At 63.5% G+C, this 52,243-nt stretch carries 53 protein-coding genes and 1 pseudogene; 28 read left to right on the top strand and 26 right to left on the bottom strand.

Annotation, left to right across the window (positions count from 1 at the left end):
* The first annotated feature begins 494 nt into the window (after nucleotides 1-494).
* The 3 genes from AC04SI_RS27565 (at nucleotide 495) to AC04SI_RS27555 (ending at nucleotide 2,198) form a co-directional block, all read left to right on the top strand.
* The gene (locus AC04SI_RS27565) at nucleotides 495-692 is read left to right on the top strand and encodes a CsbD family protein (protein WP_404282755.1); all 198 of its coding nucleotides are present in this window, start codon (nucleotides 495-497) and stop codon (nucleotides 690-692) included.
* 73 nt (nucleotides 693-765) lie between these two features.
* A complete protein-coding gene (locus tag AC04SI_RS27560) occupies nucleotides 766-930 on the top strand; it encodes a DUF3309 family protein (RefSeq protein WP_404282754.1) in 165 nt (54 codons plus the stop codon).
* A 53-nt stretch (nucleotides 931-983) separates the two neighbouring features.
* A complete protein-coding gene (locus AC04SI_RS27555; protein ID WP_404282753.1) occupies nucleotides 984-2,198 on the top strand; it encodes an NAD(P)/FAD-dependent oxidoreductase in 1,215 nt (404 codons plus the stop codon).
* Nucleotides 2,199-2,230: 32 nt separating this feature from the next.
* Here the strand turns inward: AC04SI_RS27555 and AC04SI_RS27550 are convergent, their stop codons facing one another.
* Nucleotides 2,231-2,839 carry a cysteine hydrolase family protein gene (locus tag AC04SI_RS27550; RefSeq protein WP_404282752.1) on the bottom strand — a complete coding sequence of 203 codons (609 nt, stop codon included), beginning with the start codon at nucleotides 2,837-2,839 and terminating at the stop codon, nucleotides 2,231-2,233.
* A gap of 218 nt (nucleotides 2,840-3,057) precedes the next feature.
* On the opposite strand from AC04SI_RS27550, the gene AC04SI_RS27545 reads away from it, so the two are divergent.
* Entirely contained in the window at nucleotides 3,058-3,474 is a 417-nt protein-coding gene (locus AC04SI_RS27545; protein ID WP_404282751.1) for an HD domain-containing protein, read from the top strand.
* 61 nt (nucleotides 3,475-3,535) lie between these two features.
* Here the strand turns inward: AC04SI_RS27545 and AC04SI_RS27540 are convergent, their stop codons facing one another.
* Together AC04SI_RS27540 and AC04SI_RS27535 are read right to left on the bottom strand one after the other, a co-directional pair.
* Nucleotides 3,536-3,961 (bottom strand): globin family protein, encoded by a 426-nt coding sequence (locus AC04SI_RS27540; RefSeq protein ID WP_404282750.1) that lies wholly within the window; start codon nucleotides 3,959-3,961, stop codon nucleotides 3,536-3,538.
* 143 nt (nucleotides 3,962-4,104) lie between these two features.
* Complete coding sequence (locus AC04SI_RS27535; RefSeq protein WP_488475250.1) at nucleotides 4,105-4,770, bottom strand: BA14K family protein; 666 nt, start codon at nucleotides 4,768-4,770, stop codon at nucleotides 4,105-4,107.
* 285 nt (nucleotides 4,771-5,055) lie between these two features.
* Between AC04SI_RS27535 and AC04SI_RS27530 the strand changes: the two genes are divergently transcribed.
* Nucleotides 5,056-5,592 carry a FecR domain-containing protein gene (locus tag AC04SI_RS27530; protein WP_488475249.1) on the top strand — a complete coding sequence of 179 codons (537 nt, stop codon included), beginning with the start codon at nucleotides 5,056-5,058 and terminating at the stop codon, nucleotides 5,590-5,592.
* A 6-nt stretch (nucleotides 5,593-5,598) separates the two neighbouring features.
* Entirely contained in the window at nucleotides 5,599-7,482 is a 1,884-nt protein-coding gene (locus tag AC04SI_RS27525) for a CHASE2 domain-containing protein (RefSeq protein WP_404282747.1), read from the top strand.
* 18 nt (nucleotides 7,483-7,500) lie between these two features.
* On the opposite strand, the gene AC04SI_RS27520 is transcribed toward AC04SI_RS27525, so the two are convergent.
* Nucleotides 7,501-8,667, bottom strand: coding sequence for a KamA family radical SAM protein (locus AC04SI_RS27520; protein WP_404282746.1), 1,167 nt, complete (start codon nucleotides 8,665-8,667; stop codon nucleotides 7,501-7,503).
* 247 nt (nucleotides 8,668-8,914) lie between these two features.
* Nucleotides 8,915-9,277 (bottom strand): hypothetical protein, encoded by a 363-nt coding sequence (locus tag AC04SI_RS27515; RefSeq protein ID WP_488475251.1) that lies wholly within the window; start codon nucleotides 9,275-9,277, stop codon nucleotides 8,915-8,917.
* Between AC04SI_RS27515 and AC04SI_RS27510 the strand changes: the two genes are divergently transcribed.
* The 3 genes from AC04SI_RS27510 to AC04SI_RS27500 all read left to right on the top strand — a co-directional run bounded on the left by AC04SI_RS27510 (nucleotide 9,250) and on the right by AC04SI_RS27500 (nucleotide 14,111).
* Nucleotides 9,250-10,773, top strand: coding sequence for a winged helix-turn-helix domain-containing tetratricopeptide repeat protein (locus AC04SI_RS27510; RefSeq protein WP_404282745.1), 1,524 nt, complete (start codon nucleotides 9,250-9,252; stop codon nucleotides 10,771-10,773). The genes AC04SI_RS27515 and AC04SI_RS27510 overlap by 28 nt on opposite strands.
* A 216-nt stretch (nucleotides 10,774-10,989) precedes the next feature.
* Nucleotides 10,990-11,925 carry a hypothetical protein gene (locus AC04SI_RS27505; protein WP_404282744.1) on the top strand — a complete coding sequence of 312 codons (936 nt, stop codon included), beginning with the start codon at nucleotides 10,990-10,992 and terminating at the stop codon, nucleotides 11,923-11,925.
* 143 nt (nucleotides 11,926-12,068) lie between these two features.
* Nucleotides 12,069-14,111 (top strand): ABC transporter ATP-binding protein/permease, encoded by a 2,043-nt coding sequence (locus tag AC04SI_RS27500; RefSeq protein ID WP_404282743.1) that lies wholly within the window; start codon nucleotides 12,069-12,071, stop codon nucleotides 14,109-14,111.
* Between the two features lie 126 nt (nucleotides 14,112-14,237).
* Here AC04SI_RS27500 and AC04SI_RS27495 read toward each other — a convergent pair whose 3' ends face one another.
* Nucleotides 14,238-14,609 (bottom strand): VOC family protein, encoded by a 372-nt coding sequence (locus AC04SI_RS27495; protein ID WP_488475248.1) that lies wholly within the window; start codon nucleotides 14,607-14,609, stop codon nucleotides 14,238-14,240.
* 918 nt (nucleotides 14,610-15,527) lie between these two features.
* On the opposite strand from AC04SI_RS27495, the gene AC04SI_RS27490 reads away from it, so the two are divergent.
* Entirely contained in the window at nucleotides 15,528-15,815 is a 288-nt protein-coding gene (locus AC04SI_RS27490) for a hypothetical protein (protein WP_404282741.1), read from the top strand.
* Nucleotides 15,816-15,903: 88 nt separating this feature from the next.
* Here the strand turns inward: AC04SI_RS27490 and AC04SI_RS27485 are convergent, their stop codons facing one another.
* Both AC04SI_RS27485 and AC04SI_RS27480 read right to left on the bottom strand, forming a co-directional pair.
* Entirely contained in the window at nucleotides 15,904-17,472 is a 1,569-nt protein-coding gene (locus AC04SI_RS27485; RefSeq protein ID WP_404282740.1) for a serine hydrolase, read from the bottom strand.
* A gap of 179 nt (nucleotides 17,473-17,651) precedes the next feature.
* Complete coding sequence (locus AC04SI_RS27480) at nucleotides 17,652-17,957, bottom strand: hypothetical protein (RefSeq protein WP_404282739.1); 306 nt, start codon at nucleotides 17,955-17,957, stop codon at nucleotides 17,652-17,654.
* A gap of 266 nt (nucleotides 17,958-18,223) precedes the next feature.
* Here AC04SI_RS27480 and AC04SI_RS27475 point away from each other — a divergent pair, with 266 nt between their 5' ends.
* Nucleotides 18,224-20,821 carry a bifunctional diguanylate cyclase/phosphodiesterase gene (locus AC04SI_RS27475; RefSeq protein ID WP_404282738.1) on the top strand — a complete coding sequence of 866 codons (2,598 nt, stop codon included), beginning with the start codon at nucleotides 18,224-18,226 and terminating at the stop codon, nucleotides 20,819-20,821.
* Nucleotides 20,822-20,935: 114 nt separating this feature from the next.
* Here the strand turns inward: AC04SI_RS27475 and AC04SI_RS27470 are convergent, their stop codons facing one another.
* Nucleotides 20,936-21,841, bottom strand: a complete 906-nt coding sequence (locus tag AC04SI_RS27470; protein ID WP_488475247.1) for a LysR substrate-binding domain-containing protein — start codon at nucleotides 21,839-21,841, stop codon at nucleotides 20,936-20,938.
* 202 nt (nucleotides 21,842-22,043) lie between these two features.
* On the opposite strand from AC04SI_RS27470, the gene AC04SI_RS27465 reads away from it, so the two are divergent.
* Nucleotides 22,044-23,345: an FAD-binding oxidoreductase gene (locus AC04SI_RS27465; protein WP_404282827.1), complete on the top strand. Its 1,302-nt coding sequence runs from the start codon at nucleotides 22,044-22,046 to the stop codon at nucleotides 23,343-23,345.
* A 22-nt stretch (nucleotides 23,346-23,367) separates the two neighbouring features.
* Complete coding sequence (locus tag AC04SI_RS27460) at nucleotides 23,368-24,546, top strand: MFS transporter (RefSeq protein ID WP_404282736.1); 1,179 nt, start codon at nucleotides 23,368-23,370, stop codon at nucleotides 24,544-24,546.
* A gap of 164 nt (nucleotides 24,547-24,710) precedes the next feature.
* On the opposite strand, the gene AC04SI_RS27455 is transcribed toward AC04SI_RS27460, so the two are convergent.
* Nucleotides 24,711-25,076, bottom strand: coding sequence for a hypothetical protein (locus AC04SI_RS27455; protein WP_404282735.1), 366 nt, complete (start codon nucleotides 25,074-25,076; stop codon nucleotides 24,711-24,713).
* A gap of 281 nt (nucleotides 25,077-25,357) precedes the next feature.
* Here AC04SI_RS27455 and AC04SI_RS27450 point away from each other — a divergent pair, with 281 nt between their 5' ends.
* Nucleotides 25,358-26,011 (top strand): glutathione S-transferase family protein, encoded by a 654-nt coding sequence (locus AC04SI_RS27450; RefSeq protein WP_404282734.1) that lies wholly within the window; start codon nucleotides 25,358-25,360, stop codon nucleotides 26,009-26,011.
* Nucleotides 26,012-26,079: 68 nt separating this feature from the next.
* Here AC04SI_RS27450 and AC04SI_RS27445 read toward each other — a convergent pair whose 3' ends face one another.
* The 4 genes from AC04SI_RS27445 to AC04SI_RS27430 all read right to left on the bottom strand — a co-directional run bounded on the left by AC04SI_RS27445 (nucleotide 26,080) and on the right by AC04SI_RS27430 (nucleotide 30,061).
* A complete protein-coding gene (locus tag AC04SI_RS27445) occupies nucleotides 26,080-27,702 on the bottom strand; it encodes an ABC-F family ATP-binding cassette domain-containing protein (protein WP_006201480.1) in 1,623 nt (540 codons plus the stop codon).
* Nucleotides 27,703-27,878: 176 nt separating this feature from the next.
* A complete protein-coding gene (locus AC04SI_RS27440; protein ID WP_404282733.1) occupies nucleotides 27,879-28,622 on the bottom strand; it encodes a 2OG-Fe(II) oxygenase in 744 nt (247 codons plus the stop codon).
* A 265-nt stretch (nucleotides 28,623-28,887) separates the two neighbouring features.
* Complete coding sequence (locus tag AC04SI_RS27435) at nucleotides 28,888-29,409, bottom strand: hypothetical protein (RefSeq protein WP_488475246.1); 522 nt, start codon at nucleotides 29,407-29,409, stop codon at nucleotides 28,888-28,890.
* Nucleotides 29,410-29,635: 226 nt separating this feature from the next.
* Nucleotides 29,636-30,061, bottom strand: a complete 426-nt coding sequence (locus AC04SI_RS27430; RefSeq protein WP_404282731.1) for an OsmC family protein — start codon at nucleotides 30,059-30,061, stop codon at nucleotides 29,636-29,638.
* Between the two features lie 180 nt (nucleotides 30,062-30,241).
* Between AC04SI_RS27430 and AC04SI_RS27425 the strand changes: the two genes are divergently transcribed.
* From AC04SI_RS27425 to AC04SI_RS27385, 9 genes are all read left to right on the top strand, one after another.
* Entirely contained in the window at nucleotides 30,242-30,907 is a 666-nt protein-coding gene (locus AC04SI_RS27425) for a phytochelatin synthase family protein (protein WP_404282730.1), read from the top strand.
* Between the two features lie 147 nt (nucleotides 30,908-31,054).
* Entirely contained in the window at nucleotides 31,055-31,393 is a 339-nt protein-coding gene (locus AC04SI_RS27420; RefSeq protein WP_404282729.1) for a hypothetical protein, read from the top strand.
* Nucleotides 31,394-31,634: 241 nt separating this feature from the next.
* Nucleotides 31,635-32,360, top strand: coding sequence for a 3-keto-5-aminohexanoate cleavage protein (locus tag AC04SI_RS27415; protein ID WP_404282728.1), 726 nt, complete (start codon nucleotides 31,635-31,637; stop codon nucleotides 32,358-32,360).
* 199 nt (nucleotides 32,361-32,559) lie between these two features.
* On the top strand, nucleotides 32,560-33,069 hold the full coding sequence (locus tag AC04SI_RS27410; RefSeq protein WP_404282727.1) for an Lrp/AsnC family transcriptional regulator: 510 nt from the start codon (nucleotides 32,560-32,562) through the stop codon (nucleotides 33,067-33,069).
* Nucleotides 33,066-34,229 (top strand): saccharopine dehydrogenase family protein, encoded by a 1,164-nt coding sequence (locus AC04SI_RS27405; protein ID WP_404282726.1) that lies wholly within the window; start codon nucleotides 33,066-33,068, stop codon nucleotides 34,227-34,229. Before AC04SI_RS27410 ends, AC04SI_RS27405 begins: the two co-directional genes overlap by 4 nt.
* Nucleotides 34,230-34,331: 102 nt before the next feature.
* Nucleotides 34,332-35,120, top strand: coding sequence for an ABC transporter substrate-binding protein (locus AC04SI_RS27400; RefSeq protein WP_192181439.1), 789 nt, complete (start codon nucleotides 34,332-34,334; stop codon nucleotides 35,118-35,120).
* Between the two features lie 101 nt (nucleotides 35,121-35,221).
* Nucleotides 35,222-35,899: an amino acid ABC transporter permease gene (locus AC04SI_RS27395; protein WP_404282725.1), complete on the top strand. Its 678-nt coding sequence runs from the start codon at nucleotides 35,222-35,224 to the stop codon at nucleotides 35,897-35,899.
* The gene (locus AC04SI_RS27390) at nucleotides 35,896-36,570 is read left to right on the top strand and encodes an amino acid ABC transporter permease (protein WP_404282724.1); all 675 of its coding nucleotides are present in this window, start codon (nucleotides 35,896-35,898) and stop codon (nucleotides 36,568-36,570) included. The genes AC04SI_RS27395 and AC04SI_RS27390 overlap by 4 nt, the downstream gene beginning before the upstream one ends.
* A gap of 32 nt (nucleotides 36,571-36,602) precedes the next feature.
* On the top strand, nucleotides 36,603-37,331 hold the full coding sequence (locus AC04SI_RS27385) for an amino acid ABC transporter ATP-binding protein (RefSeq protein WP_404282723.1): 729 nt from the start codon (nucleotides 36,603-36,605) through the stop codon (nucleotides 37,329-37,331).
* Between the two features lie 20 nt (nucleotides 37,332-37,351).
* Here AC04SI_RS27385 and AC04SI_RS27380 read toward each other — a convergent pair whose 3' ends face one another.
* The 3 genes from AC04SI_RS27380 to AC04SI_RS27370 form a co-directional block, all read right to left on the bottom strand.
* Nucleotides 37,352-37,753, bottom strand: coding sequence for a GFA family protein (locus AC04SI_RS27380; RefSeq protein WP_488475245.1), 402 nt, complete (start codon nucleotides 37,751-37,753; stop codon nucleotides 37,352-37,354).
* Nucleotides 37,754-37,786: 33 nt separating this feature from the next.
* Entirely contained in the window at nucleotides 37,787-38,845 is a 1,059-nt protein-coding gene (locus tag AC04SI_RS27375) for a Gfo/Idh/MocA family protein (protein ID WP_404282720.1), read from the bottom strand.
* Between the two features lie 66 nt (nucleotides 38,846-38,911).
* Nucleotides 38,912-39,697, bottom strand: coding sequence for a ThuA domain-containing protein (locus AC04SI_RS27370; RefSeq protein ID WP_404282719.1), 786 nt, complete (start codon nucleotides 39,695-39,697; stop codon nucleotides 38,912-38,914).
* 154 nt (nucleotides 39,698-39,851) lie between these two features.
* Between AC04SI_RS27370 and AC04SI_RS27365 the strand changes: the two genes are divergently transcribed.
* The gene (locus tag AC04SI_RS27365) at nucleotides 39,852-40,607 is read left to right on the top strand and encodes a bestrophin-like domain (protein WP_404282718.1); all 756 of its coding nucleotides are present in this window, start codon (nucleotides 39,852-39,854) and stop codon (nucleotides 40,605-40,607) included.
* A 44-nt stretch (nucleotides 40,608-40,651) separates the two neighbouring features.
* On the opposite strand, the gene AC04SI_RS27360 is transcribed toward AC04SI_RS27365, so the two are convergent.
* Nucleotides 40,652-42,268, bottom strand: a complete 1,617-nt coding sequence (locus AC04SI_RS27360) for a DUF2778 domain-containing protein (protein WP_404282717.1) — start codon at nucleotides 42,266-42,268, stop codon at nucleotides 40,652-40,654.
* A 519-nt stretch (nucleotides 42,269-42,787) separates the two neighbouring features.
* On the opposite strand from AC04SI_RS27360, the gene AC04SI_RS27355 reads away from it, so the two are divergent.
* Complete coding sequence (locus AC04SI_RS27355) at nucleotides 42,788-42,934, top strand: hypothetical protein (protein WP_006201500.1); 147 nt, start codon at nucleotides 42,788-42,790, stop codon at nucleotides 42,932-42,934.
* Between the two features lie 17 nt (nucleotides 42,935-42,951).
* On the opposite strand, the gene AC04SI_RS27350 is transcribed toward AC04SI_RS27355, so the two are convergent.
* Both AC04SI_RS27350 and AC04SI_RS27345 read right to left on the bottom strand, forming a co-directional pair.
* Entirely contained in the window at nucleotides 42,952-43,131 is a 180-nt protein-coding gene (locus AC04SI_RS27350; protein WP_404282716.1) for a hypothetical protein, read from the bottom strand.
* Nucleotides 43,128-43,331 carry a DUF3606 domain-containing protein gene (locus AC04SI_RS27345; RefSeq protein ID WP_006201503.1) on the bottom strand — a complete coding sequence of 68 codons (204 nt, stop codon included), beginning with the start codon at nucleotides 43,329-43,331 and terminating at the stop codon, nucleotides 43,128-43,130. Before AC04SI_RS27345 ends, AC04SI_RS27350 begins: the two co-directional genes overlap by 4 nt.
* 157 nt (nucleotides 43,332-43,488) lie before the next feature.
* Here AC04SI_RS27345 and AC04SI_RS27340 point away from each other — a divergent pair, with 157 nt between their 5' ends.
* Both AC04SI_RS27340 and AC04SI_RS27335 read left to right on the top strand, forming a co-directional pair.
* Nucleotides 43,489-43,914 (top strand): hypothetical protein, encoded by a 426-nt coding sequence (locus AC04SI_RS27340; RefSeq protein ID WP_488475244.1) that lies wholly within the window; start codon nucleotides 43,489-43,491, stop codon nucleotides 43,912-43,914.
* Nucleotides 43,915-43,987: 73 nt separating this feature from the next.
* Nucleotides 43,988-44,539, top strand: coding sequence for a dihydrofolate reductase family protein (locus tag AC04SI_RS27335; protein WP_488475243.1), 552 nt, complete (start codon nucleotides 43,988-43,990; stop codon nucleotides 44,537-44,539).
* Between the two features lie 18 nt (nucleotides 44,540-44,557).
* On the opposite strand, the gene AC04SI_RS27330 is transcribed toward AC04SI_RS27335, so the two are convergent.
* From AC04SI_RS27330 to AC04SI_RS27310, 5 genes are all read right to left on the bottom strand, one after another.
* Nucleotides 44,558-45,454, bottom strand: coding sequence for a dihydrodipicolinate synthase family protein (locus tag AC04SI_RS27330; protein ID WP_404282713.1), 897 nt, complete (start codon nucleotides 45,452-45,454; stop codon nucleotides 44,558-44,560).
* Between the two features lie 131 nt (nucleotides 45,455-45,585).
* The gene (locus tag AC04SI_RS27325) at nucleotides 45,586-47,655 is read right to left on the bottom strand and encodes an ABC transporter ATP-binding protein (protein WP_488475242.1); all 2,070 of its coding nucleotides are present in this window, start codon (nucleotides 47,653-47,655) and stop codon (nucleotides 45,586-45,588) included.
* The gene (gene opp4C, locus AC04SI_RS27320) at nucleotides 47,652-48,557 is read right to left on the bottom strand and encodes an oligopeptide ABC transporter permease (RefSeq protein ID WP_404282711.1); all 906 of its coding nucleotides are present in this window, start codon (nucleotides 48,555-48,557) and stop codon (nucleotides 47,652-47,654) included. Before opp4C ends, AC04SI_RS27325 begins: the two co-directional genes overlap by 4 nt.
* Nucleotides 48,550-49,506, bottom strand: coding sequence for an ABC transporter permease (locus tag AC04SI_RS27315; protein WP_404282710.1), 957 nt, complete (start codon nucleotides 49,504-49,506; stop codon nucleotides 48,550-48,552). The genes opp4C and AC04SI_RS27315 overlap by 8 nt, the downstream gene beginning before the upstream one ends.
* A gap of 97 nt (nucleotides 49,507-49,603) precedes the next feature.
* On the bottom strand, nucleotides 49,604-51,202 hold the full coding sequence (locus AC04SI_RS27310; RefSeq protein ID WP_488475241.1) for an ABC transporter substrate-binding protein: 1,599 nt from the start codon (nucleotides 51,200-51,202) through the stop codon (nucleotides 49,604-49,606).
* Nucleotides 51,203-51,388: 186 nt separating this feature from the next.
* Here AC04SI_RS27310 and nanR point away from each other — a divergent pair, with 186 nt between their 5' ends.
* Nucleotides 51,389-52,099, top strand: a complete 711-nt coding sequence (gene nanR, locus AC04SI_RS27305; RefSeq protein ID WP_404282708.1) for a transcriptional regulator NanR — start codon at nucleotides 51,389-51,391, stop codon at nucleotides 52,097-52,099.
* Nucleotides 52,100-52,112: 13 nt separating this feature from the next.
* Here nanR and AC04SI_RS27300 read toward each other — a convergent pair.
* Nucleotides 52,113-52,243, bottom strand: a pseudogene (locus tag AC04SI_RS27300) (IS5/IS1182 family transposase); the annotation flags it as partial.

Raw genomic sequence — 52,243 nt, 5'->3', positions numbered from 1 at the left:
GCACTGCCCTTTGCTCCAAGGGGCGGGCCGGGTGGGACAAGAGCTCGACTGCCATTTCGTTGGCCAAGGTGTGAAGCCGGAGAAACCAACCCTGTTCTCTTTGCCACCTGGTCCGGCTGACGCGGCCCGCGTGGAAAAAACCCGCCGTGGGGCATGATGGTTCCATAGCGGGGGAGCGACCAAGACGCTCTTCGCCGACACGAAGGCGGATGCGCCGTGCAACAAAGCCCGCCACCGTGCGTTGACCTTCTGCCAGTTCACTCTGGCTACTCCAGAACTCCGAACCCGCTGGCTGACCGCCGGCGGGTCTTTTTTGCAGTGCCGGAGCATTTCGCCTGGAACTCCGGAACAATTCGCCATCGACCCGGTTGTTTCTCTGCAGCTGTCCCCTCAACTGCTGCCGATCAGGTATCCCCTGATCAGCCCGCGTCTCCCCTTAAAAAGGAAGACGCGGGCGCGGTTGAGCGCGTCATCTCAACAGAAGGAAGGCAACGATGAATTGGGATCAAATCAAGGGCAAATGGATGCAGTTCAAAGGCAAGGCCAAGGAACAATGGGGCGACCTCACCGACGATGATCTGGATCGGATCGACGGCAATCGCGACCAGCTCCTCGGGCGGATCCAGGAGAGATATGGGATCGCCAAGGAAGAGGCGGAGCGGCAGATAGACGAATGGTCCAGACGGGTCTGACCGAGGTCAAACGGTCGCTTCTTCAGCATCTGGCGCTGCCGGGCTGGCAGCTCATTGGAGAGAGGAAACATCCATGAGTCTCGGCACGATTCTGATCATCATCTTGATTCTGATTTTGCTTGGCGGTTTCAGCGGCCTTGGCGGCGGGCCCTTCTATGGCACCGGCTACTATGGCGGTGGCGGGCTGGGTCTGGTCCTGCTCATCATCATCATTCTGGTTGTTCTCGGGCGCCTCTAGCGCGCAGGCATCGATCGCCGGACGCCCATTGCGTCCAGGTGCTGGAGGAGTTGGTGGCGCGCAAACTCGACCTGAGGAGCGGTCGGCCTGTCTGGTTTTCTTACCGCGCGCCATCGGTGCCGATAGAAAAACTGACGCGGGACGTAAGCACCGGCGTACTGATCGTCGGTATGGGCGTCAGCGGCGCCATGGCCGCCGAAGCACTGACGCGCGCCGGCCATTCGGTGATCTGCATCGACCGGCGCGGACCGCTGGACGGATCGACCTCGGCCACGACGGCCCTGGTGCAATTCGAGCTCGACCAGCCGCTGAAAAAACTTTCGGCGATGAGGGGAAAGGCCGATGCCGAGCAGGCATGGCGCCGATCGCGCCTGGCCGTACTCAATTTGCAAGGGCGGATCGCCGAACTGGCGATCGACTGCAACCTCACCTGCCATCCCGCGCTTTATCTGGCCGGCAATGTGCTTCGGCCATCCGCGTTGCGCGCCGAGGCAGAGGCCCGCCAACGAACCGGAATCGCTGCAACTTACTTGAGCCGTCAGGCCCTGGCGGAGGGTTTCGGCGTCGATCGCGCCGGCGCCATTCTCAGCCATGGCAATCTCGCGCTGGACCCGCGCAAGCTAACCGCGGGTTTGCTGCTGCGGTCGCTGGCACGCAAAGCGCGCTTCTATGCACCGGTCGAGGCGACGGCGATCGACCACGATCGCGAAAGAGTCGTCGTCGGTACCAAGCATGGCCCGACGATCACAGCGCAACATCTGGTGCTGGCAACCGGCTATGAGCTGACCAACATCATCCCGTCGACGGCGCACCGCATCGTCTCTACCTGGGCCATCGCCACAAAGCGGCAGCCAAAAAACATCTGGCCGGGCGCCGCTCTCATCTGGGAGGCATCAGAGCCATACCTCTACGTCCGATCGACAGCCGACGGCCGCGTCCTCTGCGGCGGCGAGGATGAAGACTTCACCGACGAAGGAAATCGCGATCGGCTCATCGCAGGCAAGGCCGAACGACTGGCCGCAAAGCTATTGCGGCTGTTGCCGCAGCTCGATCCCACCCCCGAATTTGCCTGGACCGGTTCGTTTGGCACGACGACAACGGGGCTGCCCTATATCGGTGCGCTGCCCGGGCACCCGCGCGTTCATGCCGTCATGGGCTATGGTGGCAATGGCATCACCTTTTCGCAAATCGCTTCGGAGATCGTTTTGTCGGCGATCGGCGGTGCCGAGGACACCGATGCGAAGCTCTTCGGATTCGCTCGCTCCTGACGAGTACGGCAAGCGGGGAGCTCAGCCTTACATCAAGTCCAGCTCGACAGGATCGTCTCCATTTCCACCGTTTCCACCTGCTGCGCAAAGCGCTGGTGATAGACGGTCAGCAATGCGTCATGCGTGGCGTCGGACGAGCTGCACAGCGCATCCGTCACCAGCACCACACGGTAGCCGAGGTCGATGGCGCCGAGCACAGTGGCGAGCACGCACACGTCGGTCTCGCCGCCGGTGATCACCAAGGTGTCGATCCCCCGCCTTGCCAGAAAATTCGTGACCCTGCCCTCGAACCAGGGCGAGTAGATATGCTTGTCGATGATGGTCGCGGGTGGACAGTGCCGCGCCAGCGAAGGCAAGAGATCGACCATTTCGGGACCGATCTCCTCCAATGTCATCGACGCCCAACGCTGGTAGTAGCGCTTCCAGGTGCCGATGCCCTGGCCTGGTTTCTGTGCCGGCAGGAAGCGGGTAAAGACGGTTTGCGCGGCGCGGCGCGCGACAAGGCTCTCGATCCGCGGCAACACACGGGTGATCCAAGGTGTGGCCCAGGGCGATGGTTCCGCAAACAGTCGCTGCATGTCCACGCAAAGGTGCACGCACTTGTCACCCAACGGGCCATAGGCCAGTCCTGGCACTGACATCAGGATGTCGCTCGCGCGACGGCTACGGCGATACGCAGCCGTTCGACAATGACCATCTCGCCACACATGCGGCCCTCCGCTGCCTCAAACGCGACGCACCGCCCTTCGTTCCTACGGGATGGCAACTTGCGGACCCCGAACGTGGCGAGCCATCGGACACGTGGAACCCGCAGCGCAATTCCCGGTTAAATCCAAGAGGCGGATACAGGATCGAAGCCATGAGCGTTCTCTACCAGGCGGCAAAGATCGCCGAAAAAGCCCATGCCGGGCAGACGGACAAAACGGGGCAACCCTATATCGAGCATTGCCACCGGGTTGCCGACGCGGTCGAGACGATTGACCAGAAGGCTGTCGCCTACCTGCATGACGTTCTCGAGAAGAGTGAGGGCTGGAGCCGTGACCGGCTCGAAGAGGCAGGCTTCGGACCATCGATCGTATCGGCCGTTGACGCGCTCACCCGACGACCCGAAGAGGACGATCTCGCTTTCGTACGCAGGGCAGCCGCCAACCCGGTGGCACTCCCGGTCAAGCGCGCAGACCTTGCCGATAATCTCTGGCAGGCACGCCAGATTGGTGCCTCGACGTCAAAATACGAGGACGGCTTGCGCGTTCTCGATGAAGAGTTCGGCGGTTGAATGCCCGCTCCGTTGGAACGGGCGAAACGAACCGCCTTCGGCCGCAGCCCATCACGTCACGTCACGCCGCGAGCTGGTCCTCGCGGGCGGCCGCGATCATGACACTCGCGAGCAGGCCATAGGCTGCTTCCCAGGCCTCGCGCACTGGCGCGGTAAAGGCGGGGCCGAGGCCGGCCGCCAGCGTCTCGATCAGCGCCTGCCCGACGATCGGGTAATGATGCTCTTCAACGCCATAGGCGACGTGCCGCTTGGCGAGTTCGCGCACGGTCGGCAGAATTGTCTCGGCACGATCCAGTCCATGCACGACGAAACCCAGGCTAGCCATCAGCTTGGCGCCCTGCTTGGTCATGTCCCGCACCGGAAACAGCGCCCGAAGATTTTCGTCGATCGCAAACAGGCGTTCATAGAACAGAGCGGCGGCAGCCGCGCGGATCGGGACGACCTCGCGAAAACTGTCCTGCACAAGTCTGATCTGGTCGGGTGTCATCGGCGCGCTCCTCTGGGTTCTGGCTTGGGTTGACCATCCCCTTGGGGCGTTCGCAGGCATGTCGCCCGCTCGCGTCGATGTTTCAGATACGTCTCAATCCGGTTTCAGGTTGTATTCGGTTGTTTTCGCACCCCCGTCACTCCCTATTCGCACTGCCGGCGCGGGCCACCGGAATAAGGCTGGTATGTGTTGTCTTCCGGCCGGTAGGAGCGGTAGCGGCTGAAGCAATAATCCACGTGGTCGGGCGAAAGCTGGGCGCCGTCCGTCTCATATGTCGTGGCGTAGCCGTCCATCGAAGCGTCGTTCGCCTCGACGTAGCTGACGGCATCGGCGGGAGGTTGCGCCGTGGGTCCGGCGGTGCCGGGGTCGAGATAGGGCGAGATGCAGGGGCGCTGCTGCCCGCTGTAGGACACGTAGCTGTTGTCGCCGGGACGATAGGAGCGGTAGCGGCTCGCGCACCATTCGACATGGGCGGCGGGCAGTCCTGCCGAGGCCTGCTCCTCATCCGTCGAAGGCTGGATGGCGGAGGTCGCGATGGCGTCGGTCGTCGCCGGGGTGGTCTGCGACGCGGCGGCCGCTTCCGCTTTGGCGTCAGGCATCGCAGCCTGCTCGGCCGGGATACGCTCCAAGGTCGGCGCCGCCTTGTTCACAGGGCGCGCGTCCTTGGTCCAGAGTTCCGCGACGCCCACGCTGGGGGTGATCTGGCGCACGGGCTTTGCGGCGAGAAGCCAGACGGCGAAGGCAAGGCCGCTGGCGAAGACGGCGAGGGTCAGCACGAAGCCGCCGACTATTCCCAACAAAGCTTTCACGCCGCGCACTCCTTAAGGCCCCGCTCATACAATGCGGGATATTGAGTCCGGTTCCAGGGAGCCTGCGGGCGAGCGAGGAACCCGAGCTTGCCCCACACCTCCGTGAACCCACCTCCCCGTCGCACGTCTGGCTTAGCGCGGGAGCAGGTTGTCGTGTTAGGATTGCCGGTCGGTATCCTGCTGCTTCAGGGCAACGCCGCTGCAAGTGCCGGCTCGTGCGCATACCGTCAGGCTGACGGCAGGCGAATTTCCTGCCGCAGATTTTCGCGAAGCAAGGAGGGGTTCATGAGCGCAAGGGGCCGATATTTCCGTAGGCTGGTGGCCGGCATTTTTGCCGGTGTCTTCTGGATGGATACCGCCTTGGCGCAGTCGAGCGAGGCGGGGTGCAGGTTCGAGCCGGTGGCCGGAACCTCTCGACAGATCCTGCGGTGCCAGGAAGGCCTTACCATCATCGTCGAAGACGGCGCGCGTTTTTCGCTGGTGGACCGCGATCGGAACGGCAATGCCGATGCGGTCAGATTGCGGCGCAAGGCGCTGCTGCTCGAGGCTCCTGCCGGCGGGGTCCAGGGCGGTTTCGTGGTCGTCACCCCGCAGGCGATCGCCGCGGTGCGCGGCACAAAATGGACGGTCGACGTCGGCCAGCGCAAGACGTCCGTTTTCGTCCTCAGAGGCCGCGTCGCCGTGCAACGGCCGGCGTCCAATGCCGGCGTGGTGCTGGCGCCGGGCGAAGGCGTCGACGTCGAGGCAGGGACGGGCAAGCTCACCGTCAAGCGCTGGCCGGCCAAGCGCGTTTCCGCATTGATGGCTCGTCTGGGTCAGTGAGCGAGGATGAGCGGTCGAGCGCTTGCGACGCTGATCGCGCTCATTCTGGCCGGTCTTTGGGGCGCCGGCCTGGGCTTCGCCCATTGGCGCGGCAATTTGGGGTTTCTCGATCGCGTCGAAGCGACGATGACCGATCTTCGAACGCTCGTTCGAGGAACGGCAAAGCCACCGGAGGTGATCACCATTGTCGCGATCGACGACGAAACGGTGCGCGTTGAGGGCAGCTATCCGCTCAGCCGCGCCACGCTTGCCCGGCTTGTCGATACGATCGCGCGCTTTGAGCCGAAAGCCATTGCGCTCGACCTTCTGCTGGTCGATCCCGGGGCGAAAGACGATGACGCGGCGCTCGCGCGTTCGCTGGGCAGGAGTGCCAGCGTCATCGCTGCGGCAGCGGTCTACCCGGGAGGCAGACAATGGGCAGTGGCCGAGGGTGAAGGCCCTCTCGCCCGGGTGGCGAATGCCGAGCGGTTTCTGTGGCCGCTGAAAGCGTTTTCGGACGCCGCCGCCGTCGGCGTCGTCAACGTGGTCACCGACCGGACGGGAACGCCCCGGTTCGTGCCGTTGCTGTTTCGGGCCGGAGATCAGTTGGAAGCGTCCTTCTCCCTGCGTGTTGCTGCGCTGGCTGCGGGCGAGGATCCGGCCATAGCGCCCGATCATCTGTCGCTGGGCAGCCGTCGGGTCAGGACGGACATCGGTCACATCCTGCCGCTGACATTCTACGGCCCGCGCGGCACGATCCGCACGATCAGCGCCACGACCGTGCTGGAGGGCCAACTCGATCGCGGCATCATCCGGGATCGAATTGTCGTGATCGGAGCGACGGCAACCGGCGCCGGCGATGTTTTCCCGACTCCGTTCGATCCCGTGCTTCCGGGTGTCGAAGTCATGTCGACGGCGATCGCCCATCTGATGACCGGCGACGGCATAGTCCGAGACCAGTCCGTTCGCCTCGCGGATGCCGGCTTTGCGGTGGTGCTGCCCATGGTTCTCGTGGGGTTGCTGGCGTGGCGGCGAAACGCCATCGGCCTATGGGCGGTCGCCGGCGTGATCTTGATCTGGTTCGCGGTCAATATGGCAGCTTTCTCACACCATATCTGGCTGAGCGCTGCGCTGCCGATGGCCGCTGCCGTTCCGCCGGCTCTTCTGTTTGGGGCAGCACAACTTTGGCTGGGCAGGAACCGGGCCCAATATTTCGCCACGCAGAGCCAATTGCTGCAACGCGTCGAAGCCCCAGGCCTGGGGGCGTGGCTCGCCGGCCATGGCGACTTCCTCGCGGAACCTGTCCGGGCAGACGCCGCCATCCTGTTCATCGATCTGTCCGGCTTCACCGGGCTGAGTGAAACATTGGGGCCGAACGCCACGCGCGAACTCTTGAACGCGTTTCATGCGCTGGTAGACGAGGATGTGAAAGACTGCGGTGGCGTCGTCACTTCTTTCATGGGTGACGGCGCCATGATCCTGTTCGGTCTGCCGCAACCGGCGACAGATGACGCCTTCAATGCTGCCCGCTGTTGTGCAAGGCTCTCCAGCCGTACCAACGATTGGCTCGCCTCGTTGCCTGCATCGACGGCATCCCGGCTCGGCTTCAAGATTGGAGCGCACCACGGAACGATCGTTGCCTCTCGACTCGGCGGCGCAGGCCGTCAGCACATCGCGGCCACCGGCGACACGGTCAACGTCGCCAGTCGCCTGATGGAGATCGCGGCCGAGCAGAATGCCGAAGTCGCGGTGAGTGACAAGATGCTGCAAGCCGCCGGTCGCGACTGCGCACTGTTCAAATCCGGTGTTCTGAGAGGGCCTGCGGAAACACAAATCCGTGGGCGATCCGGCGCGCTGGCAATCTGGTTCTGGCGGAGTACGCGGACGCTGCAGCAGGCCCGCGATAAATGATGGTGGGCGCCAGCATCCCTACCCCCCAACCACCTCCCGGTACGCCCTCACCTCGCCATCCTGCCCGCGAATGCGCCACGTCTCCCCGTCCCGCCCTTCGACATAGCACGGCCCGAGCGGCACCTTGCCGCCGCCGTCCGGCAGGTCCAGCACGTAGACGGGGTTGCAGATGCCCGACAGCCGCCGACGCAGGGCGCCGGCCAGCGCCTGGCCTTCGGCGATTGTGGTGCGCCGGTGCGCCATGCCGCGCGCGAGGTCGCCGTGGTGCAGGTAGTACGGTTTTATCCCGAGGCGGTACATCAGCTCGCGGCAGAGCTCCTCCAGCACCTCGACAGTGTCGTTGACGCCCTTGAGCAGAACGCTTTGGTTGAGCAGCATGAAGCCTGCGTGGCGCAAGGTGCGGCAGGCCGCTTCGGTAGCGTCCGTGATCTCGCGCGGATGGTTGAAATGGGTGACCACTGTGACCATCAGGCGGCCCTGCAAGGCCCCGACCAGCCCTGACGTCACGCGCGAAGGCAGCGCAACCGGCACGCGGGTGTGGATGCGCAGCAGCCGCACATGCGGGATCGCCTCGATGCTGGCGCGGATTTCGGCCAGCGCCTTGTCCGGCAGCGAAAGCGGGTCGCCGCCGGTCAGGATCACCTCGCGGATTTCGGGGTGGGCTGCGATGTAGGCGAAAGCCGGCTCAAGGGCTTCGCGCGTATAGCCGCGGCCGATCGAGGTCAGCGACTCCTTGCGGAAGCAGAATCGGCAATAGACCGCGCATTGATAGGTCGGGAACAGCAGCACCCGGTCGGCATGGCGATGCGTCAATCGCGGCACCGGGCTGAATTCATGGTCGCCGATCGGATCGTCGAGCTCGCCGTCCTGCTCCGCCAGTTCCTGCGGCGACGGGATGACTTGCGCCCGGATGGGATCGGCGGGATCGCTCCAGTCGATCAGGTCGAGATAGGCTTTTGGGATGCGCACCTTGTGGCGCGTGGCCGCCGCTTGCGCTGCCGCGCGCTCGGCCGGCGACAACGGCAGCGACTCCAGATCGCGCACATGACGCACGCCTGCGCGGACATCGTCCTGCCAAGAGGCATCGCCGGCCGCCGTGCCGTCGTTCACGGCATCGGCAGTGCCGGAGGCCGCTTCCGTCGCTCCGCCGCTTGTGCCCGTCGGCGCGGCATCGTTCAAAGTCATCGAAGGCTCCTTGAATTCTTGCTGCTCGATACAGCATTGCGGCCAGCGCGCAAAAGCCTTCGATGCATGGCTGAGACAACGCCATGCCCCTGGCGACCGCGCGGGATCGGCCTTGCACATCTACGAAACCATAAGTTTTTCACGGAATGGAAAGCGATGGGTCGAAAGTCAGCGCCGCGATAGTCCGTGCCGGAAGCGGAAGTGGCCGCCGCTTCCCCCGGCAAGTACGGTAGATCGACGAAGAGATTCAGCAGAATTTCAGAAATCTTCCGGTACGCGCCCTTTCCTTGGCTTCATTGTTCTCAAGAGCGAACCGGATGAGGTCGAACATGTCACCGAATGAGAACACGCGCCAAGCCGCCCGGCAGGAACTCCTGGAATATGCATCCACCGTCATGGCTGCGTCACCTTGTGCGCCCATGCCTGGAACAATGTTCGAAATGCTGGAGATCATGGCCATGGAGAGGCGCATGACTTCCGGCCAAAGTGAAGGCGGATCAAATTCTCCTGATCCCTTGACGTCCGCGCCGATTGAGACCCCAATCAGGCAGCGTTTGGTCGAGCTGGTCAGATCGGCATTCAATGTCGCGAGAAAACCCAGGGCACGCACCACTGGCACTTGGCAGTTGCGAGCTTGATCTTGCCCGCGGGCTGCTGTTGTGCAACGGAAAACCTGTCGCTCTGCGCTCCAAGGCGTTTGACCTGTTGACCTACCTCAGCAGGAATGTCGGGCGTGTCGCGACCAAGTCTGAACTGATGTCAGCGGTGTGGCCCGATGTCTTTGTGACCGAGGATTCACTGACGCAGGCGGTCAGGGAGTTGCGAAAGGCGCTGCAGGACGAAAGCCAAACCATTATCCGCACGGTCGCCAAGCGCGGCTACGTCTTCTCGCCTCCCGACGCGCCAAAGCAAGAGCGCGCCGGGCAGCCGCGCGTTGCCGTGCTGCGTTTCAGCAATGAAGGTGCGCCGGAAGACACCCCCTTGGTCGACGGTTTCGCCGAGGACATTGTCAATGCGTTGGCTCGCTTCGGAACGGTCGTTGTGCTGGCGCGCAATTCCGGATTTGCATTTGTCTCGGATTCCGCGTCCGATTGGCGTGCCGTTGGCGACAGCCTTGGCGCAACCTACCTGGTCCGCGGCAGGGCGACGACCCGGGCAGACGGCATGCGGGTCACCGTCAGTCTCATTACTGCCTCGACGGGTGGAGTCCTATGGAGCGATACCTTTTCCGCGTCTGGCGGCCAGATCTTCGACATGCAGGAAGAAATCGCCCGCCGTGTGGTGAACCGGCTGGTCGCTCGGCTCGACGATGCAGGTCTCAAGCAGGCAAGCCCAAAGCCTCCCGAAAGCCTGGCCGCATACGAGCTTCTCCTGCGTGGACTGGCCCGGCTGCGCGGTTATGGTGATGATGACAACGAGGCTGCGCGCGGTCTCTTCCAGGCTGCGGTCGAAAAGGACCCGACCTATGCCTTGGCGCATGCCTACATCGCGCTCGCCGATCTCATTATAGGTGGTTATGCCGAGGCACCCCCGGCATTGCTTGGTTCAGTGATCGACCGCGCGGTGTGTGCGGTGACCCTGGCGCCGGAAGAGCCACGCTGCCATCGCGTACTCGCCCAGGCTTTCATCTCTGCCCGTCGGTTCGACGCGGCTGAACATCACCTTCAACGCGCGCTCGACCTCAATCCGTATGACGCCGATACGATTGCGCAAATGGGGTTCTTGCTCACGATGAGAGGCAGGCCTCTTGAAGCACTCGCGGCGCTTGACAGTGCGATACGGATCAACCCGATCCATCCGGACTGGTACCACTATGATCGCGCCATCGCGCAATACTCCGTTGGAGATTACAAGGCCGCGCTTGTCAGCATGTCCAAGGTCCCCCCGAAAACCCCCTGGCGACTGACAAGGCTGGCGGGGTGCCACGCGCAACTCGGCGACCTGAAGGAAGCTCAGCGCATCATGGCAGAGGTCAAGCGGATAGCGCCTGATTATTCGCCACTGGAGTTTGCGCAAACCGGAATCGCCTTCGAACATGCGAGCGATGTTGAACACCTCGTTGCCGGCGTCGCCAAGGCACTCGCAGCGTATGAGCAGCAACCCTAGGCGGCACCAGCGGGGGGTCGTTTTCGCATTGGAAATGCAGCTTCTCGCAGGGCGCGCCGGCCCAGGCTCCCGATCGAACTGCGGCATGTCGGCAAGATCCTTCGTCCTCCGAGAAGCGCGACGTCTCTCTGCCGAGCGCTGCGATGCTCTACGAACCCATAGGTATTTAAGCAAAATGGCATTAATCTGCGCAGCCTGGGGTTTCGGGGCAGACGAATGGATTTCGGCACGGGCCATGGCTACCTCCTCATCGGCGGCCTCATCCTGGTCGGTGCCGGGCTGCTGATCCTGTCGCTGATCGTCAATCTTCGCGTCGCTCACAGCGTGCGCGACGACGTGCGCCATCGCGAAAAGCTGCTGGAATATTATCGCAACATCTTTTCGCAGCTGGGCGTGATCCTGATCGGCATCGGCGTGTCCCTGTTCATCTTCTTCTTCCAGCAGAACTATCAGGACCAGAAAAGACGCGAGACGGAGCTGCAACAGGTGTTGGCCAAACTGGCGGCGCGCATTGCCCGCGGCACCCCCGTCGTCGCATCGCTCGGCGAATTCGACGAGCTGCTGGACCAAGGCGGGTCCTATGTCAGTCCCGACCTTGGCGGAACCAACGCCGCGGTCAGCGCGCAGGGAACGGAACTCGGCAAGCAGGTCGCCGATATCCTTCTGGTCGAGCGCGACGTCGATGTCCAAGCGTTCGATATCCTCAATCTGTCGAGCGATTTCGAAACCTCGTTCGTCGTCAACGAACTCGATCCGACGCTGTGGTTCAACATCGTGCGGGACGAGAACGACATCAAATATGCCACCACCCAGCTCGCCCTCGACTACAAGGATTTGCTGGATGCGATCGGCGGCGAGCCGGTCGAGGCTGCGGTCGCCAATCCTGAGAAGGAGCGCAAAATCAAGCAGGAGGTGCTGGATATCTTCTACGATGCCGACCTGCTGCGCCTCAGCAGCAGGAGACATCTCGGCCGCGCGTGCTGGCTGTTCAGCAAGGGGCGCGGCTTCGTCGCCCTTGCACCGGCCGATGCGATCGAAGCCGATGCCAGATCGCACCAGGATTGGATCGACCGCGCGAAGCCCTTGCTGACGCAGTCGAAGTCGGGAAGCGGCGACTGCTTCAAATTGCTCCATTACGGCCAGGCGTCCTGAGAACGAGCCGGCGGCGAAAACCCACCGGGTTCGATCCATTCCCGCCGTCAATGACACCACGTAGCCGACACTCAGCGGGCTGCCCGCTGGCATCTCCAGCGGACATCATGAAACCTTCTGATTTTTAAGCCGTTGTCGGCCTGATGTCAGAAGCTGTCAAACCGAAATCGGCCGACGGCGCCAGGCCGGGCGGCGCCCGGAAGTCGCGCCAGCAGCAATCGCGCCAAGAGAAATCGCGCGGAGAGAAGTCGCGCGAAGAGAAGCCATTGGCAGTCGAAGCCGAGGAGGTCGTCGGCGAGGCCGCGCCGCCGCCGGAGGCCGTCGAGCCCGATCCGGAGTTGACGCCCGAGCAGGCCGAGCAGGCGCGCAAGAAATATCTGCTGCGGCGTTTCTGGATCGGCGCGCGCGGCTACTGGAGCCGGCGCGGCGACCGGCTCGCCTGGCCGTTCACCATCGGGGTGCTGCTGCTCATTTGCATCAATATCGGCTTCCAGTATGGCATCAATGTCTGGAACCGCTCGATGTTCGATGCTCTTGAGCAGCGCAACGCCCGCAGCGTTTATTTCCTCAGCGCCGTATTCGTGCCGCTGGTGATCTGCAGCGGCAGCCTTGTCGTCACGCAGGTCTACCTGCGCATGACGATCCAGCGCCGCTGGCGTTCCTGGCTGACCACCGCGGTCATCGCGCGCTGGCTCGCCAGCGGCCGCTACTACCAGCTGAACCTCGTCGGCGGCGATCACCAGAACCCCGAAGCCCGCATGACCGAGGATCTGCGCATCGCCACCGAATCTCCCGTCGATTTCATCGCCGGCGTCCTTAACGCGTTCCTGTCGGCCTCGACCTTCATCGTCGTGCTGTGGACCATCGGCGGCGCGCTGACCCTGCCGATCGGCGGCGAGAGCATCACCATTCCCGGCTTCCTGGTCATCACCGCGATGATCTATGCCGCCATCACCTCGACCTCGATGGTGGTCATCGGCCGCAATTTCGTCCAGCTCTCCGAGCGGAAGAACCAGGCGGAGGCCGAACTGCGCTACACGCTGACGCGCGTGCGCGAAAACGGCGAGAGCATCGCCCTGCTCGGCGGCGAGGACGAAGAACGCAGCGGCATCGACAGGAATTTCGGCCATGTGCTGAGGCAATGGGCGCTGCTGACCGGCCAGCACATGCGTACGGCGGCGGTGTCGCAGGGGTCGAGCCTGTTTGCGCCGGTCGTGCCGATCCTGCTGTGTGCGCCAAAATTCCTCGAAGGCTCAATGACGCTTGGCGAGGTGATGCAGGCTGCCTCTGCCTTTGGCATCGTGCAAGGAGCGTTCGGATGGCTGGTCGATAACTATCCCCGTCTCGCCGACTGGAACGCCTGTGCGCGGCGCATCGCCTCGCTGATGATGTCGCTCGACGGGCTGGAGCGAGCCGAACAGAGCGACGCCCTGGGACGCATCCAGCGTGGTGAAACCGAAGACGGTGCGATGCTCAGCCTCGACAATCTCTCCGTGACGCTCGACGACGGCACGTCCGTGGTCAAGGAAACCGAGGTCGTGATCGAACCGGGCGAGCGGGTGCTGGTAGCCGGCGAATCCGGTTCAGGAAAGAGCACGCTGGTGCGGGCCGTCGCGGGACTGTGGCCATGGGGCGGCGGCAGTGTCAATTTCCACGCCGAGAGGCGACTGTTCATGTTGCCGCAACGTCCCTACATCCCCTCAGGCACGCTTCGCCGTGCAGCCGCCTATCCTGCCGCCGCCGACAACTGGACGATTGACGAGATCAAGGCTGCCCTTGACAAGGTAGGCCTCGCCTATCTCGCCGCCAGGATCGAGGAAGACGCGCCATGGGACCAGACCTTGTCGGGCGGCGAGAAGCAGCGGCTCGCCTTAGCGCGTCTCCTGCTGCACAGCCCCGATATCGTCGTGCTCGATGAAGCAACCTCGGCGCTCGACGAGAAGAGCCAGGACAAGATGATGGAGACGATCATCCAAGAACTGCCGAAGGTCACCATCATAAGCGTGGCGCACCGCGCCGAGCTGGAAGCCTTCCACAGCCGCAAGATCACCCTGGAGCGGCGCAAGGGCGGCGCCAAGCTGGTCAGCGATATCGAGCTTGTCCCGCGCAAGGGCAGACGGAACCTTCTCTCGCGCGCCTTGTGGGGCTCAGGCACTTCTGCCGCAAGGCGGCGTCAGGTTAAGTAAGGCGGCGCTATCCCAGACAAATGTGAACTGCTGCAGTACGCACACGCGTCCTGACTCAAGTCCGAAACCGGCGGCGAAAGCTCACCGCCTTATCAAAACCAACAGCCCGCCGCCGTCAGCTCTGCGTCAGGCTCCGTCCTTCTTGAACTCAAATAGCTCGATGACGTTGCCCGATGGATCTTCGAGCAAGATGGCGCGGCCAGCACCGCTGTCGCTGATTTCCCCGCGGAATCTTGCATCAGCCCGGCGCAACCGCTCAATGAGGACATCGATCTCGTTCGTAACGATCATAAATCGGTTCCACCCGCCCGGCTTCGGATCGCCGCCCGCCTGACCACCGCTCCCCGCACCCGGGGCGCTGAGATATAACGTCAAGTCGTCGCGCAGCAGCGCGGCGAACTTGCCCGGACTGTGCTTGTCGATCTTGAAATCGAGATTGTCTCGATAGAACGCGACCGCCTCGTTGACGTCGGCAACGATGTATCGGACGGATGCCATTCAACCTTCTCCTCGGTTTTGTGGCCACAACGGTCATCTCGTGCAAAAGGTTTCCTGTCGGTGGTCGGCCCGACCGCTGGCCAGGTGCATGACGGACAGATCGCCAACACGCTGCTGGACCATCTCGGCGCGCGCACGACGCCCTAGTCATTCGGAGACCAATGGTATTTTTAGTGGAAGGCTAATATACATAGACGCTCGAACCAGCAGCGCCTGCCGAATGTTTGAGGAATGCCATGCGGAGGTTCATCTTCACGGCAATGTGCATCGCCGCGGCAACAGGCGCCAACGCCCATGATTGGTACGAAGACAGGATTGACCCGCTGACGAAATTCAAGTGCTGCGGCGGATCTGATTGCCGCGCCATACCTAGCTCTTCGGTACGGTCCAGAATTGATGGGGGCTACATTTACTTGCCGCATAATTTCATCATCCCGAAGGATCGCGTGCAGGAATCCCCAGACGGCCAATACCACATCTGCGAGAATACATACGTCATAACCAATCAGCTGTATTTGCGTTGCTTTTTCGCACCTCGGGTCAAGATCTCTCTCCTGCTCTCACGTTAAGGTAAATACTGCGCGTCGCTCGCTGCCCTGAACGGACGTTCGCGTTCACTACACAGGAAGCCAGAAGCTGCCGTCCCGGTTCCGGCCACCCGGAAGCGAGCTCTGCGATCCATCCGTTTCCTTCCGGCCGTGGTGGCCAAAGGAGAAACATCATGGGACTTTCACTGTACGATCCCGCAGCCAATTTCCCGCTGCCGCGCTCCACGCTATTGCGAGACGGTCAAATTTGAGCTTCCGCATTCATGCTTTGTCGAGCGTATCTCTTAGAGTCGCTTAAACCTTCTGCGCCGTAAGTTTTAGCCGTGCTGAATCGCCGTCAGCGACGATGACGACGAAATAGGAGAACGCAATGGCTCGCAATCACGTTGAACGTCTTGGAGAGTTCAGGGAAATCCTGGTCGCGACTCGACGCGAAGGAATCCGTAACGTGCACCATACTCGCGACGCAATGCGGGCAAGTGGCTTTCAGATCGGGGACAGCGACGGCTCCAGCTACGGAGCCGAGCTGAAGGCGCTCCAGGAGGAAATCGAGGCAGTCGATCGCGCCATTGAAGACGAGAAGCGGTTGGCCTTGACCCTCGAGAGCGCGGCTCAATCCCGCCGACCGACTAAACCGAGAATCGTGAAGGGAACATAGAGTCGGCCCTTGGCGCCCGTCGCCTCGAAGCGGTCGGCACTACCCTGGATAAGGTCGGCTTCAGCGCTTGCGCCGGCATGTCCGCTGTCTACCGGCCATCTTGGTCGCTGACGCGCCGCAGCGTGCCGAGATGATTGTCGTCGAGAAACTCTATCGTCATCGCCGACGCCTTGCCGTCCGGGCCGACGACGAAGCTGACGCCCGTTGGCCTGTCCGGTGTCTCGGCATCGGGGAAGGTCAGGAACAGGTCGCCGTCGAAATGCGTCAGCGAATAGGACCGGGCGCCAGCCGGGCCGACCTTGAGCACAAGGCCGTCTCCTGCACTCGACACGACCGCATCGCCGATGAAGTCGTTGGCATAGCGGCCGGCATAGGCACCGGCCGGTCCGGCGGGCCTTACCGGAGACGGCGGCGCGGCATAGGCGGCCTTGGCCGCCTCGACCGCCGGACCGAACAGGCCGGCATAGATCCCGTCCCATGCCTTGATCCAATCCTTCTCGACCGTTCCGTCGAAGACGAGGTCCGCAAAACTGTCGGACAGCCCCTCGGGCACGCCTGTCGGAAAGGCATTGGCGATGATGACGATGCCAAGCTTCTCCTTCGGGAAGACTGTCACTAGGGTGCGCGCGCCGACGCTGAAGGCGCCCGCATGGCCCCAGCTAAGACCGTGCCGGCCGAATTCGACATTCCAGCCGAGGCCGTAGAAACTCTCGCCGCCGGAAACGGGGTTCTTGCCGCGCGTCATCAACGGCACATGCGTCTGCGCCAGCGCATCGGCGGCAATCAGCGTCTTGCCGGCATAGACCCCGTTGCCGGTTATGAGGCGCACCCATTGCGAGAGATCGCGTGCCGTGGAGCTGACGCCGCCCGCCGGCGCCTGCGCATCCGGATCGCGCTTGATCTTCGCGGCCCAGGCGCCATCAACCTTGACGTGGAGCGCGGCGCGATTGGCGTGCTTGACGAAGTCGGAATGGCGGGAGCTGGTCGAGGCCATGCCAAGCGGACGGTAGAGCTTTTCCTCGGCGACCTCCTCCCAGGGTTTGCCTGTCGGCTTGGCGGCAGCAATGGCACCCTCGGTCAGTCCGAAATTGCTGTAGGAGTAGCCGGCACGAAAGCTCGACGATGGCGGCACGGACCGCAGCCGATGCAGGATCTCGGCGCGGTCGTAGCCGATGTCCTCGAGGTCGTCTCCGGCGGTGCCCGGAAGCCCGCTGCGATGCGCGAAGAGGTCACGGACGGTGAGTTGGCTGGTCGGATAGGGATCGGCCAGCCGGAAGGCCGGATCGAGGTCGGCGATTTCCGAATCCCAGGACACGATCCCGTCGCTGACCAGCGCCGCCACGACGGTGGCGGAGACCGGTTTGGAGAGCGAGGCGATCTGGAACACGGTGTCGGCGTCGACGGCCTCAGGCTTGCCGGCCTCGCGATGCCCGAAACCTTTGAGGAAGATCACTTCGTCGTCGTGCACGACGCCGATGGAGAGACCGGGCACGGCACCGTCGGCGACGGCGGCTTCGGCGAGCGCTTCGAGCTTCGACAGGGCAGCCGCGATGCGTTCGGGCGTGATGTCGTCGGCCGATGCCGCACGCGGCCAGAACGCCATGACGACGATGAAGGCCCAGATGCGCCAATGGCAGAGATTCCGATCCAGCCGCACGATCGAGCCTCCTCCCCTGTATTCACCTGGTGATTGTACAGGCCGGCGCGCGCGAGGCCAACTCTCCCATCGGTTGTGAGTGTCGAACCTCTCTTAGGCTAGACAGTGGCAACCCAAAGGATACGCGCTCTGTCGCGCGTGCCAATCAACGGTCGCCGGCCGTTGCATCGCTGTGCGCGTCAGCCCGCTGACGCCCGGCGGTGCTTTCTCAGCCTGGTGATCGCCGACTTGTCGACCGTAATCACGCCGCCGCAGTCGATCCGCACAGTCAGCTTGTCGGCTTCGCGATCGATGCGGGTGACGTCCCCGACAAGGAGAACCTTGTCTCCGGCGCGGGTCTTGGGTGGCGGGTCGATCGCATAAGGATGGTCATACGATGGGATGCTCACCCTGGCGCGTCCGCTAGGAAGAATGGTGATGACGGTACCTGTCAGCGCGACCTCGTCACCGATCTCAAATTCCCGAGGCATGTTAAAATGCAGCATGGACTTCCTCCCGATGCTTTTCACAAATTAATGCCTGGCAAAGTGAGTTGGTTGCTTCAAATCGCTGGAAAACCCTCTCCGTCTGTCCGTTAAGCACTGCTTCAGCCCGCGGACAGGAATGCCGGCAACAATGGGCCCAATGCTGAAACTTGCGGCTGGCCTGGAAGGTTAAATTTAAGCACTTTCTACTAGGTTCGCCCGATGGGCTATTGTCCAGGAAAGGTATTCGGGTCGAATTGACCAGAACGGGATTCAATCTCGGCCGCGTGAGTCAGGCCGTTTTTTCTGCCGCCAACTTGCCGGCGGCGATAGCCTTTGTCGTGCTTCTGATCTGCGCCGTTTTTGCCGACCAGCAGAACAGACAAGTCTCCGATCAACTGGCGCGCGCCGATGTCCTGGCCAAGGTCAACATTATCCGCGCCAAGCTCGAGGGTAACATAAACGGCAATCTCCAGCTCGTGCGCGGCCTGGTATCGGCCATCGTCACCGAGCCCTATATGGGCCAGCAGAGATTTGCCTCGCTCGCCGGCAATCTGTTCGAGCAGAAATCGCAATTGCGCAACATCGCCGGCGCGCCGGACCTCGTCATTTCGCTGATGTACCCGATGGAAGGCAACGAGAAGGCGATCGGGCTCGATTACCGCAAGAACGAGGCGCAACGCACGGCGGCGCTTCGGGCGCGCGACGGACGCACGCTGGTGTTCGCCGGTCCGGTCGACCTGGCGCAAGGCGGACGCGGCTTCATAGGCCGCATCCCGGTCTTCGTGGCGACGGCGGGCGGCGGCGAGCGCTTCTGGGGAATCGTCTCGGCGGTAGTCGATGTCGAGAGGCTCTATGCGGCGAGCGGCCTCAACGACCCCCAACTCGACATCGATGTCGCGCTGACCGGCAAGGATGCGCTGGGCGGCGGTGGCGAACGTTTCTTCGGCGGCGATAATGTCATCGCCGGCGAGCCCGTGACGGCCGAAGTGCAGCTGCCTTCGGGCTCCTGGCGGATCTCGGCCATTCCCAAGGGCGGCTGGCCAGCGGCGCCGAAGAATGAGCGGACCTTGCAGGCACTCATGGCGCTCGCCGGCGTGCTGGTGGTGCTGCCGATCCTGGTGGCCGGGCGGCTGTTCGGCGAAAGGCAGAAAAACTATGCCGAGTTGAGACGCCTGTCCGGGCGGCTGGAGCTGGCGCTGGAGGCCTCGGGCATCGGCGTGTGGGAGCACGACCTCGCCACCAACGAACTGGTGTGGGACGACCGCGTCAACGAGATCTACGGCAGGCCCGCCGACGGCAAGCCGCGCGCCTATGATGACTGGTCGGGGACGATCCATCCCGACGATATCGAGCGTGCCCGGCAGGATTTCGACCAGGCCGCGGCGACCAAGGGCCTCTACTCCTCGCAATACCGCCTCGTCCATGCTGACGGCCATATCCGCCATGTCCGCACGCGCGCGACCTTCTTCCAGGACACTGGCGGCACGCCGAAGATGATCGGCGCCGAATGGGACGTGACCAGTGACGTGCTGCTCAACGAGAACCTGGTGCGCGAGCGGCAGCTGTCGGAATCGAAGAACGCCGAACTGGAGACCGCCAAGGCGCGCATCGAGCATGTGGCGCTTCACGATTCGCTGACCGGCCTGCCCAATCGCCGCTATCTCGACGAGATGCTGGCCGAAAGCGGCGAAGCCGGCCGGCGCACGGCGCTGCTGCATCTCGACCTCGACCGCTTCAAGCAAATCAACGACACACTCGGCCACGCAGCGGGCGATGCCATGCTGTTGCATGCCTCGAAGGTGATCAAGGCCAATGCCGGGGCAGCCGATTTCGTGGCGCGCATCGGCGGCGACGAGTTCGTGGTGGTGAGCCATGGCCGTGGCGACGACAAACTTGCCGAACTTGCCGACCGCATCATCGAAGAGATGCGCCAGCCGATCACCTACCAGGGCCACCAGTGCCGGTTCGGCGTCAGCATCGGCATTGCCGCCAACAGCGGGGTCGACGCCAAACAGTTGCTCGTCAATGCCGATCTCGCGCTTTACCGGGCGAAAAGCCATGGCCGCAATCGCTACGAATTCTTCAACGAGGAACTGCAGAGCGAGATCGTTCGGACCAAGCAGACCGCCGATGAAATCCTGGGCGGGCTGGAACGGAACGAATTCATCGCTTACTACCAGCCGCAGTTCGACGCCAAGACGCTCGAGATCGTCGGCGTCGAGGCGTTGTCGCGCTGGAAGCATCCGCGGCGCGGCATCCTCGCCCCCGCCGCCTATCTCAAGGTGGCCGAAGAGCTCAATGTCGTGGCGCTGATTGACAGCGTCACCCTCAAACAGGCGCTGGAGAATTTCGAGCGCTGGTCGCATCTCAACATCGCGCGCGTGTCGGTCAACGTCTCGGCCAGGCGCCTGGAGGACCGGGACCTGATCAAGGGGTTGCGCACGCTCGCCATCAAGGAAGGGACCGTGTCGTTCGAACTGGTCGAGTCGATCTTCCTCGACGAGAACGACGATTTCGTTTCCTGGAACATCGAGCAGATCAAGGAACTCGGCATCGACATCGAGATCGACGATTTCGGCACCGGCCACGCCTCGATCGTCAGCCTGCTCAAGCTGCAGCCGCGCCGGCTGAAGATCGACCGCCAGTTGATCACGCCGATCATCGACTCGAGGGCGCAGCGGCGGCTGGTGTCGTCCATCATCGAGATCGGCAAATCGCTCGGCATCGAAGTGGTGGCCGAAGGCGTCGAAACGATGGAACACGCGCGCATCCTGAAGGAATTGGGCTGCGACATCCTGCAGGGCTACGCCTTCGGCCGTCCGATGGACGCCAAGGCCTTCAAGGCCTTCGCCCAGTCGCGCAAATGGCTGGCGGTAGGGTAGCGGGGCGCCCTACGCCCTCAGTCCCGGCGGCCATGCGCCGCATGTCGGCCGTACAGTTCAGGTTTGCCATTTCCTGAAAGCTGACGTCGCAGGAAATCAGCTCGGTAGACAGTCTCAAGCGACGTTTCTCATCCACGCCAGGAAAGACTCTATGATCGTGGATCGCGGACTGTGATGCATCCAGACGACATTAAAGCTGTAGCCCGGCAAGGACAATGGATGCGCCTTGACGAGCGAGCCGTTCTCCAATTCACGGCCAACCACCACGTCACTAAAGATCGCAATACCTTGCCCGGCGACAACCGCATCGATCGCATGCAGTTCCTCGCGGAAGCTCAAATCCCAAGCTTTGTCCGGGATCAGCTCTGGATCGATTGAACGGGCCGTCGCTAGCCACCGGGACCAGGTGGGAGCGTCCGGATCCCGGTTCATCCAGTCAAAGTGGATCAACGGATAGCGCAGGAGATCTGCAGCACGCTCAATCGCTCGTCCGTCGCTTGCCAATAGTCGGGGACTGCAAATGGGAAAGAAGGAATCGCGGCATATTTCCTGCGCGGCAAAGCCCAAAGGCGGGCGACGTGTGTAGCGGATCGCCACATCCGCAGCGCCGGCGCGCAGATCGAGCAGCGCGTCCGTCCCGATGATCTCCAGCGGGATCGCCGGGTTGGCCTCTCGCCATTTCGGCAATCGAGGCACCAGCCATCGGCTCGCGAAAGCGTTCGGGCTCGTCACCCGCAATGGCGCTTGAACATCCGGCTCGGCCACTGCGGCAAGGGAGCCAGCGAGAAGATCAAAGCCGTTGCGGAGGATCGGAAACAGCCGCGCTCCCGCACTCGTCAGCACGAGCGGACGTGGCCGGCGCTGGAACAGCTTGAGACCGCATATCTCTTCCAGCAAGCGGACCTGGTGGCTGATCGCTGTCGGCGTCACGCCGAGTTCCGCCGCCGCGGCCTTGAAGCTGCCGTGCCGAGCGGCGGCCTCGAAGGCGTGCAAGGCGCGCAGAGGCGGGCGATTTGTCATGCCGGCAGCGTAGATGAATTTTGCTCATCTGGCAGCCAAGAATTTCGCTTTTGCAGAAGGTTGCGCCCCTGTGAGACCATCGTCCTGTTGAAACCGCAGAGCGATATCGATGGAGCTTCCACGACAGACCGGTGCAATATTGGGTCGATCCCATTCTTCGACCACTGCGATCGAACAGCTACGGCAAGGCTTGCGGGGCGAAGTGGTATTGCCGACGGACGCTACCTACGATCAGGCACGGAGGGTCTGGAACGGGGCGATCGACAAACACCCTGCTGCAATTGTCTTTTGCGCCGATGCCGATGACGTCGTCCGTGCCGTGACTTATGCCAGGTCACAAGGCTTTGTCGTGGCAGTTCGCAGCGGCGGTCACAATGTCGCCGGTCTGTCAGTCTGCGACGATGGGATGGTGATCGATCTATCCCGCATGAAGAAAATCGCAGTCGATCCTGAGCGCCGCATCGCCAGGGCCGAAGCTGGTCTGACCCTCGGGGAGTTCGACGCAGCCACACAGGCGCACGGTCTTGCGACCACCATGGGCGTCAACAGCGACACCGGTATCGCCGGCCTCACACTCGGTGGAGGCTTCGGCAAACTCGGGCGAAAGCACGGTCTGAGCTGCGATAATTTGATCGCGGCCGAAATTGTCGCGGCCGACGGACGGCTGTTGCGAGCAAGCGCAAGCGAGCATCCCGAACTGTTCTGGGCCCTGCGAGGCGGCGGCGGCAATTTCGGCATAGTGACGGCGTTCGAATACCGGCTGCACCCGCTCGGCCCAGCTCTTCTGATGGGCTCGGTGCTTCACGCCTACGATCAGGCGCGCGAGGCCATGCGGTTTTACGACAAATTCTCCCGCGACGCTCCGGACGAAGTGAGCGTCGATGCGGCGCTCGTCACACTGCCCTCGGGCGACAGTGCCTTCAGCATCTCGGCTTGCTATGTCGGGGCACCCGAAGCGGGCGAATCCGTCATCGCGCCGCTGATGACATTCGGATCCCCCATCGAAAGCCACCTTCACGCCGTTCCCTATCTTCAGATTCAATCGGCGGGTGATAGCCTCTTTCCACGCGGGCGACGCTATTACTGGAAGGCGCAGTTCCTGCGTGAGATCAGCGATGGTGCGATCAACGCGCTGCTCGACAGTTACGCGAAGGCTCCCAATCACTCGTCCCTGCTGGTTTTCCAGCAGGTCGGCGGAGCAATCGCTCGTGTGCCGGCCTCCCACTCGCCCTACGCCAATCGCGACGCGGCCCTCGACTGCTTCCCCATCGCTATCTGGGACGATCCGGTCGATGACGAGGTAAATATCCGCTGGGCGCGCGACTTGTGGAACGCGGTCAGACCGTTCTCCACCGGCGGTGTCTACGCCAACAATCTTGGTGACGAGGGTGACGAGCGCGTGCGTGATGCCTACGGTGGAAATTATGCGCGCCTCGCCGCAATCAAGAAACGATACGACCCGACCAATTTCTTCCGATTGAACCAGAATATCAGTCCTGAATAGTTCGGAATATCGCGGGGGAACCGTGCGCAGTCGCTGGACGATCCTTGCTGTCCTGTTCGTCGCCCGCACGGCAATGGCATTTCAATTTCAGAGCGTCGCCGCCGTCGCGCCACTTGTCGGCGATAGCATCGGTGTGAGCTTGGCCGACATCGGCATTCTGATCGGTCTCTATCTTGCACCGGGAGTAGCGTTGGCCCTGCCTGGCGCGACCATCGGCCAGCGCTATGGCGACAAGGCGACCGTTCTCGCCGGCCTCCTGATGATGCTGGCGGGTGAAATGCTGATGACGTCGTCTACGTTCTGGAGCCTGCAGATCAGCGGCCGACTGATTGGCGGAACTGGCGGCGTTCTCTTGAACGTCCTGATGACCAAGATGGTCGCCGACTGGTTTGCCGGCCGGGAAATCGCAACCGCCTTGGCCATCTACATCAACTCGTGGCCAGCGGGCATCGCCATTGCTCTCATACTGCTGCCGGCAATCGGAACGGCGTTCGGGATGACCGCCGTGGGCATTGCCGTTTCGGTACTGATTATCGTCAGCCTCGGCCTGATGACCTTCGTCTATCGCGCCCCGGAGGTACCACCCGCCGGTGGAGATGAGCGCCACGGCATCTCGGCCTGGACGACCTATGCCCTGATCGCCGCCGGCCTGATCTGGTGCCTCTACAATGTCGGCTTCGCAATGGTCTTCAGCTTCGGTCCGTCGATGCTCGTCGAGCGCGGGTGGTCCAACTCTGCGGCGGGATCGACGATCAGCGTCGTGCTTTGGCTGGCCACCCTTTCTGTCCCCTTGGGTGGCTTCCTGGCCGATCGCACCAAACGCAGCGGCGCGGTTCTCGTCGCGGGCTGTGCCGGCCTTGCGTTCCTCATGCTTCTTCTGTCACGAAGCGGACTAGTGCTGCCCCTCATCATTGCCATGGGGATCGTATGCGGCTTGCCTGCCGGCGCGATTATGAGCTTGCCGACGCGCGTGCTCGGTCAGAGGACGCGATCGATCGGGATGGGAGTGTTCTACACCGTCTACTATGCCGGCATGCTGGCCGGACCGGCGATCGGCGGCAAACTTGCCACTTGGGCCGGCACCGCGACCGTCGCGCTCGATTTCGGCGCTGCCGCACTCCTCTTTTGCCCCCTCCTTCTTTGGCCATTCCACCGGATCAGCCGCCTTCCACAGCCGATAGTGGTTCCATCCAGGCAATAGTTAGACAGATAGGGCGGTTCATCGTTTCATCGACGCGACCAGGAGGCCGGTGCTCCTTGCCCATAAAATCCCAAGTCGATTACCGCTGCGCGCTTATCAGAATTCGATCGCGGCAGAGGCCACGGCATCGTTGAGCAGTCCGCTTCGTCTCGAAGGAGTGATGCCTACGGATATTTCGTCCGCCTTGCGATCGCATCCTGGGCGCTTGAATCGCCCTGCAACTCCTTTGGCAGTGGAAGGCTTGAGCACCGCAAGTGCACCTCGCGGGAAAACAATTTTCGTTGCTTCTGCTCATGCTCCTTGGTCGCTGCTACGAGCCCTAGTGAGTACGGGCCAAGCAGGACGCCGAAGCCCCACCCCGGGTGCTCTTTTTCGCGGGCGTCGTAGTCCGAAGCCGCCATTCGAGCTTGCTGGCATTCCGGCGACACCCATTTCGGGTCTTGCTTCGAAAGCGACGTTTCGTAGTCGACCGGGGAGGTCACGCATCCAGCCAATATCGCGGCCAACGCGACCAACATTGCAATTCTCATTCCGTAAGCCTCTCCTAAAGCGTTGCGGAGAGTACACAGAACTCTTCTCCCCACAACCCCCACAAGGCCATAGCTCCGGCAAGGCAGCCAGTAAGCACAGCTATCGGCCGCGCCCAGAAGACACGGACCGCGAAAACCCATGAAAACGAGATAGTTGTCGGGAGCCGCGCGGCTCGTTCGTCCTCTGGATGCAAAAGCGCAAGAACCGGATACCTGACCATGAGAAAGATCGTCGCAATCACGCACATCGACAACGTCATGCAATCACCCGGAGCCTTTCAATGACCCCCACCATCACAGCCTTTGAACGATCGCCCGACCGCGGCAGGGGACAGGCCCGTGACATGCGTGTTCGTTGGGCGCTCGAAGAAGTCGGCCAAGCTTACGACGTTCGTCCTGTTTCGTTCAGCGCGATGAAGCAACCCGCGCATCGTGCGCTTCAGCCTTTCGGGCAGATCCCGACCTATGAAGAAGGCGATCTCGCTCTGTTCGACTCGGGGGCCATCGTGTTCCATATCGCGGAGCGCAATGCGGGCCTGCTGCCGGACGACGCGAATGCCAGGGCGCGAGCGATCACATGGATGTTTGCCGCGGTCAGCACGCTGGAGCCGCCGATCGTGGATCGGGAAACCGCCATCCTCCTGGAGCGCGACGAGGCCTGGCACAAGCAGCGCCTGCCCATGGTCGAGGATCGTATCCGTAGCCGGCTGAGCGAACTCTCCGATCGCCTTGGCGATGCCGACTGGCTCGATGGTGCGTTCAGCGCCGGTGACCTCCTGATGGTGATGGTGCTGCGCAGGTTGAACCGATCGGCTCTGCTGGACGAATATCCGAACCTCTCCGCCTATGTCGCCCGCGGCCAAGCGCGGCCGGCCTTCAAGCGTGCTTTCGAAGCTCAATTGGCGGTTTTCACCACCGCATCAAACGACGGATGAGGGCCGCTCCAGATCACTTGCGGCAGACGCGAGTGGGCGTCCGCCTTGTGCCAATTGCCGCCTAGCCCCTAGCTCCTCAGCCCCGGCGCTTCCTGCCCGGTGCGCTCGACATACTCCGTATAGCCGCCGCCATAGGTGTGGATGCCTTCGGGCGTCAGTTCGAGCACGCGGTTGGAGAGTGCGGCCAGGAAATGGCGGTCGTGCGAGACGAACAGCATCGTGCCTTCATATTGCGAGAGGGCGGTGATCAGCATCTCCTTGGTGGCGATGTCGAGATGGTTGGTCGGCTCGTCCAGCACCAGCAGATTGGGCGGATCGAACAGCATCAGCGCCATCACCAGCCGGGCCTTCTCGCCGCCTGACAGCACGCGGCATTTCTTCTCGATCTCATCGCCGGAAAAGCCGAAGCAACCGGCAAGCGCCCTGAGTGGTGCCTGGCCGGCCTGCGGGAAGTTATCCTCCAGCGTCTGGAACACGGTGCGCTCGCCCTCCAGCAGCTCCATGGCGTGCTGGGCGAAATATCCCATCTTGACGCTCGGGCCGCGCGCCACCGTGCCGGCATCGGGGTCGGACGCGCCGGCCACCAGCTTCAACAGCGTCGACTTGCCGGCGCCGTTGACGCCCATGATGCACCAGCGCTCGCGGCGGCGGACTTGAAAATCCAGCCCCTCATAGATCGAGCGGCTGCCGTAGCCCTTGTGGACGTTCTTCAGCGTCACCACGTCCTCGCCGCAGCGCGGCGCCGGCTGGAATTCGAAATTGACGATCTGGCGGCGCTTCGGCGGCTCGACGCGGTCGATCTTGTCCAGCTTCTTTACCCGGCTCTGCACCTGCGCGGCATGCGAGGCGCGCGCCTTGAAGCGTTCGATGAAGGCGATCTCCTTGGCCAGCATCGCCTGCTGGCGCTCGAACTGCGCCTGTTGCTGCTTGTCGGCGATCGCCCGCTGCTGCTGGTAGAATTCGTAGTTTCCCGAGTAAGCGGTGAGCGAGCCGGCGTCGATCTCCACCACCTTGTTGACGATGCGGTTCATGAACTCGCGGTCGTGCGAGGTCATCAGCAGCGCGCCGTCGTAACCCTTGAGGAACTGCTCCAGCCAGATCAGGCTTTCGAGATCGAGATGGTTGCTCGGCTCGTCGAGCAGCATGACATCGGGGCGCATCAACAGAATGCGGGCCAGTGCCACGCGCATCTTCCAGCCGCCGGAGAGTTTGCCGACGTCGCCATCCATCATCTCCTGGGAAAAGCCGAGGCCGTCGAGCACCTCACGCGCGCGGCCGTCGAGCGCATAGCCGTCGAGTTCCTCGAAACGGTGCTGCGCCTCGCCATATTTTTCGATGATCTCGTCCATCCGGTCGGCCTGGTCGGGATCGGCCATGGCCGCCTCGAGTTCCGCCATTTCGGCCGCCACGTCGCTGACCGGCCCTGCGCCGTTCATCACTTCGGCGACTGCGCTGTGGCCTGCCATGTCGCCGACATCCTGGCTGAAATAACCAATAGTGACGCCGCGATCGACTTGCACCTGGCCCTCGTCGGGCTGTTCCTCACCATTGATCATGCGAAACAAAGTCGTCTTGCCGGCGCCGTTGGGGCCGACAAGGCCAATCTTCTCGCCCTTCTGCAGCGCGGCCGAAGCCTCGATGAAGACGATCTGACGGCCATTCTGCTTGCCGATGCTTTCGAGACGAATCATGGGGTGTTCCGGGAGGCCGATGCGAGGTTGAGGGATTTGCCCGGGGCCATACGCGAATGAGGGTGCCGGGGGAAGAGGCAGAAGCGCCGCAGCGCCGACAGTGAAGGCTAGCGACGGCGGCAGTGACAGCCGATCTCCCCCCTCGCGGGGAGATTGGCAGCCGCGGCGCCAGGCCTCTACTTCGCGTCGTGGAAGATGATGCCGACCGTATGCCGCATGCCCGAGCGCAGGCGGCTGACGCCGTGCCTGAGATTGACCCGATAATGGCCCTTGGTGCCTTGCACCGGGCGGTTGTGGACGGCGAAGACCACGGCGTCGCCCTGGGTGAGCGGCACGACCTCGGCGCGGCTCTGCATGCGCGGGCGCTGCTCGGTCAGCACGAACTCACCGCCGGTAAAATCCTCGCCTGGCTCCGACAGCAGGATTGCCACCTGCAGCGGGAAGGCGAGATCGCCATAGAGGTCCTGGTGCAGGCAGTTGAAGTCGCCGGGGCCGTATTGCAGCAAGAGCGGCGTCGGCCGCATCTGGCCGTTGTCGTGGCATTGCTTCAGGAATGCGGCGTGGTCCGCGGGATAGCGCTGCGCCAGCCCCAAGCGCTCGTTCCAATCGTTGGCGACCTCGGCCAGACGCGGATAGAGCGCGGTGCGCAAGGCGCCGATCAGATCAGGCAAAGGGTAACGGAAATAGCGATACTCGCCCTTGCCGAAACCGTGACGTGCCATGTGGACATGACTCCGGAAGTGCTCTTCGTGCGGATAGAGCACCGCGATCTCGGCGCATTCCTCGGGCGAAAGCAGCTTTTCCATGACGGCGCAGCCATGGTTGTTCAGTTCGCTAGCCAGTTCGCTCCAGTCCTGATCGGCGACACGCGCCTCCGCCGAACGATTTGCACGACGAGCACTTATCGAATGGATGGTCATGGGGTTGCTCCCGGTCGGTTGGTTGCCCAAAGTGGGGCGAACAGAGGGCGTTAGCCACCCGTTTCATGCGGAGATTGGGCGCCACTTTCCCTTCTCCCCTTGTGGGAGAAGGTGGATCGGCGCGACAGCGCCGAGACGGATGAGGGGTGTTGGAAGGAATGAGGCGGCGGCGATTTCAGACACAATGCCAAGCTGGAACACCCCTCATCCGACCGAGCTTCGCTCGGCCACCTTCTCCCACAAGGGGAGAAGGGAAGATCGCACGTCACCGCCTCCGATAACCCTCCAGCTCCGGATCGAGATCGACGCGCACCGCGTTGGTGAACACGCAGGTCGCCACCATGATGCCGGCGAAGGCGACGAGATTGACCAGCGTCGGCTCATCGTAGCGTGCCTTCAGCCCGGCCCAGATCGCGGAAACCGCGTTGGCGTCGGTGGCGACCGCAGTACCGAAGTCGATCAGCAGCGCCTCGTCGGCGTTGGGTTCGATGCTACCGGGGTCGAGCCCTGACTCGATCAGCGCGCGGCGGAAGAAGGTGACCGGGATCTCGGCCCGGCAGCTTTCAGAAATCGCCAGCGACAGCAGCCAGATCGCGCGATCGCCGAGCGTGGGCCTGAGCAGGTCGCGCAGGGTGAACCATTCGGCGTAGATGCGGTGGGCGGCCGGCGAGTGCAGTTGGATGCGCTTCATCTTGGTCATGCGGCCGCGCCGGCGAAGCTCCTCGTCATGCGCGGCGCGGATCTCGGGCGATGCCGTGGCGTAGTCGATCGGCGGGATCATGGCCATGGGATGGTCCTTGGTTTGAAGCTTCGACGATTGGCGGTTCCTCGCCCCCACGGGAGTGGGGGAGAGGTGGCTCGGCGAATTTGAGACGGAGAGGGGACTGGCGCGACCGTGGCCCGAGTTTCTTCGACCGATGTCATTTGCCCTGCGAGGGCCCCCTCTCCGGCCGCTTCGCGGCCACCTCTCCCCCGCCCCTGGCAGGGGCGAGGAACCCAAGTTCTGCAACTTCTCACCCGCCAAGCGCAGCATGCAACTCCGGCGGCGTGCCTAGCGTGTTGCTCACCGTGCAGATCGTCTCGGCGTCCTCGACGATCCGTTGCTTCGTCGCTTGATCGAGATCGCCCGAAATGTCGAGCGTGATCGAAATCCGGCCGACGCGGGAAGAGTCGCCCTCCGCCTTTTCGCCTGACACATCGGCACGCACCTCGCCAAGGCTAGCGGCAACGCCGAGGCGCGTGGCGGCGATGCGGGCGCTCAGCACCATGCAGGCGGCCAAAGAGGCGTAGAGCAGGTCGAGCGGATTGAAACCCGGCGCGCTGACCGCGGTGACGACATCGACCGTGCCGCCGGTCGGCGTGGTGACGACCGGCAGGCCGCCCGGCGGCAGGACGGCCAGCGCGCCGGTGACGCGGGTCCTCACCTTGAGTTCACCCATGGCAAAATCCTTTTCGACCGCGGCAGACAAAAATCAAGGGCGCAGCCGCCGTGGCGCGCGCCCTGCCCCGCTATATGGTACGCCCGGGGTCGACGCCGCAACATCGACTGTTGTCTCCGATTTCGCTACGCTGTGGCACTTCTGAATTGTCCTGTTGCTGCACTGTTTCGAGGTTCGGCAATGAATCGCCGTCTCGCCTTTGGTTTGATTGCAGTTGCCGGCCTTGGCCTGCTTGGCGGCGGCCTGTTGCTTGTTGGCCAGACCGCGGTTTCGCCCGACGCAATCCAATCGTCGGTTATCCGTACCCCTGCGCTGATCGACAGCGCCTGGAAGCTGCCGGTGGCGGCCACGTTCAACGCCGGCCTTGACTGGCAATCGAACGGCTCGCGGTGCGGTCCGGCCAGCGTCGCAAACACATTCCGTTCCATCGGCGAGGAGGAGACAAGCGAGGCCGAAGTCCTCGAGGGCACGGGAAAGTGCTGGACAGGATTTTGCATCGTCGGGCTGACACTGGACGAGGTTGCCGAGGTCGCCCGAACGAAGACCAGTCGGAAAGTCTCCGTGCTGCGGAACCTGAGCGCCGACGAATTCCGCGAGCACATGAAGCGCGCCAACGACCCGGGCCGCCGTTACATCGTCAACTTCACCCGCGAGAATATCTTCGGCGCCGGCAGCGGCCATTTTTCCCCGATCGGTGGCTATCTGGAGGCCGAGGACATGGTTTTCGTCCTCGACGTCAACGAGCGCTACAAGCCCTGGCTGGTCGAGCGTGAACGCCTGTTCTCGGCCATGGACACGATCGACAGCGATGGCGACAAGAAGCGCGGTTTGCTGCTGATCGAGTAGCGCCTGGGTGCATCCAGGGCGTAAAAAATTGCCCGATTTCAAGCCGATACGAACAAGCGCGAAGGCGCAGCTTCCATATGTGGGCTCATTCACACGGCCGCAGGGCACTGACTGCTATATTAGCCTCTTCGCACAATGGAGGCTCAAATGAGGTTCGTCGCAGTGCAGGAGCCGCCCGACACCTGGGCGGTGTTCGACACGACCATCGATGAGCCCACCGACTACTCTGGTCGCGTCCTTTTTGGTTTGACGTCGAGTGAGGCCCAATGGTTCGCCGCTGTGGCAAATGATGAAGTTTCATGGCGGGAAAGCAACGCATCGGGTGCGCATCAGCGGCTGGTCGGCTGTTCATCTGCCAGTTTTCTTGCCGGCACTCGTTCCGGTTCTTACGGCCTTTGGCTAGCCAGGCAACGCGCCTGGCCGCTTCCCTCCTCCTGCTTGTGGGACAGGGAAGACGTCTCCCTGCGGCCACCGATTTGCAACTAGGGGATCGCAGTCAGCGCGTAGACCCGCGCAAAATATACTTCTGGATCTTGGCGGACGCGATGCGCGGCAGGGTTTTGGTAAGCAGAGATTCCTTCGGCACCTTGTAGCGGGCGATGCGAGCCGCGCAGTGGCTGATTCAGGCCGGGGTCACGTCCTTCTGTCAGGAGCCTTCGCCGACCGATTCCGGTTTTCGCCGGTCCTCGGCTAGACTGGTCGCAACCGCAACCGGGCTGCTTTTCCGATGATCGTCCAGACCTGCATCAATGGCGCGCGCGGCGCCGAATTTCATCCGCAACTGCCGCTCGATGCCGACGCCATGGCGCGCGACGGTGCTGCTTCGGTGGCCGCCGGTGCGGCCGAGTTGCATGTGCATGCGCGCGGGCTCGACGGACGGGAAAGCCTGGCACCGGCGGCGATGGGCGCGACGGTTCTGGCGCTGCGCCGGGCTTGCCCGGGCACGCTGATCGGCGTCTCCACCGGCGCCTGGATCGAGAATGACGACCAGCGCACGCTTGTGGCCATCGCCGGCTGGCGCGAATTGCCGGACTATGCCTCGGTCAATCTCAGCGAGGCGGCGGCGCCGCTGGTGATGGAGAGCCTGCGCCAGCGCGGTATCGGCATCGAGGCCGGGCTGGCGTCGATCGCCGACGCCGAACGCCTGGTCAGCCTCGACCATGGCGGACGGGTGCTGCGCATCCTGATCGAGATTTCAGAGCAGACGCTGGACGAGGCTTTCTCCGTTTCGGACGGCATCGAGGCCGTGCTGGAACGCGCCGGCATCCGGCGCTCGATCCTGCTGCATGGCGAGAACGCGACCGTGTGGCCCTTCGTCGAGCGGGCGGCGGAGCGGAAGAGGTCGACGCGCGTCGGGCTGGAAGACGGCAAGGAGTTGCCTGACGGAACGGTGGCCTCCGGCAATGCCGCACTGACGGCGGCCGCGGTGGCGATCTTCCGCGCTGGGCGATAGTCGCTGATCCATCCAGGTAGACCCTTTGCGCCGAAACGATGTTTCGCGCGGCGATGCGACCTGGTCGGGCGTCGGGTGTATCCGGCGTGTTGACAACCGTCGGAACTGCTCTTGCTGTTTTAAAATATTGTCCCTATGATATTTTCATATAAGAAAGAAAACGTCTCAAAATTCTTCTCTTTTGTGAAAGTTTTAGCCTTTGCGGGAGCACCTCGACCAGACCGACCGCCGACTGGTCAAATTGCTGTCGCAGGATGCCCAGCCCGGCATCAATCGGCTCGCAGAGACAATGGCGGTCTCGGTGCCGACGGTGCGCACGCGGCTGCGCAACCTGCTCGACCGCAACCTGCTCAAGATCGTCGGACTGCTCAACCTGACCGAACGCCCTGAATTGATCTCGGCTATTGTCGGCATCAATGCGCAGGGACGCGGCCGCGCCCGCGAACTGGCGCAGCGCATCTCGGAACTGCCTTTCGTCAACTCGGCCTCCGTCGTCACCGGGCGCTTCGACATCATCGTCGACGTGACCGTGGCCGGCGATGTCGCCGACCTCTACCGCATCACCAGCGAGTTGATCCCCGGCGCGGGTATTCCGGGCGAAGTCGTGCGCAGCGAGACCTTCGTCGTCATGGCTTCCTGCAACAAATGGGTCAGCCTGCCGGAAGGCTGCTGGTCGGAAGAAGCACCGGCGCGCAAGGAGCCGGCATGAAGATTGCGGTTCTCGGCGGCCTTGGCCTGCAAGGCCGGGCAGCCATCGCCGATCTCGTCGCCAGCGTCGGCGTCGAAGAAGTCGTCTGCGTCGACACTGCCTCTGACGGCCCAGCCCGGCTTGAGGGCCTGACCGACCTTTCGCGCGTGCGTTTCGTCGTGCCCGAAGGTGCGATCGGCCCGGCACTCGTTGAAGTGCTGGCCGATGTCGATGCGGTCATCGATCTGTTGCCGCAGCCGCTGATGCGCGAGGCGGTGCTGGCGGCGATCGCGACGCGTACGCCGCTGGTCACCACCAATTACGGCAAGGCCATCGCCGATCTGGCACCGGCGGCGGAAAAGGCCGGCGTTTCGATCATGACCGAATGCGGGCTCGACCCCGGCATCGACCTTGTGCTTTACGCGCGCGCCGCAAGGCAGTTCGACAGCATTGCATCGATCGATTCCTATTGCGGCGGCATCCCCGAACCCAAGGCGATGGCCACGCCGCTCTGCTACAAGGTGAGCTGGAACTTCGACATGGTTCTGGTCAGCCAGAACCGCGACAGCGTGATGATCGAAGACGGCGAGCGCGTCTCGGTGCCGGCCGGCCGGCAACACGACAACCGCTTCATCCACGAGATCGAGGTCACGGGCCTGGGCCGGCTGGAGGCCTTCCCCAATGGCGACGCGCTGCATTACGTCGAGATGCTGGCCGCCGCCAAGGGGCTGCAGCGCTCAGGCCGCTACACGCTGCGATGGCCCGGTTGGTCGGCGTTCTGGGCGCCGCTGAAGGAGCTTGGCTTCCTCTCCGAAGACAAAGTGCCCGGCACCAGCGCCAGCCCGCGCGAATTTCTCGGCCGGCTGCTCGGCCCGCAATTGCAGTACGGCGCCGACGAGAAGGACCTTTGCGTGATGCGCAATGTCTTTTCCGGCATCGAAGGCGGCCGCCGCAAAACGGTGACCTCGGAGTTGATCATCGAACGCGACCTCCAATCCGGCCTTTTCGGCATGAGCCTCGGCGTCGGCTACCCCGCAAGCATCGTGGCGCAGATGCTGGCGCGGGGCGAGATCACCACGCCCGGCCTGCTCAACCCGCTGCTGCATGTGCCCGACGGCCGCTTCTTCGACGAACTGGCCAGGCGCAGCATCCGGGTGACCGAAACGGTCGACTGGGACTGAGGAGACAGATTTTCGGACGGTGGTCGCCGCCGGCAACGGCGCTGCCGCTCAAAAAGCACCCCGAAGGGTGAAAATAACAACGACAACAAGGAGGAATGCCCAATGAAGATTGCCAAGCTTTTCATCGCCGGCCTTGCGCTCGCCGGCCTCACCACTGCTGCCGGTGCCGGGACACTCGACGACATCACCAAGCGCGGCGAGTTGCGCGTCGCGGTGCAGACGCAGGGACCGCCCTTCTCTTTGGTCGGCGCCGCCGGCGAACGCACAGGCAGTTCGGTCGAACTCGCCGAACTGATGGCCAAGGAAATGGGCGTCAAGATCACCTTCCTCGACTTTGATTGGGACGGGCTGATCCCGGCGCTGTTGTCGGGTAAGGCCGATCTGCTGGTCGCCGACATGACGCCGACCTTGGCGCGGGGCATGAAGGTCGCCTTCACCAAACCTTACATGTATACGGGCAGCACCGTCTTCACCAAGGCCGACAGCAAGTTCAAGACCACGGAGGACTGCAAGGCCAAGGGCACCAAGATCGCCGTACTGCTTGGCGCCACCGGCGAGAAGGAGGCCAAGACCGCCTTCCCTGATGCCGACATCAAGAGCTACAAGGGCGGCGGCCCGCTGCTGCTCGACGCCGTCAATAACGGCCAAGCCGATTGCGGCGTCAACGACGTCTCGGCGGTCAAGGGTCAGTCGACCGCCTATCCGGCCGGCAGCTTCACCATCATGCCGGACCTCCTGTCGAAGGAGCCGCTTGCGTTCGCCACGCGCTATGACGAGCCGGACCTGCTGGTCTGGATGAACCTGTTCCTCGACCAGGTGAGCGTCGACGGCCGCCTGCAGAAGAACCTCGACTACTGGGTCAATTCCGACGCCTGGAAGAAAGACCACTAAGCAGCGATAGATCCGAGCGGCTTCGCGCGCCTCGGCGGCGCGAAACCGCTCGGAATTCGCTTTGTCCACCGCTTCGTTCGTCTCGGGGACTCCGTTTAGCGATGCTCGAAAATTTCAGTTTCCGCACCATCGTCGAATATCTGCCTCTGTTCGGGCAGGGCCTCGTCACGACCGTGTGGCTGTCGGCGCTGTCCTTTGCCGGGGCGCTTGCCGTCGGCATCGTGCTCGCTGCCATGAACCTGCAGCGCGGCTGGCTGTTTCGCGTCCCGGCCAAGGCCTATATCGACGCGGTGCGCGCCACGCCTTTGCTGGCGCAGCTCTATTTCCTCTATTTCGGCCTGCCCCGGCTCGGCTTCGTGCTGCCCGAGTTGGTCGTCGGCATCCTCGCGCTGTCGTTGAACAGCGGCGCCTATGTCGCCGAGATCATCCGTGCCGGCATCCTGTCGATCCCGCGCGGCCAGATGGAAGCCGGCGTCGCCTCGGGGATGACCTATGTCCAGCGCATGCGCCTGGTCATCCTGCCGCAGGCGTTCAAGGTGACGATCCCGCCACTGCTCGGCCAGGCGATCGTGCTGGTCAAGGATTCGGCACTGCTGTCGCTGATCTCGGTTTCCGAACTGACGCGCGCCGGCCAGTTGCTGGCGTCTGACCGCTTCATGCCGGCAGAAGGTTTTGTCACCATCGCCGCCTTCTACCTCCTGCTCTACTACAGCCTGAAGGGGCTGGCGACGCTGTCCAGTCGCTGGCTCGGCTTGCAGCCGGCAAGGAGCAGCACATGATCTGGCAGCAGCTGCAAAGCCTCGCCGGAAGCTATCCGCTGGCGCTGCGCGGCCTCGGCATGACCGTGGTGCTGTCGCTGATCAGCCTGGTGCTGGGCACGCTGCTCGGCTTTGGTCTCGGCATCTTGCGAACCGGCGGCAACCGGCTGATCAGTGCGGTGATCGGCGCCTGGGTCGACCTGATCCGCGGTACGCCGTTCCTGGTGCAGATCTTCCTGATTTTCTTCATCCTGCCGGAATTCGGCATCGAGCTCGACGCCTTCACCGCCGGCATCATCGCGCTGACCAATCTGGCGGCCTGCTTCATCTGCGAGATCGTCGTCGCCGGCATCCGCTCGGTGCCGACCGGTCAGGTCGAGGCAGCACTTGCATCCGGCCTGTCGCGCTGGCAGCGGATGCGCCAGGTGGTGCTGCCGCAAGCGATGCGCATCGTGTTGCCGCCGCTAGTCGGGCAATATGTGCTGCTGATCAAGGATTCCTCGGTCGTTTCGGCCATCGGGCTCACTGACCTCACCCGCGTCGGCTGGCTGGTGGTGCAGCGTGTGCCGAACGGCCTCTTGGTGTTCTTCCTCGTCGGCCTCGGCTATTTCATCGTCTGCTACCCGCTGATCATGCTGGCCCGCCGGCTGGAACGCCGCATGGGTGCGGCGCATGGCGAGGTGCAGCTGTGAAGTCATCTCCCAAACCCAAAGGTCGCACCAGCATGATCGAGTTTCGCGGCGTCAACAAATGGTTCGGCGCGCTCAACGTGCTTCGGGATATCACGCTCAGCGTCGAGCCGCGCGAGGTCGTCGTCGTCTGCGGCCCGAGCGGCTCGGGCAAGAGCACCTTGATCCGCTGCATCAACGGGCTGGAGACGATCAAGGACGGCGACCTGGTGGTCGACGACCAGCGGCTCGGCGACCCCGCCACCAACATGACACGGCTGCGCACCGAAATCGGTTTTGTCTTCCAGTCGTTCAACCTCTATCCGCACAAGACAGCGCTGGAGAACGTGACGCTGGCGCCGATTCATGTGCGCAAGATCGCGCGCGCCGAGGCCGAACAAGCCGGGCGCGAATTGCTGGCCAAGGTCGGCCTGGCTGACAAGGTCAACGCCTATCCTTCACAGCTGTCCGGCGGCCAGCAGCAGCGCGTGGCGATCGCGCGCTGCCTCGGCATGCGCCCCAAGATCATGCTGTTCGACGAGCCGACATCGGCGCTCGACCCCGAGATGATCTCGGAAGTGCTCGACGTCATGGTCGCGGTGGCCGAGGAGGGCATGACCATGATGGTGGTGACACACGAGATGGGCTTTGCCCGCAAGGTCGCGCAGCGTGTGGTGTTCATGGATGCCGGCGCCATCGTCGAGAGCGGCACGCCCGATGAATTCTTCTCGCAGCCGAAGACCGACCGCAGCCGCGCCTTCCTCAGCAAGATCCTGCGGCATTAGGCTTCAGCCGGCCGGCGTCTTCACCCGAAGGTCGCCAGAGGCTCGGTGCGGATCTCAATCCACTCGCAGCGCCGGCTGTCGTGATAGAAGGACTGGAAGGGCGGCGGAAACGATGGGTCGGCGAAGGCGCCCACCGGGATGGCGATCACGCCGGGCTGGACATCGATCCGATAATGCACCGTAGTGCCGCAGTCAGGGCAGAAATTGTAGGTGACGCGGCCGCCCGCTTCGCCGATGCGCGTGAATTCCGCCGATCGCCCCTGGATCGATACGCCCTCCTCGGCAAACCGGACATTGAAGCTGAAGGCGCTGCCGGTGCGCCGTTTGCAGTCCAGGCAATGGCAGACCGAGATGCGGACCGGTTCGCCCACGCAAGTGGCCGATAGCTGGCCGCAAGAACATTCCGCGCGACGCGTGACCAAGACGGGCTCCTTTCCAGACCAGGCAAAATGGCCTCACTGCGTATCCGCGTTTGCCCTCAGCTCCGCGCGCTTCTCGTCCGACACCACCGCGAGGTCCAACACCTTCTGCAATTCGGCGGCATGGTGGAAGGACGGCTCGGGCTGGACGCCGCTCAGCACCGCGTCGACGAAGCGCTGGTAGTTGGTTGGCACTGTGCCGGCATCGAGCACCTGCCATTTGGCGGTCTCGATGTTGGCGCCCATGCATGCCTTGAGTTCCGAGCCTTCCAGATTGTGCACCACTTCGAGGCCGCCCTTGTCGCCATAGATGCGCAGCCTCAACTCGTTGAAGTGGCCCGTCGCCCAGCGGCTGGCATGCACCACGCCGAAGGCGCCATTGGCGAAATCCAGTGTCATGGCGAAGCTGTCATTGGCGTCGAGCCCGTATTCGCCGATACGGTTGCCGGGCGCCTTGTCGAAGGCTCTGAGGCGGCAGAACACATAGTCGATGTCGAGGGCGGCACCGTAGCTGGCGAAATCGAGGATGTGGATGCCGACATCACCGAGCACGCCATTGGACCCATGGTCGCGCGACAGGCGCCACAGCCATTTCGGGTCGGTGCGCCAGTCGCCCCAGTGCTTCGACACCAGCCAGCTCTGCAGATAGGACGCCTCGACATGCCTGACCGTGCCGATCTCGCCCGCCAGCACCATGGCGCGTGCCTTCTGCAGTGCTGCAATATTGCGATAGGTGAGGTTGACCATGTTGACGATGCCGGCGGCTTCGGCGGCATCCGCCATCTCGTTGGCCTTGCCGAAATTCTCGGCCAACGGCTTTTCGCACAGCACCGGCTTGCCGGCGGCGATCAGCGCCATGGTGGTCGGGTGATGGATGCGGTCCGGCGTGACATTGGCGACCGCGTCGAAGGCGCCCCAGTTCAGCGCTTCCTCCAGCGACGCGAAGCGGTTGGGGATGCCGAAGCTGTCGGCGAAGTCGCCGACGCGCTTGGCATCGACATCGACGGCGGCGACGATTTCGACGCCCTTTATCTTGCCGAACTGCCGGGCATGCTCCTGCGCCATCCATCCGGTGCCGAGTATCAGAAGTCGCATCTTTTTACCTTCCAGCGTGACGGGTTCTGTCTTGTCCGATGTTTGCCAAAACCGAAGCTTCATAGGCTAGCGAAAGCCGGCTTCGCCGGCGGCGTGGAGTTTTCCGCCGCGCTCGACGATAGGCTCCAGCGCCTTGTCGACCGGCACGTTCGGCGCATCGAGGATGGCCGGCTTCGCACCTTGCGGGTTGTGCGCCCATGTCACGGCGTTGCGCAGCACCTTCTGCACGGTGGCATCGTGATAGGTCGGATAGGTCTCATGGCCCGGCCGGAAATAGAAGATGCTGCCGGCGCCGCGCCTGTAGGTCAGCCCCGAGCGGAACACCTCGCCACCCTGGAACCATGAGATGAACACCGTCTCCAGCGGCTCCGGCACGGCGAACTGCTCGCCATACATCTCCTCGTTCTCGAGCTCGAAATATTCGCCGACGCCCTCGGCGATCGGGTGGCTCGGGCTGGTCACCCAGAGCCGTTCCCGCTCGCCGGCCTCGCGCCATTTCAACGTGCAGGGCGTGCCCATCAGCCGTTTGAAAATCTTCGAGAAATGGCCGGAATGCAGAATGATCAGCCCCATGCCCTCGAAGACCCGGCGCGCCACGCGCTCGACCACCTCGTCGGCGACGGCGCCATGATCCTTGTGGCCCCACCAGACCAGCACGTCGGTCTCGGCCAGGAGCGCGGCCGGCAGGCCGTGCTCCGGCTGCTCCAGCGTCGCGGTCGAGGCGGAAATGCCAGTGTCCGTGTTCAACGCCTTGGCGATGGTGGCGTGCATGCCTTCGGGATAGATCGAGGCGACGACCTCATTGGTGCGCTCATGGATATTCTCGCCCCAGACGACAGCGCGTATTGTCATGATATCCTCTTGATGGTGTGAAGCCGGAGCCGCCCCGGTCATACATAGTGCCTTCGGCTGGCATTGAAAGCGCTTTCCGCGCAATGCCGTAGCCGCCAGTCCTGCCAAAATGATTCAGCGCGACATTTGCCCAATGTCGTGCACAATATCAGTCATGAGGGAGGGCCTGATTGGATTGGGGATCTTCATCTGTCTGGCCGGCGCTTCGCTGACCAGCCTGATGATCTATGAGAGATTTCCGAGCCACCATCGCCAGGACGACACGAGCGCCGTCGTGTGGCATGCCGCGAACCTGTTCGTGGTGATGTCTTCGCTGGTGCTCGGCCTGATGATCAACTCGGCCAAGAACACGTTCGAATCCATCGACCACAACGTCCACGTCTTCGCAACGGACTTGATCCTGCTCGACCGTTCGCTCAGGCAATACGGACCCGAGACGGACCCGGCACGCCAGTCGCTCGCCGCCTACGCGCAGCGGGTTGTCGATGCCACCTCCCCCAGCCAGCAGACCCCGGCCGTCGCCAACCGGCTGTCCGAGTTGCTGCTCAACCAGGTCGGCGACATGCTGGCGGCACTGACGCCGCCGGAGGCCAGGCATGCGGCCCTGCTGCAAAATGCGACCCAGCAGCTGCAGAAGGTAATCGAGCAACGCTGGGTGCTTGTCGAACAATCGGAAGGCGCGATCCCCGCACCGCTGATCGCGCTGCTCGTCGCGTGGCTGACGCTGATCTTCGCGAGTTTCGGCTTCCGGGCGCCGCGCAACGCCACCGTCGTCGGCACCTTCATCGTGTCGGCAGCACTTGTCGCCTCGGCACTCTATCTGATCCTGGATATGGACCTGCCGTTTTCGGGGCCGATCCAAATCTCACCGGCGCCGCTGCAGCGGGCGCTGGCGGAAATGACGCAGTGAGTGTTTAGACCGCAGTCCGGGCTCCGTTGCGATTCAAGTCGGACCTAGCCTTGGCGGCCTTCCTGGGCGACCTGCGTCAAGGGCTTGGACATGCGCGGCACCACGACAAGGCGCTTGATCTTGCCCTTCTTGAAGGCAGCGAGGAAGCGGCCATAGTCCTTGAAGGCCACGCAGCCGCTGGATTGGGCTGGGGCGTTGCGCAGCAGATAGGTATGGGCGAGCAGGCCGTTGCGGTTATATTTGTTCCTGCCGCTGGTCGGCGTCAGCCGGATGGCCTCGACGCCGTGGAAGCGCGATTCGCGCAGCGACAGATTGTAGGTGTCGGGCGGCGTCGGGCCGGAATTCTTGCGGTTGGAGAAGCGCGGTTGGTCGACCATGGCGCCCTTCCCCGAATGCGCCTCGAGCTTCGAGCCATCGGGCATGTAGACCGTCGCCGCCGAGATGTCGTAGACGGCAACGCCATTGCCCATGCTGGGCCGGCTGGTGAACAAATTGCCGAACACGCCGCCTGCGCCGCGCTCGGGCATGTCGGGCTTGGCATAGGCCAGCATTTCGCCGTCCTGAGCCTTCGACCGCTTGGCTGGCTTGGCCGGCTTGCCCTGGCTGGCTTGCACGACCTGGTTGGCTTGCACGCCCGGCAGGACCCCGTGCTCGGCGCTGCGTGGCGACATGGCCGGCGCGCGGGGTGCCTCGGCCGTCGGCACATCCGCGGCCTTGGCCGACTGGGTCCTGGTGGGCTTTGTAGCCTGCGCCTTTGGGACTTGAGCCTTTGGCGCCTCGGTCTCTGTCTTGGAGGCACGGGCCCTGGGGGACTCGATCTTGGGAGATTGGGCCGGTTGGTCGATCTCCGCCTGCGGCCGGCCAGTCGGCAACGGAATTGCGTCCGGCATCTCGTCCTGTGGCGGCAGCGAGGCTACCTGAACCTCGGCCTGCTGCGTGTCAGGCGCTGCCAGCGCAACGGACGGCGGCGGCGACAACATATCGGCGGCCTCCGGCATGGCATTGGCCAGCGCAAGGGCCAGGCGCGACGAGCGTTCTATCTCAGCCACTTGCGGCCCGAAGCGCACTGAAGCCGGGCCGTTCTGGTCGGGCAGGCGAACAACGGGCTCGGCGAAGCGGGCATCGGATGGCAGGCTCGCCAGCATGAAGGGCCTGTTTTGCGCGCGGGCAAAGGCGGCAGCGAGCTTTTGCGGCGACAGTTTTGCCCTCGCCACCACACCGTCGAAGCGGTCGCCGGGCAGAGCGGCAAGCGCTACCGCATTCGGTGTCTTCGGCGCGATCCTATCCGGTTTTGCCGCCGGCTGCAGCCGCGCCATCTTGCCGTCATGGCCGAAGCTGGAAGCCGCGCGCAGGCAGCCGGCATCGCACTGGCCGAGCAGCGAAGCCGACCGGCCGCCGGCGGAAAGCTGAGGCGCCCAGGCGAGCGTCCGGCGCGGGTCGGCAAGCGCAACGGTTCTGGGCGCAAGCAGGCTTTGCGGCAGTCCGTTGGAAGCGGCGGTGAGGGAGGTGCCGACGGAATCGAGGCCGGCCATGGTCGCCACCGACCACAGAGCGATCACCGCGCCGACGGCGGGAACCGCGACCCAGCGCAAGCCGGGCTTCTTCGAAGTCAATCCACGATCAGGATTGTCGCCCCGGTCTTTCAAACGCACAAACGCCATACAACCACTCTCAATCGGCGTGCCGGCTTATGGACCTGGCATCCGTCTCGATTACAGTTCGCCTGGTGCCCCCTGCACCTTCCTGCGTCTGTTGCCGATTGAATCAAAAGATGGACAAAGTTGGTTAACCAATCCCTCCATCGGTCGCCGATTGCACGGCGGTCGATACGATAAAAGAGCCCTCCACAGTCTTCGCTATGGTAAAAATGCTCTCCCTCAGTTGCCTTGCTGCCCGTTTTTGCTGATCAAGTCAAGAAACCCCGGCACGAGCGGGCGCGCGGAACAGCCATTTGAATCGATCATATTAGATTTCACTAATGAAATATTGGGTGTGATGCCCTTGCCGGCGCGTTCTGATGCGCGCGGCAACGAGTTGTTTGCGCGACCATTCGCGGTGTCAGGCGGAAGGCCTGGCGGCAGGACAAACGGCCGACCAGCCACTCGTTTGCCAGATCCTGTTTGCCAAAAATTAAGCTATTGAGGACAAGCTAATATGCTTGATCCGTCGACCACGAGCCAATGACCAAGAACCTCAACAACGCCAAGCCCAACAGTCCAGCGAACGAGACCAGGCCGTCGCCCCTCGGCAAGGTAGCGCCGGCGCTGTTCCCGCTGGCGGTGGTGGCGCTCGGCTACATGGTCGGCAAGCAGTTCTTCGGCTTCTGAACCGAGGCGTCGAAGGCTCAGCCTTCAGCCTTGAAATTCCTCGCTTCCTTGTCGACCTTTTCGCTGTCCTTGCCGTGCTCGCGCGTCAAATCCCTGGCCTGCTTGGGCGAGACATCGGTGGTCTCGGCCAGGCGCATTGCCTTCCGCTCCACGCTTTCGGTCTTTGACTTGCGTACGGATTTGCGGTTGGCCGTCACGGTTTTTCACTTTCCTGCTGCTTCAGCTCTCGCGCCGCCTGTTCCAATGCGGCGCGGTCATTGCCGATGCGGTCGACCAGCGCCTGCGCTTGATCGCCGGTGATGCCGGTTCGCAGCGCCAGCGCCTCGACGTCCAGCACGTTGTCCGGGTCGATGGTCTGATCGTCTCGCGGAATGTTGTCCTTGCCGAACTTGTTCATAACGCACCTCCCTGCTTACGGCACAACGGCAGGGGCGACCGACAGGTTCCCTTCTCCGGCAGTTCCGCCAGCCGCCTCGTCTCCTTCCCAAGCCTGCCTGCCGCGCTAGCTGTCTCCTCGAAAGGAAGATCGGCATGGCGGTCTATGTCTGAGGGTGGTGAGCTTCATCTTCGCGGCGCTGGCCTTCGTGCCGGCCGGCGCGCATGTCTTTGCGATGTTCAACAAGCTTAGGCTCGACGGCACCAGCTACCTTGCCGCCCAGCGCGCCTATGACGGCTGGAGCCTGTTCGGTATCGTCGTGCTGGGAGCGCTTCTCTCGACCGCAGCACTTGCGGTGCTGCTCTACCGTTCGGGCGGCGCCTTCGGCCTCGTCGCCCTCGCCTTCATCGCCATCGGCGCCACGCAGTTCGCTTTCGGGACGTTTACGTTCCCAGTCAACCGGGCGACCCACAACTGGACCATGCTGCCCGACAATTGGGAGATGCTGCGGCGGCAGTGGGAATATTCGCATGCGGCCGCCGCCTGCCTCAATGCGCTGGCGCTGCTTTTGCTGTTCCTTTCGGCGCTGCGCCGCGTCGGGTGATTTTTACCCGTCACGTGAAAACCGATTGCAAAATGCAATCTGTTTTGTATCCTTGGTGAACAAGGAGACCCCAATGGGAAGGATCATCTATTCCATGCTGATGTCGCTGGACGGCTACATTGCCGGGCCGGACGGAAACATCGACTTGCCGGTGCCCGAAGAGGAATTGCACCAGCATTTCAACGACGAGATGAGACAGACCTCGATCATGCTCTGCGGACGGCGGCTGTATGAGGCGATGCGCTTCTGGGACAGCCCGGACCGCGAGACCGGCGCCGAAGTCGAGCGGGATTTTGCCCGCGCCTGGCGAGAAACGCCGAAGATCGTGTTTTCGACGACGCTGCGGGACGTTGGCCCGAACGCCCGGCTGGCGAGCGGTGACGCCGAGACCGTGGCCAGGGATCTCAAGGCGGAGACGGATGGCCAGATCGTCGTCGGCGGCGCCGAACTTGCCGCGCATCTGGCACGATCGAGCCTCATCGACGAGTACCGGCTCTACATGCATCCGGTCGTGCTCGGCGGCGGCAAGCCGTACTTCCACGCCGGCCTGTCGCTTAAGCTGACGCCGCTTCGCACGGAAAGCCTTTCCCAAGGCGTGACGCTGCTGCGTTACGCACCAGCCTGAGCGTCAACGGCGCTTGCCTCAGGCCAGCCATTCCCGGATCGCCGGGCGGGCCAGGACCTCACGCATGCGCCCTTCGGCGTCGGCGACCGCAGGCGTCATCGGCGCGCGGGTGGGGCCGCAGTCGACGCCGATGACGCGGAAGGCCGCCTTCATGCCGGGCAGCACGCCGGTTTCCATCAGCGCCTCGACAAAGTCCTGCGATACCATCTGCAAGGCGCGGGTACGGACAAGGTCGCCGGCGCGCACCGCCTGGTCCACCGCGACGTAGAGCCGCCCCAGCAGATTGTAGGTAGTGCCGATGCCGCCCTCAGTGCCGAGCATTCCGGCGGCAGCATAGATCTCGTCAAAACCGTAATAGAACAGCTTTCGCGGCTGCCGCTTGCGCAGCAGCGAATATTTGAACAGATCGGTGGAGGTGTATTTGATACCGACGACATTGGCGAGATCGAGCAGCCGCACCAAGAGCGCCAGCGGCAGCGGCCGGCCGGTGCGCAAGGGGATCTCGTAGACGATCAGCGGCAGGCCGGTGGCACCGGCCAAGGCCTGGTAGTAGCCAAACACTTCCTCGTCGGAGAACGGGTAGGAATGCGGCGGCAGCGCCGACAGCGCGTGGTAGCCCAGCTTCTCGGCCTGCCGCGCCAGGCGAACGGAATCGCGCAGATTGGGCATGCCGACATGGGCGATCAGCGTTGTGCCACTTGGCTTGGCGTTCTCGGCGACCAGTTCCTGCTGGGCCAGCAGTTCGTCGACCGTCAGCAGGCCGGACTCGCCGCTGCTGCCGCCGACATAGAGCCCGGCCAGCCCCTGGCGCAGCACATAGTCGTTGATGTTGCGCTGGCGCTGCGGATCGAACTCGCCCGCGTCGCTGAGGCCGGTCATCAAGGCGGCATACATGCCCGCCAATTCTCTCTTCATTCTGGGATCCTCGGTGCTTTCAGGATTTTGCAGGAGATATCGGAGCCTGGTCCAGTGATTCCGGTTCCGGCTCTATCGTCTTGTTTCAGTGTAACCTTTTCCGGCAGCTGGCTGCGGTTCAGAGGCATCGCCTAGGCCTCCCCGGCATGGTGGCAGGTGACAAGGTGCTGGCCGGAGATGGATGCGCCGAAGTCGCGCGGCTCGGGTGCCACCTTGGCGCAGATCTCGGTCGCCTTCGGGCAGCGCGGATGGAAATGGCAGCCGGAAGGCGGCTTCGACGGATCGGGCACGCTACCGCCAAGCACGATCCGCCGGCGCGGGCCGCCGGCCTTCGGATCGGGCACCGGGATCGCCGACAAAAGTGCCCGCGTATAGGGATGCAGCGGCGTGCCGAATACCGAAGCCGTGGTGCCGGTCTCGACGATGCGGCCGAGATACATCACCGCGACGCGGTCGCTGAGATAGCGGATCATCGACAGATCGTGGCCGATGAACAGATAGGTCAAGCCAAGCCGCGCCTTCAGATCGTCGAGCAGGTTGACGATCTGCGCCTGGATGGAGACATCGAGCGCCGAGATCGGTTCGTCGGCGATGATGAATTTCGGGCTCCCGGCGAGCGCGCGGGCGATGCCGACGCGCTGGCGCTGGCCGCCGGAGAGCTCGAACGGATAGCGGTCGCGCAACGCCTCGCGCAAACCCACCAGCGCCAGCAGGTCGCTAACGCGCGCCTCGCGCGAGGCGCGGGTGCCGATCTTCTGGGCGCGCAAGCCCTCACCGATGATGCGGCCGACGGTCATGCGCGGATTGAGCGAACCGAACGGATTCTGGAACACCATCTGCATGTCGCGCCGGCGCTCTTTCAGCCGCTCGGACGTTGCATCGGCATAGTCCCGGCCCTCGAACAGGATCTCACCTTCGCTCGGACGTTCGAGGCCAAGCACGGCGCGGCCGGTCGTCGACTTGCCGCAGCCGCTTTCGCCGACCAGTGCCAGCGTCTCGCCGCGCAGCACCTCAAAGCTGACGCCGTCGACGGCGCGCACCGCGCCGACCTGACGGCGGAGCACGCCGCGGCGGATCGGGAAATGCACCTTCAGGCCGGCGACGGTGAGCAGCGGCTCATTTGGCGCGGCGCCGGATGCCCGTGCGGTCGCCATGACTGATTCCGGGGCGCGCGGAAAACCTTGCAACTCGCGCCAGCGCCAGCAGGCGGCGGCGTGGCCTGATACGACCGGCTCCAGCACCGGCTTTGCCTCGCGGCAGCGGGCGACGGCATGATCGCAGCGCGGCGCGAAGGCGCAGAAGGTCGGCGCCAACGTGACGTTGGGCGGCGCGCCCTTGATCGGCACCAGCCTGGTGTTTGCCGCCGTCAGCGACGGGATCGAGTTGAGCAGGCCGATCGTATAGGGATGGGTGGGTGCTGCGAACAGCCGCTCCACCGGTGCGGTCTCGACGAGACTGCCGGCATACATCACCGCCACGCGCTCGACGAAGCCGGCGACGAGGCTGAGGTCGTGACTGATCCAGATGATCGCCATGCCGAGCTCTTTCTGCAGGCGGGCGACCAGCTCGACGATCTGCGCCTGGATGGTGACGTCGAGCGCCGTCGTCGGCTCGTCGGCGATCAGGATCGAGGGCTTGCAGACCAGCGCCATGGCAATGCCGATGCGCTGCAATTGCCCGCCTGAGAACTGGTGTGGAAAGGCCTGCATGCGCTGCGCCGCATTGGCGATGCCGACGAGGTCCAGCATGTCGAGCGCCTGGTGCTCGGCTTGTTTTTCGCTGAGGCGTTGGTGCTCACGCAGCGCCTCGGTCAGTTGCAGGCCTATGGTCAGCACCGGGTTCAGCGACGACATCGGATCCTGGAAGATCATTGCGATGTCGCGGCCGCGGATTTGGCGCAGCTCGCTGTCCGGCATGGCGAGCAGGTCGCTGCCGCGAAACAGCGCGCGGCCTGATGTCACCCGGCCCGGCGGCTTGCGGATCAGGCCCATCAGCGTCTGCACGGTGACCGACTTGCCGGAGCCGCTCTCGCCGACGATCGCCAGCGACTCGCCCTCGGCGAGCTGGAACGAGACGTCGTTGACGGCATAGACCGCGCGGCCTTCGGGACCGAAGGCGACGCTCAGCCCTTGCACGTCGAGCAATGGCCCCTGCCGGGCCGCTTCCACCTTGTCACGCGCAAGCGTATTGGCGTGCATCATTTGCCGCCTCCGCCGATGATATGCTGCGGGTCGAGCGCATCGCGCAGGCCGTCGCCGACGAAGTTGATGCTGAGCACGGCAATGGCGATCATGGCGCCGGGCGGGATCCACATCCAGGGCTGGCTCTCCAGGATCGACAAAGTGCGGGCGTCGCGCAGCATGTTGCCCCAGCTGGCGGCCGGCGCCTGGGCGCCGAGGCCAAGGAAGGACAGCGATGCCTCGAGCAGGATGACGGTCGCGACGTCGAGGGTTATCGCCACCAGGATCGGGCTCAGCACATTGGGCAATATGTGCTCGAGAATGATGACCGATGGCGAGGTGCCGAGTGAGCGCGCGGCGAGGATGAATTCCTGGTTGCGCAGCGAAAGGATCTCGCCGCGTGTCAGCCGGGCGATGGAGGGCCAGCTGAGAAGGCCGATCACCAGCATGGTGTTGACGATGCTGGGACCGACCACGGCGACGAAGGCGATGATGATGACCAGGCGCGGAAAGGTCAGCACCATGTCGATCAGGCCCATCAGGAAGAGGTCGACCTTGCCGCCGAAATAGCCGGCGACGGCGCCGACGAAGATGCCTATGGCAGCCGAGATCGCCACGGCGATAAAGCCCACCGACAGCGAGATGCGGCCGCCATAGAGGATGCGGGCGAAGATATCGCGCCCGGTGCCGTCGGTGCCGAGCCAATGGACGCCGCCCGGCGGCTGGTTGCGACCCCTGAGGTCGATGTCGTTCGGCCCGTAATGGGCGATCAGCGGCGCGAATATGCAGGCGAGCACGATGATGGTGAGCACCACCAGCCCGACCGTTGCCAGCCGGTGGTGCAGGAAGCGGCGCGCCGCCTCGCCCCACAGGCCACGCGAGGCGCCTGCCGCAATGCCGGCGTCGATGGCGGCGTCAGTCATAGCTCACCCTCGGGTCGAGCACGCTGTAGGCGAGATCGGTCGCAAGGTTGGCCAGCATGACGATGATGGCGGTGATCAGCACGTAGCCCATGATCACCGGGCTGTCGCGGTTGACCACCGCGTCGATGAACATCAGGCCGATGCCCGGCCACTGGAAGATGGTCTCGATCACCACCGAGCCGCCGAACAAAGTCGGCAACGCCAGGCCAAAGACGGTGACCAGCGGGATCAGCGCGTTGCGCAGGCCGTGGCGCAGCACGATAGTGCTGGGCTTGAGCCCCTTGGCCCTGGCGGTGCGCATATAGCTCTGGTTCAGCACTTCGAGCATGCCGGCACGCGCATAGCGCATGAAGATCGCGGCGCGGAACAGAGCAAGTGCTGCCGCCGGCAAGATCAGGTGCCTGAGATTGTCGGCCAGCGAAAAGCTGTCGCCCGCGGTCGAGATGCCCGATGAGGGCAGCCAGCGCAATTCCAGCGCAAAGACATAGACCAAGAGCAGGCCCATGAAGAAGTCCGGGATCGAGACGCCGACGAAGCCGCCCAACGTCAGCGCATAGTCGGTCAGCCTGTATTGCCGGAGCGCCGAGATGACGCCGAGCGTGGTGCCGATGACGAAGGCGGCAAGCAGCGCCACGCCCATCAGCTCCAGCGTCATCGGCAGCCGTTCGCCGATGATCGCGGCGACGCTGCGGCCATTGACGAAGGAGCGTCCGAGATTGCGGTGCAGGATCTGGCCGATCCAGTTGAGGTACTGGATGTAGAGCGGCTGGTCGAGGCCGAGCTCGCCGCGCCGCATGGCGATCAGCTCCTCGCTCGACGGCGCCTCGGCGGTGATCATCGCCAGCACCGCATCGCCCGGCATGGCGTGGGCGATGGCAAAGACGATGATCGTGACCCCGAACAGCACCGGCACGCCGAGCAGGAGCTTGCGCAAGAGATAGCTGAGCACCGGCCTCTCCTATGCCAAGCGCGAGTGTTGAAAGCGGGGAATCATGGGGCTCCGCTGGGCCGGAGCCCCATGCAGTCGAGGGTGTTTTGGCGGCGATCTACTTGGCCACTTCCCACTTCTCGACTTCGTTGTAGACGGCGTGGTTGAAGATCACGAGCGGCTGTTCCTTGAAGTGTTGGGCAAGGCCGACGATGCGGTTGTTGAAGGCGAGCGGCCGCACCTCGTTCCACAGCCAGGCCTTGGGCAATTCCTTGTTGAGGATGCGCGAGGCTTCCTGGTACGCCTCGGCGCGCACCTCACGATCCGCCGACTCCAGCCCCTGGTTGAACAGCTCGTCGAGCTTCGGGTTGCAGTAGCCGAAGCCCAGCGGCTTGGCGCCGCAGACGACCAGCGGCGAGCCGAGCGAGGGATCGAGCCCCATGCCGTTGGCGAAGAAGCCCATCTGGAAAGTGCCGTCGGCATAGACCTGGTTGATGGCTGCCGGATCGAGCAGGCGCGGCTGGATGTTGACGCCGACGGCGGCCAGATAGCTCTGGATGGCGGTGACGGTGTCGACGTTCATCTGGTCGGAATAATAGTAGATGAAATCGACCGGCTGGCTGCCGTCCCAGCCCGCTTCGGCAAGCAGTTGCTTGGCCTTGTCGGGATTGTAGTCATAGGGCTCGAGGTCCTTGGCGCGCGCCCAGTCCTGCGGGAACAGCGTGTTCGACAATTCGCCGGCGCCCTGCTTGACCGTCTCGATGATCGCCTTGCGGTCGATCGCGTAGAGCATCGCCTGACGCACCTTGGCATCGGCGAAGCGCTTGTCGGCCAGGTTGAACTGCAGATAGGTCGGCAGGCCGGCGGAGAATTTCGGCAACACCGTCAGATAGTCGAGCTTCTGCAGCCGGGTGAGTTCGGAGATCGGCACGCCGCCGCCCTCATAGGACATGGCGTCGACCTCTTTCGTCTCCAGCGCGGCGATGATCGGCGGCACGTCCTTGTAGATCTGGTAGATGATGCGGTCGAGCTTGGGCGCGCCGAGGAAATAGTCGGGATTGCGGTCGACCTCGACATACTGGTCGCTCTCGTATTTCTTCCAGATGAACGGGCCGGTGCCGACGCGGTTGACCCAGAAGGCATTGCCCTTGATGTCCTGCGGAGCGACCTTGCCCAGAATGTGTTCGGGAAAGATGCTGATGGCGATAAGCTGCAACTGGACCCAGAGCGGCTTGGCGCTGTCGAGCTCGACCTGGACGGTCATATCGTCAAGTGCTTTCACCCCTGCAAGCGAGGAGGCCGAGCCATCCTGAAACGCCCTGTATCCGGCCACCGCGCCAAGCTTCTGCGACCAAGGCGAGCCGACCTTGGGGTTGGCGTAGAGGTTGAGGCTGAACATCACGTCCTTGGCGGTGAAGGCCGTGCCGTCATGCCATTTGACGCCCTGGCGCAGGTTGAAGATGTAGGTCTTGCCGCCGTCGGGCGTCTTCCAGCTTTCGGCCAGGATCGGCTGCACGTCGTCGCCGGTCCATTTGATGTGGACGAGGCCCTGCAGCACCGTCTCGTCGAGCCGGTGGCCGCAAGTGGTGTGCAGCGTGCCCATCTCGATGCAGCCGGTGCGCATGGCCGAACGGAACGTGCCGCCATCCGCCTTGGCGGCACCGGCGGCAAACATCATGGCCAAAGCCGGCACAAGGCTCATCAACAATCGTCTCATGGAATTCTCCTCCCGTTGTTTTCCGGCGGCCGAAATCGGGGGCATGCCCCTGCTCCGGGCTTGCTCCCGCGCCAGCCTCGCCTGTCGCGCCGGCCGCCGCGCCATCAGCCAGCAGCGGCCCTCCAACCCTTCGGTCGCGCAAGTCCTCACTTGCGACGACTGGTATACTAGCTTAAAAGGTAGACCATGCACAATATGCCGGTACGAAAAAAATTGTCGGACGAGGTTCGCCTGCGCCTGGAGGAGATGATCCGCGACGAGGTCTATCCGGTCGGCGGATCGCTGCCGTCCGAGCGCGAACTGATGACGATGTTCGACGTCGGCCGCCCCTCGGTGCGCGAGGCGCTGTTCGCGCTGGAGAAGATGGGGCTGGTGCGCATCAACAGCGGCGAGAAGCCGAAGGTGACGCGGCCGACGCCGCGCAGCATGCTGGAGCAGCTGACCGGAACGGCGCATCTGTTGATGGACCAGCCCGACGGCATCGGCCATTTCGAGCAGTTGCGCCTGTTCCTCGAAGTCTCGATCGCGCGCCATGCCGCCGAGGTGGCGACATCAGCGCAGATTGCGGCACTCGCTGCCGCACTTGCCGAGAACGAGCGCGCCATTCCCCGCGCCCGCGCCTTCGCCGTAACCGACGTCGCCTTCCACCGCGTGCTGACCGAGATCCCCGGCAATCCGATCTTCCTCGCCGCGCATGAGGCGCTGGTGGAATGGCTGATCAACCAGCGCATCCACATGGCCAACACAGAGGTCGAGAACCGCCGGAGTTTCGCCGGCCACCAGGCGGTGTTCGAGGCGATCGAGCGTCACGACCCGGAAGCGGCGGGACGAGCAATGCGCGAGCATCTGGAAAACGCCCGGCGCAAGTTCAATGCGGGCGCGTCGAAACAGGACTAGGCTGAATCGACATTCACCGCATCCATAGCATTGCGCAAGCGAGTTGGACGAAACTGAGGAAGCATAGGGCACGCCGGTCGTATCGAGTGGCTATGCGTCTGAAGTGCTTGAGCTTGTTGAAGCAGCGTTCGATCAGGTTGCGCG

This window comes from Mesorhizobium sp. CNPSo 4689 (genome assembly GCF_057784325.1).
This window is presented reverse-complemented; position numbering and strand designations above follow the sequence as displayed.

Coding starts and splice junctions, on each gene's coding strand:
- AC04SI_RS27550 (WP_404282752.1), bottom strand. CDS start 2,839: ATGTCAGTGCCAGGACTGGCCTATGGCCCGTTGGGTGACAAGTGCGTG.
- AC04SI_RS27520 (WP_404282746.1), bottom strand. CDS start 8,667: ATGACTTTGAACGATGCCGCGCCGACGGGCACAAGCGGCGGAGCGACG.
- AC04SI_RS27370 (WP_404282719.1), bottom strand. CDS start 39,697: ATGACAATACGCGCTGTCGTCTGGGGCGAGAATATCCATGAGCGCACC.
- AC04SI_RS27510 (WP_404282745.1), top strand. CDS start 9,250: ATGTCGCGAGAAAACCCAGGGCACGCACCACTGGCACTTGGCAGTTGC.
- AC04SI_RS27565 (WP_404282755.1), top strand. CDS start 495: ATGAATTGGGATCAAATCAAGGGCAAATGGATGCAGTTCAAAGGCAAG.
- AC04SI_RS27440 (WP_404282733.1), bottom strand. CDS start 28,622: ATGACCATCCATTCGATAAGTGCTCGTCGTGCAAATCGTTCGGCGGAG.
- AC04SI_RS27420 (WP_404282729.1), top strand. CDS start 31,055: ATGAGGTTCGTCGCAGTGCAGGAGCCGCCCGACACCTGGGCGGTGTTC.
- AC04SI_RS27435 (WP_488475246.1), bottom strand. CDS start 29,409: ATGGCCATGATCCCGCCGATCGACTACGCCACGGCATCGCCCGAGATC.
- AC04SI_RS27310 (WP_488475241.1), bottom strand. CDS start 51,202: ATGAGACGATTGTTGATGAGCCTTGTGCCGGCTTTGGCCATGATGTTT.
- AC04SI_RS27335 (WP_488475243.1), top strand. CDS start 43,988: ATGGGAAGGATCATCTATTCCATGCTGATGTCGCTGGACGGCTACATT.
- AC04SI_RS27325 (WP_488475242.1), bottom strand. CDS start 47,655: ATGATGCACGCCAATACGCTTGCGCGTGACAAGGTGGAAGCGGCCCGG.
- AC04SI_RS27500 (WP_404282743.1), top strand. CDS start 12,069: ATGTCAGAAGCTGTCAAACCGAAATCGGCCGACGGCGCCAGGCCGGGC.
- AC04SI_RS27400 (WP_192181439.1), top strand. CDS start 34,332: ATGAAGATTGCCAAGCTTTTCATCGCCGGCCTTGCGCTCGCCGGCCTC.
- AC04SI_RS27385 (WP_404282723.1), top strand. CDS start 36,603: ATGATCGAGTTTCGCGGCGTCAACAAATGGTTCGGCGCGCTCAACGTG.
- AC04SI_RS27470 (WP_488475247.1), bottom strand. CDS start 21,841: ATGACAAATCGCCCGCCTCTGCGCGCCTTGCACGCCTTCGAGGCCGCC.
- AC04SI_RS27395 (WP_404282725.1), top strand. CDS start 35,222: ATGCTCGAAAATTTCAGTTTCCGCACCATCGTCGAATATCTGCCTCTG.
- AC04SI_RS27560 (WP_404282754.1), top strand. CDS start 766: ATGAGTCTCGGCACGATTCTGATCATCATCTTGATTCTGATTTTGCTT.
- opp4C (WP_404282711.1), bottom strand. CDS start 48,557: ATGACTGACGCCGCCATCGACGCCGGCATTGCGGCAGGCGCCTCGCGT.
- AC04SI_RS27415 (WP_404282728.1), top strand. CDS start 31,635: ATGATCGTCCAGACCTGCATCAATGGCGCGCGCGGCGCCGAATTTCAT.
- AC04SI_RS27490 (WP_404282741.1), top strand. CDS start 15,528: ATGGCTCGCAATCACGTTGAACGTCTTGGAGAGTTCAGGGAAATCCTG.
- AC04SI_RS27375 (WP_404282720.1), bottom strand. CDS start 38,845: ATGCGACTTCTGATACTCGGCACCGGATGGATGGCGCAGGAGCATGCC.
- AC04SI_RS27540 (WP_404282750.1), bottom strand. CDS start 3,961: ATGACACCCGACCAGATCAGACTTGTGCAGGACAGTTTTCGCGAGGTC.
- AC04SI_RS27345 (WP_006201503.1), bottom strand. CDS start 43,331: ATGAACAAGTTCGGCAAGGACAACATTCCGCGAGACGATCAGACCATC.
- AC04SI_RS27365 (WP_404282718.1), top strand. CDS start 39,852: ATGAGGGAGGGCCTGATTGGATTGGGGATCTTCATCTGTCTGGCCGGC.
- AC04SI_RS27445 (WP_006201480.1), bottom strand. CDS start 27,702: ATGATTCGTCTCGAAAGCATCGGCAAGCAGAATGGCCGTCAGATCGTC.
- AC04SI_RS27530 (WP_488475249.1), top strand. CDS start 5,056: ATGAGCGCAAGGGGCCGATATTTCCGTAGGCTGGTGGCCGGCATTTTT.
- AC04SI_RS27425 (WP_404282730.1), top strand. CDS start 30,242: ATGAATCGCCGTCTCGCCTTTGGTTTGATTGCAGTTGCCGGCCTTGGC.
- AC04SI_RS27430 (WP_404282731.1), bottom strand. CDS start 30,061: ATGGGTGAACTCAAGGTGAGGACCCGCGTCACCGGCGCGCTGGCCGTC.
- AC04SI_RS27505 (WP_404282744.1), top strand. CDS start 10,990: ATGGATTTCGGCACGGGCCATGGCTACCTCCTCATCGGCGGCCTCATC.
- AC04SI_RS27405 (WP_404282726.1), top strand. CDS start 33,066: ATGAAGATTGCGGTTCTCGGCGGCCTTGGCCTGCAAGGCCGGGCAGCC.
- AC04SI_RS27330 (WP_404282713.1), bottom strand. CDS start 45,454: ATGAAGAGAGAATTGGCGGGCATGTATGCCGCCTTGATGACCGGCCTC.
- AC04SI_RS27455 (WP_404282735.1), bottom strand. CDS start 25,076: ATGAGAATTGCAATGTTGGTCGCGTTGGCCGCGATATTGGCTGGATGC.
- AC04SI_RS27495 (WP_488475248.1), bottom strand. CDS start 14,609: ATGGCATCCGTCCGATACATCGTTGCCGACGTCAACGAGGCGGTCGCG.
- AC04SI_RS27450 (WP_404282734.1), top strand. CDS start 25,358: ATGACCCCCACCATCACAGCCTTTGAACGATCGCCCGACCGCGGCAGG.
- AC04SI_RS27480 (WP_404282739.1), bottom strand. CDS start 17,957: ATGCTGCATTTTAACATGCCTCGGGAATTTGAGATCGGTGACGAGGTC.
- nanR (WP_404282708.1), top strand. CDS start 51,389: ATGCACAATATGCCGGTACGAAAAAAATTGTCGGACGAGGTTCGCCTG.
- AC04SI_RS27545 (WP_404282751.1), top strand. CDS start 3,058: ATGAGCGTTCTCTACCAGGCGGCAAAGATCGCCGAAAAAGCCCATGCC.
- AC04SI_RS27360 (WP_404282717.1), bottom strand. CDS start 42,268: ATGGCGTTTGTGCGTTTGAAAGACCGGGGCGACAATCCTGATCGTGGA.
- AC04SI_RS27355 (WP_006201500.1), top strand. CDS start 42,788: ATGACCAAGAACCTCAACAACGCCAAGCCCAACAGTCCAGCGAACGAG.
- AC04SI_RS27525 (WP_404282747.1), top strand. CDS start 5,599: ATGAGCGGTCGAGCGCTTGCGACGCTGATCGCGCTCATTCTGGCCGGT.
- AC04SI_RS27390 (WP_404282724.1), top strand. CDS start 35,896: ATGATCTGGCAGCAGCTGCAAAGCCTCGCCGGAAGCTATCCGCTGGCG.